The sequence below is a fragment of the Tenacibaculum sp. 190524A02b genome, from assembly GCF_964036645.1.
Classification (GTDB): Bacteria; Bacteroidota; Bacteroidia; order Flavobacteriales; family Flavobacteriaceae; genus Polaribacter; species Polaribacter vairaonense.
Genome location: NZ_OZ038525.1, coordinates 2,910,001 through 2,967,671, shown reverse-complemented (window position 1 = coordinate 2,967,671; position 57,671 = coordinate 2,910,001). Strand labels below are relative to the sequence as shown.

The window sequence follows — 57,671 nt, the reverse complement described above, 5'->3', positions numbered from 1 at the left end:
TAGAGTCGTCTTTTTTTAATCAGTATATAGATACTACATTATATGAAGGAAGATCATGGTTTAATTTTTTGTCTTCTAAAGGAGATGTTTATACTGCATTATCAAACAAATTGTATAGGCTTAGAGAAGGCTTTTTAAAAGAAGAAATAATATATAATGGAGAGAATATACAAGCAAATTTTTGTACAGAAACATCCGATGGAACAATTTGGATAGGGACAATTAACCAAGGTTTACTTAAAATTGATACAAACCTGAATCAAGTTTCAAAAGAAGAAAATTTAAAATCAAATAGATTTTACAAGGTAATCGCTGATAAATTCAATTTATGGAGTTTAGATGATGATTATATTAGTTATCACGATAGGGAAAATGAAAAAGTTTTTAAATTTAATTACAAAAAGGAACTTCAGACAAAAAAAATAATTGATTTTAAGGTATATAAAGACAAATTATATGTTTTGAGTAATAAAGAAGTAATAACTATTGATAAAAAACTGTTAGACACTAAAGTAGGAAAGCAGCGGGTTTTTATAAATAAAATTTACTCGAGAGATAAAGAATTACCAATAAAACGTAAATATAAAATTCCATATAGTCAAAATCAGCTTGAGATTCATTATAATACAATTGGGTATAATATTAATGAAGATGTTTTTGAATATAGATTGAAAGGGTTAGATAAAAAGTGGAAAACTTCTATTGAAACCAATGTGAAATATTCATATATCCCAAATGGAAAGTATGTTTTTCAAATAAGAACAGTTAATAGTAAAAATGGAAAGTATGGAGAATCGCAAAGCATAAATATTACTATAGAAAAACCATATTGGCTTACATGGTGGTTTATATCGCTACTAGTTTCAATAGTTGTTTTAATTTTATATTTCATAATATGGAGAATAAGAAAAGGTCAAAGCATTTTGTATGAAAAAGAAAAGTTAAATAGGGATTTGATTTCTTATAAATTGGAGAATTTGAGATCACAAATGAATCCTCATTTTATTTTTAATACATTAAATTCTATACAAGGTTATATCATTACCAATAAGAAAAAAGAAGCAAGTATATATTTAGCAGAATTTTCTGATTTAATTAGAATGTATCTCGATTTTAGTAGGAAAGAGTTTACGGCACTTTCGGAAGAAATAAAAGCAATTAAATTGTATTTGAAGCTTGAACAAGTAAGAATAGGAGAAAGTTTTACTTATGAAGTAAATTCAGAGGTTGAAAAAAGTACTGAAGACGTATATTTACCATCATTATTTATACAGCCTTATATTGAAAATGCTATTTTACATGGGTTAGTACAAAAAAAAGAGTCTAAAGAGCTAATAATAACTTTTAAATATAATAATAAAACTAAAGATCAGTTAGAGTGTATAATAGAAGATAATGGAATAGGTAGAGAAGCTGCTATGAAATTGAAAAAAATAAAAAGCAAATACCACAAATCTTATGCTTTAAATGCGAATCATAACCGAATAGATTTATTAAATAAGAATAAAAAAGAAAAGGTTAGGATTGAAATTATAGATAAGTTTAGTAATGAAAATAATCCTATAGGGACTAAAGTAATTATAAAAATCCCACAAAAGAATGAAAGTAGTATTAATTGACGATGAAAAAAATGCACTATTATTATTAGCAACAATTTTAAAAGAAACGTTTTCAGAAATAGAGGAAATACATACTACTACAGACTTAAAAGAAGGGGTGAAAATAATTCATCAAAATACTCCTGATATTGTTTTTTTAGATATAGAAATGCCTAATTATTCTGGATTACAGATATTAGATTTTTTTGAGAACAAAAAAGTAAACTTCAATATAGTTTTTGTTACAGCATACAATCAATATGCTTTAGAAGCTTTGAAACTTTCTGCTATAGATTATATTTTAAAACCAGTTAACATAAACCACCTTATTGCAGCTGTGGAAAAATGTAAACAAAGAAAAGAAGAGAAAGAAATAAAGAATAAGTTAGAGAAGTTAAAAAAACTCACATTAAACACTTTATTTATAGAGATACCTAATGGCTTTGTTTTTCTTTCCTATGATGAGATTCAATATTTAGAAGCTGATGGTTCCTACACGAATATTTATGTAAAAGACGGTAATACAAAAGTAATTTCAAAAACACTGAAGTTTTTTGTAGAACAACTAGAAGATAACGACTTCTTTTTTAAATCTCATAGATCTTACTTAGTGAATATAAAATATGTAAAAGAGTTTGTTAAAATAAATGGAGGATACTTAACTATGAAAGATGATACTATAATTCCACTAGCTAAAACTAACTTTAAAGCTTTTTCAGAGAGAGTTAAAGCTCTATTCGGGTAAAAAAAGAAAACTTTTACAAAGAAAATATATCATTTCACAAGAAAAAGGATATGCTACACAAAGACTAGTTATTTATACTTATGTATAGAAATATATTCGCCAAATTATACATAAAATTATAACTAGGAATGAAATTAAAACTACATGTATTCGTATTAATTTCCATACTATTACGGGGGGTAATAATTTATGGACAAAATTTTAGACAATTAGGAGGGGATATTGGTAGCTCAGCATCAGGAAGGATAGCTGTAAACAATAATGGAGATAGAGTTGTTTTCCGAAATGGAACAACAATATTGGTTTATGAATTAAACTCAAGTGAACAATGGGTACAACTTGGAAGTAATGTAAATGAACCGGATTTAATAGGACCTAATCCAATGATGAATGCTATAGGAAATCGTTTTATTGTAGGATCTCAATTTACAAATGGAGGAGGAAATGAAAATGCTGGTCAAGCTAAAATTTTTGAATTAAACGCAAGTAATCAATGGGTGCAGCTTGGAGGAGATCTTAATGGTGATGCTGCTGAAGATAGATTTGCAAGTGATTTTTCTATAAGTAATGATGGAACAAGAATTGCTATAAGTGCACCATTTAGTGATAGTAATGGAGAAGATTCTGGATTGGTACGTGTATTCCAATTAAATGCAAGTAATCAATGGGAGCAACTTGGTACAGACATTGTTGGAGGAATACGTCAACAGTTAGGAAGAAAAATGAGTATGAATGGTTTAGGTAACAGAATTGCCGTGAGCATACCATTTGGTAACCAAGTATTGGTATATGAGTTAAATGCAAGTAATCAATGGGTAAAATTAGGAAATACAATTGCAGAAAAAGCAGGTTCTTTAGCTATTAGTGATGACGGAGATACGCTAATTTTAGGCAATCAAGCGTCAGGGAGCAATGGTTTAAGTAATAATGGTCAAGTAAAAATATTCGAATTAAATGCTGCTAATAATTGGGTTCAAGTTGGAAGTAGTATTGAAGGGGAAGTAAATGAAGAAAGAATAGGAAGGTCTGTATCTATAAATAATAATGGAACTAAAATAGTTTTTAGTTCTAGGTTTCTTCCTAATACACCTATAAAAGTTTTTCAGAAAAATATTAGCAATGAATGGGAACAAGTTGGTACTACGTTGAGTGCTTCAACAGACGCTGTCCAAATGAATGGAACTGGAGATAGAATAGTATTTAGTGCTGAGAACAGAACTGCAAATGTTTTTGAATTTTCAAATGATGTTCCTATTTCAATAGCTCCTAGTGTTCCTTCTTTAATAGAAGATACTGTAAGTGTAGATCTCGGAGATGATATTGAAGTTAAGGATATAAATGGGAATGATCAAACGGTTACATTTACAGTAACTGGAGGTACTTTAACATTAGGTAGTACAGGAATTACTTTTGGAGGAGATGGTAATGGATCAGCAAGTTTTACAGCTCAAGGAACTTTAACAGCTATTAACTCAGCATTAGATGTAGCAACGTTTACTCCTACTTCAAATTTAAGTGGTACAAATGTCGCTAATATTTCATTTGTAACTAATAATGGAATTTTTGATTCTAATACAGCGTCTACTACATTTAGTATTACTTCTGTTAACGATGCTCCAAGCTTTAATATTCCTTATGTATCTGATAATAACTTAGAAAATAGACCAAGGGTAGCAAGTATTGTAAAGGATATAAATGATGGAGATGAAGAAGCGGTACAAAACTTAACGTTTAATGTATCAAATGATAATAACTCTTTATTTACAGTACAACCCACTATAGATGCAACAACAGGAAAATTAAGTTACACTACAGCATCTGGGGCTTATGGAAAAGCTGTTTTAACAATTACGTTACAAGATGATGGAGGAACCTCAAATGGAGGTGTAGATACTTCAGCAGCACAAACATTTAATATTAATGTATCTCTTATAAATAGGGCACCAACCTTTGATTTACCAACAAATCCAAATTTAACTATTACAGAAGACACAGGAGCACAAGTAGTGAATGGATTTGCTAAGAATATGGACGATGGTAACCCTGACAAAATTCAAAGAGTAAATTTTAGAGTTTTAAATAACAATAATGAATTGTTTAGTATTCAACCAGATATAGATGAAGATACAGGTAATTTAACGTATACTCCTGCAACTAATATAAATGGAGTAGCTACGATTACGGTAACTCTTATTGATAGTGGAGGAACAGGTGCTGGAGGTGTAGACACTTCTGAAGAAAAAACGTTTACAATTACAGTTACACCAGATAATGATATTTTATGGGATGGAGATACAAATACTTCATGGACTGAGAATGCAAACTGGGAAAATAATATAGTACCTTCAAACACAAAAGATATCGTAATTCCCAATGCAACTAACTTGCCAGTAATAGAAAGTGGCTTTACAAGAAACATGAATGATTTAGCTATTGAAAGTTTAGCTGGGTTAACTGTAAATGCAGGAGGAAGTGCAATTATTAATGGTGATTTTGATAGTAGTGGAACAGTCGTTGTTAAATCTGGAAATTCTGGTAATGGTGTTTTTATTGTTAAGGGTACAGCTAATGGTATGGTAACTTATGAACGTGATCGATTGATAGCAAACGAATGGAGTATGATATCGGCTCCTGTAATAGGTCAAAGTATTAAAGAATTTGTTGAAAACCCAGCCAATGATATTCGTATTAATACTACAGTAACTCCAAACCGTTATGCAGTAGCATATTATGATGATAGTAAGCCAGCTGGAACAAAATGGGTATACTACACAACTGATGATTTAGCTACAAATCATATCACTTTTGAAAAAGGAAGAGGATATATTATTTCTAGAAAAACTAATGGAACAGTAACATTTACTGGAACTTTAGAAACAGAGAATGTAAGGAAATCTTTAGTAGCTTCTCAATGGAATGCTATTGGTAACCCTTATACAGCACTCATACCTGGTAATAATAATTCGGCTAACTTTATTACTGATAATTTAAATGATTTAGATCCTGCATATGTTGGGTTTTATACATGGGATAATAACCAGAAAAAATATGTAGCAAATTTACGATCTACAGCAACAAAATCTATTGTGCCTGGACAAGGTTTCTTCGTGAAAATGAGAGCAGGAAGAACTTCTGTAATATTTGCAGAAATTAGAAGGAATACTCAAGCTTTGCTTGGAGGTGTATTTTCAAGAAGTACGAATGAAGAAAATATTATATTATCTGCCACTACAAATAATAGAACTGTACAAACTACTATTAACTTTAGAGATAATTCCTCATTAGGATTAGATCCAGGTTATGATGCTGGAAATTTTGATGGAGCTTCGTTTGATATCTTTACACGCTTAGCAAATGGTTCTTCTAATACCAATTTCACAGTACAATCATTACCTAATTCAGAATATAAAAATTTAGTAATTCCTGTTGGTGTTAAAGCAGTAGCAGACTCTGAGGTTATCTTTTCAATAGCATCATCAAATATACCAAAAGGAGTAGAAGTGTATATGGAAGATAAGAAAACAAATTCTTTTACAAAGTTAGATAGTCAAAATACATTTAAAGTGACTTTTAAAGAAAGTGTTAATGATACCGGTAGATTTTATTTACATGCAAAATCAAATGAATTTAACAACTTAGATTTAACGGCTAAAGAAATTAATATATATAATTCAAATACAACAATAACAGTTGAAGGTATATCGGCAAACGAATTTGATTTTACATTATATAATACACTTGGAGCTACTGTATATAATAAAACCTATACAGGGAAAAGAAAGCGTATAATTTCTATTCCTTCATTAGAAACAGGAATGTATATTGTTCATGTGGTAACAGTTGAAGGTACAAAGAGTAAGAAAATTTTTGTTAATAAATAAAGCAGATTAAAATGAAAAAAGTTGATGAACATGTAGATGACGCAATAACTAGAAAAGAAGCTCTAAAAAAACTAGGAAACTATGGCAAATATGCTACGTTAACTGCGTTAAGTACCTATTTAATATTGAGCCCTAAAAAAGCACAAGCGCAAAGCCCAGAAACACCGGGTGAAGGGTTCGAATAAAGCATAAGTATGGTTAGTTTTACTTTTAATAATACTTGTAAAAGTTGTCATAATAATACACTTAAAAAAAGAATAAAAAGGTCAAGAGTTGAAAGAATAATTTTACCGATGACCATAAAAGTTAAATGTACCTACTGTTATAAAGTATATTTAAAGTTTTAAATGTCCATAAAATGATAGATATAAACTGATTTTTAAATGAATAGAAAAATGGACAATGTAAAATATTCTTAAACGAAGTTAATAGCAATTTATGCTAGATTTTAAACCATTATAGTAAATATGCTATAATGGTTTTTTATTATACCAATTAAACGTTTATATGCCACATTTTAAAGCTTAATTAGTATTATAGACAGAAAAAAGAATAAAAATATCTGATAAAATGAAAATACTATGAAGGGAACTTATTAGAATTAATAAAAAAAATCTCGAACTTTCGCTCGAGATTTATGGTGTGTTATATTTACTCCCCTTCTCAATAAATATAACTAAAAACCTTCTCCTGGACTTTCAGGACTTTGTGCTTGTGCCTTTTTAGGATTTAATAATAGGTAAGTACCTAAAGCTGTTAAAGCGGTGTACTTTCCATAATTTCCTATCTTTTTTAAGGCCTCTTTTCTGCTTATATCTGTATTATTGGTTTGTTTTTTCATTTTTTAAAGTATTATTTTTTGAGTAGTTTGTTGGGTAGCTGTTTTTATAGTTACTAAATAAACTCCTGTAGCTACAGATGGTATATGAACTTTTGTATTACTAACCGTAGTTTTTTCATTGCTAATAAGCTTACCTTGTACATTGTAAATATTTACCGTAGCATTTTCCTTTAACCCTTTTAATTGTAAGGTGTTTGCATCAAGTTTTACAATGTTTATTTTGTCTAAAGCTATTTCTTCAGTACTTAAGGATTTAGCAGTTGTGTGTAAATAAAAACGGTTTTTACTTTCTTTTGTAGTTAAGGTTACTTTATAAGAGCTATTAGCATCTGTTATATCAGTAATTGTATTCGTTTCTTTATCTTCTAACAAAATTCTAACACCTTTAGGGAGGTTGTTACTATGAGCTTTAATAGTAAGTTCTTTACCTTCTTCTGTTTTGATGCCTAGAGGAATGTTACTGTTACTAGCTGCTTCTTTAGCTAAACATTGTAAGGCAAAAGGAGTTCCTTTGTCTTCAGAAACTAACTTAGTGTAAATGGCTGTTTTTGAAGTGTCTCCATTAAATAGTCCTGCGTCATAACCAACATCTAAACCGTTAGTAGCATTGTTTAAGTATTTAATAAAGGTTTGCTTTTGAAGTTTACCTTCTTCTAATGTAAGAGTAATGTTAATGTCTTCATTATAAGCTCTATTGGGAGCCATAGGTTCATGTGCTAACAAGGTTTTATCAAAAGGAAGGTTATTCGTTGTATTTTTAATCATTACAAAATATCCTTCCATAGGTTTAATATATTTGGCAGGAGAAGCATTGTTTACTACCTCATAAGATGCTGTTACTGGATTCCAGAAATATACCGCAGCATAAGAAGGATCTAATTGATCTGAAAATTTAGATAAAAATGTAGTTGTAGCACCTGTATTGCTATTAACAGGAATACTAGCATAGTATGGGTTACCTAATAAATTCCAATTATTTTTACTACCAGCGTTTACAGCACAGTTAATATTAGGAGCTAAATCACCAACATGTCTGCTACTAGAAAAATAGTTAACACTACTTTCTTCTGAAACTTTAATAGCATATCCTTTTGTATTATAAAACAAATCGTTAGAAGTAGTTTTATAATAAGACCAACCTGAACTTCCTGTAGCATTGTTGTTATAAGTGGCAAAACCAACATTACCTTTAGTACTAGTTGTAGTATCTAATGTTGAGAAATCCATAACATTTTTTACAGTTGGTCCTTGAATAGGTAAAGAAGCCAAGTACCATTTTGTAGCATCTAAATTTTGTCCATTATATTTACTATAAAAAGCTCGAATGCTAGCAAAACCAGTTATAGTTCCATTAGCTATAATAGAACCTTGGTTGTACATAGTAATAGCCCCATTTTGATAGTTTATATCATTAGTAGTTAATTGGCTAAGTCCATTTAACCCAATAATTAAAGTACCTTCTAACGTTAAATTGTTTATTGTGGCACGTATATTATCTAAAAGCACGGTTTTACCACTAGGTATTTCAATGTCTTCTTCAGTTGTAGGTAAATGATTTAAACTCCAATTACTAGCCTCTGTCCAATTGTTATTGGTATTTCCTGTAAAAGAGTTTATGGTAGTGCTTGAACTATGTTTTTTTACAACTAATCTAAAAGAAGTATCTATAAAAGCTATGTAGGTACTTTCACCATTGTTACTAATTGTCGTATCATAATACTGATTTAAAGTTTGAATAGAACCAAGACCATCAGCAAAACTTTCCCAAGATGTTCCATTATGTTTTTGAGCAATACTACTTCTAAAATTGTGATTAATATCTAGTGTAAAACCAAAAATATATGGTGTTTGATCTTGAATATTAATTTTAGGAAGGTTAAGATGATAAGTACCTATACTAAATGATTTATCGATCCATGAATTGGTGTTGTACTCTAATAAATAAAATATTGAAGATCCAAAATAAGAAAAAGCTAAAAAAGGAGTATTATTACTTACTTGTAAATCAATTTGGCTTACTCTATTGTAAGCCGATGTATCTCCGATTAATTCCCAAGTTGTACCATTATATTTTTTAACGTAAGGTTTACTATCTATAACATAGGCTATATATGGAATATTGTTGTCGAAAATTAATTTACTAGTTTTATGACTTCTTTCAGAAAATAGAGTGGTACCAACTTGTCCCCATGCTGTACCATTAAATTTTTTGACAACTAGATACCCATTATCATTATCATCTGAATAAGCTACATAAGGACTATTACTATTGTCAAAATTTAATGAGTATTTAAAATACGGCCCAGATTCTAAATCAAATTTACTACCTATGGTATCCCAAGTATTACCATTTTGTTTTAAAACAACTATTCTACTAAATTGAGTTGTATAGGCTAAATAAAGTGTGTTGTTTGAATCAAACTTTATAAAAGGAAGTCCAACAGATGTTAGATTAGGTATTGTAATGCTCTCCCAAACAGAACCATTGTATTTTTTTAATTCAAGCTTATTAGTATTGTTACCATCTATATAGGCTATATAAGGAACGTTATTGTTATCTAGAGAAAAAGATAGATCTCTAGTATTAGAGGTTGGTAAATTATTGGGATCAAGATCCGTCCATTGTGCCCAAGAAGCTGTGATGGGTATTAATAACATGCACAGCAAAAATGTAATTTGTTTCATGTAATAGGTTGTATTTAATTATAACAGTGCAAATGTATTTTTGAGAAGAATACGTCTCTCACCCGTTTCGGGTGATTTTTCATTTTGACATAAAAAAACACCTGAAAAACAGTGTTTTCAGGTGCTAACCAAACTTAAAACTATAAAATTAAGTACTTATAAAACTATATTAGGCTACTGTTTCACAAACTTTTTAGTAACTATTTTGTTTGTTTGAGTTACTGCTTTAATAAGATAAATTCCTTTAGATAATTCATTTACATTAATTTTTTTATGGTTTGCTACTAATACTTTACTTCCTTGTAAGTTGTATATAATTACTTTTTTAAGTGTTTCCGTAGTATTAATAGTTAAGTTACCCTTTACAGGATTAGGATATATACTAAAATTAATGGTATCAAATTCATTTACAGAAGCTGTGGCACAGTTTTCACTATAGGTAGCGGTAGCATCTTTAAAGTTTTCCCAACTCGTATTACTAATAGTGGCATCATCTACTTGAATACAAGTTAAATCAGGGTTGTTTTCAAAGCTTATATACCAATTGGTTTCAAAAAGTAAATTTTTATTGTTCCCATTTTTAATGTTTAAAGAGCTAAGTTGATTACTATTTACATAAAATTGGGCTAGCTTGTTATTATTGGATGCATCTAGGTGGGTTAATTTATTATTGGCAAGATGTAACTCTTTAATTTCTATGTTTTTGCTTAGTTCTAAGTTAGTTAGTAAATTACTATTAGCATAAAGAGTCTTTAGTTTAGCATTTTGACTAATGTCTATATTTTCAATCATATTACTACTAAAGTTTAATACTTCTAATAATGTATTTTTAGAAACATATAAGTTTCTTAGCTCATTATCATTTACATATAAAAGTGTTAACAAAGTATTGTTAGAAACATCAAAGTTTTTAACTTGATTAGAACTAATGCTTAATTGAGTAAGTTTTGTGTTTTTAGAAACATCTAAACTGGTTAAAGCATTACGAAATACTAAAAGACTTGTAAGTTTTAGATTGTTAGTAATATCTAAGTTAACTATTTGATTGTCTGGGGCTTTAAGGTCTGTTAATTCGATAAAATCTTCAATACCTGTTAAATCTTTAATTTCTTTCTTACTAACATCTAGTTTAGTAATGGTATTAATATTATCTGTAGGTACTTTTCCATCAATAGCACCAGAATCATAACCCGCATCAATTAAAGCCTGTTCAAAATTGGCGTCTGGAATTTGCGTATAAGCAATAGAAGCACAACTTTCTCTAAACTCAGCAGTAGTATCTTTTTTACTAGTCCAATTTGCATCACTATACGCTTTGTCATCTACTTCAATACAGGTTAAATCAGGGTTGCCAGTAATCCAAATATTTGCAATATTGTTGTTGTTTGTATTTTTTAAGTTAGCACTTGTTAATTTATTATTAGATAAAAAGATACTATTCAAAACTGTATTTTTACTAACATCAAGAGTAGTTAATTGATTGTTGGATATATTTAATGAAGTTAACTTAGTATTGTTAGAAACATCTATATTGGTTAACTGGTTATATCCAAGATTAATACTTTTTAGTAAAGTGTTATTACTAACATTAACAGTAGTTAATTGGTTTTTATCTAACACTAGTAACTCTAATAAAGTAGTATTGGTAAGATTTAAACTAGTTAATAAATTTTCACTACAATATATTTCTTTTAGTTTATTATTGTTAGATACATCTAAGTTAGTTAACTTATTTTTAGATAAGTATAAACTTGTCAAGTTGGTGTTTTTAGAAAGGTCTATAGTGGTTAATAGGTTGTTGGTTAGGACTATAGATTCTAAATTAATGTTTTTAGATAAATCAATATTAGTTATTTGATTATTAAAGCTTGTTAAACTTTTTAATGCTATGTTTTTAGATAAATCGATATTAATTAGTTTGTTTTCGGCTATAGATAAAACTTGTAATGCCTCAAAATCTTCAATACCTGTTAAGTTTTCAATATTTTTATTATATAAAAGTAAAGAGGTAACTGCTTTAATATTATCTGTAGGCACTTTTCCATCAATGCTACCAGAATCATAACCCGCATCAATTAAAGCCTGTTCAAAATTAGTGTCTGGAATTTGCGTGTAAGCTATTAAAGCATTACAATCTTCACTAAAAACGGTTGATTCATCTTTTCTTTCTGACCAGTTTGCATTACTATAGGTTTCATCATCTACTTGAATACAAGTTAAATTAGGGTTACTATCAAAATTCAAGTCATACTCCCCAGTTTTTAAATTCGTGTTATTTCCGTTTTTAATGTTTACGGAAGTTAATTGATTACTTCTTAAAAATATTTCTTCTAGGTTAGGATTATTAGTAGCATCAAAACTAGTTAGTTTATTAAGAAATAATCTTAGTTTTTTTAATTGACTATTTTTAGAAATATCAATAGCTGTAATTTGGTTTTTTTCCAATTGTATGTGTTCTAAATTTAAGTTTTTAGAAACATCAATAGCTGTTAATTTGTTTTCAGTAGCGCTTAGTTTTTCTAAAGCAATATTTTTAGAAATATCAATAGTAGTTAAATTATTTTCATCTAAATCTAAATCTTTTAGCAGTATGTTTTTAGAAATGTCAATGGTATTTATATTACAACCAGAAACACCTAGTTTTGTTAAGTTAACATTTTTAGAAATATCAATAGTAGTAAGTGGAGTATAAGTTAGGTCTAACTCAGTAAGGTTAGCATTATTACTAAGACTTAAATCACTAACTTCAGTATCAAATAGATTAAGTTTTTTTAAATTGTTATTTGTACTTATATCTAAATTCTCAATAGGAGTATAAATGAGATTTAATTCATTTAAGTTACTATTGTTACTAGTATCTATAGTTTTTATAGACATTCTATAGGCATAGAATTTTGTTAGTTGGGTATTGTTGCCAATATCAATAGTTTTTAAATTAGGACAATAAGAAAATGAAATATCTATTAATTGAGTGCTCTTGCTTAGATCAATAGCGTTAAGATTACTATAACTAATTCTTAAGTATTCTAGTCCCGTGTTTTTGCTAATATCTAGTACATTTATATAAGCGTTAGAATCACTAATACGTAAAATAGCTAAACTTGTAAAATCTTCAATACCTGTTAAATCTGTGATTCCTTTACCATATAATTCAAGTGTTGTTATGTTCGCTATTTTAGCAGTAGTAACATAGTTGTCTAAAGGACCAGCGTCATATCCTTCATCTATTAAATATTGTTCAAAATTATCATCTGGAACATAAGTGTTTTGCGCTACGGAAGCAATAGCTATAAAAAATAGCCATAAAGTAATTTTTTTCATGTGTAGGTTTTTATAAAATTATAACAGGGCAAAAGTATTTTTGAAAGTAATTCACCAGTCACCCGTTTCGGGTGAAATTTTAATGATATAACAATAGCTAAAAGATTTATTTATTGATGGTTATTGATGGTGTAAAGAGAAAAAGTACCTATCAATTTCTTGATAAGTACTTTTAACAACTATTTAATCACAGGTTGATAGCCAAGTTAATAAATAACTTTGTGGCTAATTTCTATTTATAATGTATGATAAACTTAAAAACCTTCTCCTGGACTTTCAGGACTTTGTGCCTGCGCTTTTTTAGGGTTTAATACTAGGTAAGTTCCTAAAGCAGTTAAGGCAGTATATTTACCGTAGTTTCCTAGTTTTTTTAAGGCTTCTTTTCTGCTGATGTCTGTATTGTTGGTTTGTTTTTTCATTCTTTAAAGTATTATTTTTTGAGTAGTTTGTTGGGTAGCTGTTTTTATAGTGACCAAATAAACTCCTGTAGCTACAGATGGTATACGAACTTTAGTAGCATTAACCGTAGCTTTTTGATTAGTAATTAACTTACCTTGTACATTATAAATGCTTACCGTAGCATTATCTTTTAATTCTTTTAATTGTAAAGTATTGGCATCAAGTTTTACAACATTAATTTTGTCTAACGCTATTTCTTCCGTACTTAATGCTTTTGCAGTGGTGTGTAAATAAAAACGACTGTTATTTTCCTTAGTAGCTAAGGTTACTGTATAAGAGCTATTAGCATCTGTAAGATCAGTAATTGTATTGGTTTGTTTATCTTCTAACAAAATTCTAATCCCCTTAGGTAAGTTATTACTATGAGCTTTTATATTAATTTCTTTAGCTATTGGTGCTTTAATCCCCACAGGTACGCTACTATTATGTATAGCATCTTTGGCTAAACACTGTAAGGCAAAAGGAGTCCCTTTGTCTTCCGAAACTAATTTTGTGTAAATAGCTTTTTTTGAAACGGCTCCAGTAAACAAACCAGCATCATAACCAACATCTAAACCATTGGTAGCATTGTTTAAATACTTAATAGAAGTGCTTTTCTTTTGTCCTTTTTCTTCTATAGAAAGCGTAATACTAGCATCAGTATTAGCAATTCTTGGTAATCGCTCTAACTGATGACTTAACATGTTGTTGTTAATAGCTAAATCCTCTCTTTGATTTACTTTTACAAAAAAACCAGTGATAGGCCTAATGTATTTAGCTGATGGATACGCATTGTTAATAACATCATAACTACTCGTAGTAGGATTCCACATATACACAGCAGCATACTCAGGGTCTAATTTAGTTCCGTTAACCGCTAAGAAATTATTGTTGTTTCTAGTAGCATTGTTTACGGCTATAGAAGCTAAGTTAGGATTTCCTAATAAGTTCCATCCGTTTTTAGATCCTTTATTACTTGGAATGGATAGGTTTGCATGTAATAATGAAAAGTTAACTCCGTTTTTAGAGGCTGAAAACTTTTTATGCGTCACATTGTCCATTTTTACAGCATACCCATTTCCATAAGGAAGGTTATCTGTTGAGTTTTCATTGTAATAATTCCAACCAGTAGTACCTGTTGCATTGTTATTATAGGAAGCCAACCCTTTATTAGCTCCTGTTCCAGAAGCTAAGGTAGAAGTAACAATAATATTTTTAGCAACAAATGGATTAAGTGGTAAAGAGAATACGTACCAATCGATAGCATTTAATGTTCGTGCCTCATAGGTGTCTCTTGTAAATGAAAAACTACCAGTACCACTAGCTTTTGGCGTTAATAAAGAAGCACTAGCGTTGTAATTAAAAGCTCCGTTTATTACCAATTCTTCTGCAATAGTTAGGGTGCTAGCCACTAAACTTAAAGTTCCATTAACCGTTAGCTTTTTAGATAAAGCGTGAGTATTTATAGTAACGTTAGCTGTTGCTGGGATTATTACTTCGTCAGTTTCTGAAGGCACTGTACCTAAACTCCAGTTATTAGCATCATTCCAAGTACCTGAAGTGTTTTCTGTAAAAGAATTTATATCCGCACCACAGTTTTCTTCATAACTAGCAGTAGCGTCTTTTATAGATCCCATACTACTCCAATAAGTATCACTATGAGTTTTATTATCAACTAAAATACAAGTTAACTCTGAATTATTTTTAAAGTTACAAAACCTTTCATCAATTATTGTATTATTACCATTTTTTATATTTAGGCTGATTAGGTTATTATCATTTACATAGATATTTTTTAGTTTTTTATTATTTGAAAGATTTATAGAAGTTAATTGGTTATTAGATAAGAATAACATTTCTAATTCTAAATTATCAGCAAGATTTATAGAAGTTAATTGGTTGAATCTAGCATCAAGTTGGTTTAAGCCTTTAAAATCTTCAATACCTGTTAAATCTACTATGTCTTTACTAAAAACATTTAATCTAGTAATTGTATTAATATTCTCAGTAGGTACTTTTCCATCAATAGCACCGGTATCATAACCTAAATCAATTAAAGCTTGTTCAAAGTTGGTATCTGGGATACTGGTATAAGTTACAGGGGCTTGACAAGTTTCTTCATAACTAGTAGCGTTATCTTTTAAACTAAACCAATTCGCATTGCTGTACGCTTTATCATCTACTTGAATACAAGTCAAGTTTGGGTTATTTTTAAACTGAGTACTTATTGTGTTAATATTTGTATTGTTCCCATTTTTTAAGTTTAAACTTATTAATTTATTATTAGCAGCATTAAGTATAGTTAAAATGGTATTATTGCTCACATCTAAACTTGTCAATTGGTTGTTAGCTACATTAAGTTCAATTAAATTAATGTTATTATTTACATCTAAACTTGTTAATTGGTTGTTAGCTATACTAAGTTCTGTTAAATTAGTATTATTACTAATATCTATGTTTTTTAATTGGTTTGCAGAGACAATAAGTTTAGTTAAAGCTTTATTATTGCTTACATCTAAACTTGTTAATTGAGTATTGTAGGCATTAAGTTCAGTTAACGCAACATTGTTACTTAAATCTATAGTCGTTAATTTATTGTTACCAATACTAAGTTCAGTTAATGCGGTATTTTTACTTAGATCAATACTAGTTAACTGATTAGTATAAATAATAAGTTGAGTTAACGCTGTAAAATCTTCAATACCAGTTAGGTCAGCTATACTTTTGTTAGGAATACTTAAACTAGTAATTGTATTAATATTCTCAGTAGGTACTTTTCCATCAACAGCACCGGTATCATACCCTAAATCAATTAAAGCTTGCTCAAAGTTTGCGTCAGGGATGTTAGTATAAGCTATTGCTTGGCAGTTTTCTTTATAACTAGCATTAGCGTCTTTATTATTTGACCAATTTACATTGCTAAAGGTCTTATCATCTACTTGAATACAGGTTAAGTTTGGGTTGTTTCTAAAATCTAAATTATAAGACTCTGTTCTAAAATTACTATTATTTCCATTTTTAAGATTTAAACTAGTTAATTGGTTGTGTTCAGCTCGTAGTATAGTTAATGCTATATTTTTACTAACATCTAGAGTTGTTAATTGATTATGACTTAGAAAAAGAGTAGTTAATGCTGTATTTTTAGTAACATCAATGTTTGTTAATTGGTTGTAACCTAAGCTGAGTTTAGTTAATGCTGTATTTGTGCTAACATCTAGAGTTGTTAATTGATTACTATTTAGCCCAAGAGAAGTTAATGCTGTATTTGTGCTAACATCAATGTTTGTTAACTTGTTGTTACTAACTCTAAGTATAGTTAACGATTTACTATTGCTAACATCAATGTTTGTTAATTGGTTACTATTTATATAAAGTTCCGTTAATGCTGTATTTTTAGTAACATCAATGTTTGTTAATTGATTATTACTTAACCCAAGATAAGTTAATGCTGTGTTTTTACTAATATCAATGTTTGTTAACTTGTTGTTACTAACTCTAAGTATAGTTAACGATTTACTATTGCTAACATTTAAGCTAGTTAATTGGTTTGAATAAGCTAGTAATGAATTTAGGTTTGTAGAATTACTAATATCTATACTTTTTAATTGATTATAGTAGACTACAAGATTAGTTAATGCTGTATTTTGACTAAGGTCCAAGTTTGTTAACCGGTTATTACCAACATTAAGAGAAGTCAAAGTTGTAAAGTCTTCAATACCTGTTAAATCTGTTATGTTTTTACTATCAAGATATAGATAGGTAATTGTGTTAATATTCTCAGTAGGTACTTTTCCATCAATAGCACCGGTATCATAACCTAAATCAATTAAAGCTTGTTCAAAGCTTGCGTCTGGGATGCTGGTATAAGTTATTGCTTGGCAGTTTTCTTTATAACTAGCAGTAGCGTCTTTCTTATTTGACCAATTTGCATCACTAAAAGCCTTGTCATCTACTTGAATACAAGTTAAGTTTCCATTATTTGAAAAGTTAGAGGCTGGATGGAAATTACTATTATTTCCATTTTTTAAATTTAAGCTAGTTAACTGATTAAAATTAACATTGATATAACTTAGTTTGGTGTTCTTACTAATATCAAGACTTGTTAATTGGTTAAAATTAACAATGAGCTGAATTAGTTTAGTATTGTTGGCAACTTCTAAATTTGTTAACTTGTTTTCAGCAATTTGAAGAAATTCTAAATCCAAATTATTACTAATATCAATGCTAGTTAACTGATTAAAATTAAGATTAAGATTGCTTAAAGCTTTATTTCCACTAATATCTAGTGAAGTTAGTTGGTTTTGATTAACATCAAGCGAGGTTAATGCTATAAAATCGGTTATACCAGTTAAATCTGAAATGTTTTTATTAAATAGATTTAACTCTGTAATTGTATTAATATTAGCAGTAGGAACATAATCATCTAAAGGTCCAGCATCATAGCCTAAGTCAATTAAAGCTTGTTCAAAATTATCATCGGGCACATAGGTGTTTTGTGCAAAAGTTACGGTAGCTATAAAAAATAGCAAGTATGTAATTTTTTTCATGAGTAGGTTTGTATTAAATTATAATGACGCAAAAGTATTTTTGAAAGTAATCCGTCTGTCACCCGTTTCGGGTGAAATTTTAATAGCTGGGTGATAGCTAAAAGAATTATTTAGAGGTAGATTGGTGTTACCATGGGAGAAGAACAAATACCATTTATAAGGAATATAGCAGAAATTTAGTTACTGATTAATCCAATATTTTCTTGTTTTTTTTTGTTGTAAGGAAGGTTTTTGAACTGGTGTTATTTTATAGGTTGTAGTATTAAGGTTAAAGCCTACTTTGTTTAAATACTTTTTTAAAGGAAGTGGCTTATTTTGAATTACATATTGTGTTAAAAAAGTTTTTATTTCGGGGTATCCAGTAACGCTAGTTATTTCATCAAATAACTTGTCATCTTCAAAAGGACGTTTGCTTCCAAACTCTTGTACTAAATCTAAAACCATATTTTGCACACCGTATTTACCATTAGAGAGTTCACGTAACATAATATCTAAACAAAGGTTTAGTAAGGCTCCTTTGTAATAAATATTTTGATATTGACTTTGATGTTGAATAGGGTTTATACTAAGGTCAACTAGTGATAAATTAGCGTTGTAGTTTTTAGTTTTTACAATTTTATTTTCAATTGTATTTAAGAAATCGGGGAGGCTTACTAAATTATATTTAATGGCTGCATGTATGGTAAAATATTCGGTCATTCCTTCATACAGCCATAAATGTTTAGAAAACTTAGGAGAGTTAAAATTAAAGTTAGCTATTTCATAAGAATGTAAACCAATAGGCATTATGGTATGAAAAAACTCATGTGAAGCAGTATGGTAAATAGTTTCTTTAATACTATTAATATCTTCAGGAATGTACATTAATACTAATGTAGAGTTTCGGTGTTCTAAACCTTCACTGAAATAGGAGTTTTTATTAGGGTTGTTATTTTTATAGAGTAGAAAAGTATAGTTATTAGTAGGTAATTTACCGCCTAAATAACGTATTTGAGCTTGTATTAAAGGTTTTATGTAGGTGGCAATTTTTTTAGAAATGTTTTTTTTAGAATTATTAAAAGAGGCTATGTTAATAGTTGTATTATTTATTTTTAAAGAAGTGGTATCTGGTACAGTGTACATTAAAGGACTATCTAGAAGTTCAAGGTAATTGTTAGCTTTGTAGGTATCTAAAAATTGGTTTGTAATTTTTTTAGGTAAGGCAGTAGCACCAAATAGTTTTTTAGGTTTTTTTATGGTAATTGTAAAAGGTAGATTTTTTAATGTTTTAAAGTAACCAAATATAGAAGGTGGAGATAGTATAAACCTGTCTTTACTAAATGAGCTTTCAGCTGATCTGTATGGCCGTAAGTCTGTAAAATCAAATTCTTCCCATCCATCACTTACTTGATAAGTGATTTTTTTCAAAGTACTTGCTTTTATTATTTTCCAACAGTTTAGTCCTTCTTGTACAACTTTTAATTCTTTATTAAGGGTACTAAAAGCTTTTATAGTAGTTACGTATTTTCCAAAATTGGTAGCATTATAAATGCCTGGAATAATTTTAGGTAAACAAAAAGTAGTAGTATCTTTTAAAGTCTTGTTACTTTTATAGGTAAGTGTAACTTTAATTTTATCATTTACTAAGTTTTTTAAATCTACTTCATAAATATATCCTGTATTATGAGTGTTTGGTACTTTTTGAGCAAAAGTATAATAAGTAGCAAACCAAGTTAACAAGCTAGCAATTATCAGTAGGGAAAAAATATTTCTCATTATTAAAATAATTTAATTAGCAAAATTATTTTAAGTTTTTATATGTCTTTCACCCGTTACGGGTGAAAGACATATAAAAAAAGCATCTATAAATATTACTTTATAGACGCTTATAAATACTCAGGTTTGAAGTTATAATTAAAAACCTTCGTCGGGGTTGTCATGAAATGTAAATTCCCATCAATGGCAAAGCTAGTAACTAAAAAGTATTGCTTTCTCACCCGAAAAGGGTGGTTTTTCTATTTTAACACTTTTTTTCAATCATCAGTAATTCGGTTATTAGTATTCGGTATGAGAATTGTAAAAAAGTAAACAAAATATCCCTGGTTAACACATTTATAAACGAAAGATTTAAGTGTTAATATAGTATTAGTTTGAAAAAATAAGGAGACCTCATGTTTTAATGATTGGGTTAGTTTTTGTGTGTTTAATTGCTTGTTTATTAATGTGTTGTGTGTTGTGTGGGTTTGTAAGCAAGAGTTTGTAAAATGATAAGCAAGAGTTTGTAAAATGATAAGCATGAATTGTAAAAAAGATGCTGAAGACTTTTTCAACTCATAAGCATGAATTTTTAAAAAGGTACTGAATAGTTGAAACTTGACATATATTACCCAAAATAACTTGTGCATTTTTTTTAAATTTTTAGATCAATAGAACGTAAAATTTTTAAGAAGTAAAACTCCTAGAAATTTAGGAGACGCTAACTCTACTTGTTAATTTAAGTAGCATACACATCATCACCCAAAAGGGGTGATAGCTTGTTTTTTAAATAATGTACTTTTGCAAAACAAATATTTATAATGCAATATAAACTTTCTTTCCTCTTAAGTTTTGTAGCAGTATGCTGCATTGGCTCTATTTTTGGGCAGGAATTAATATATAAGCATTATACTATAAAAAACGGATTGCCACATGATATTACGTATCAATTAATTCAAGATAGTAAAGGATATATTTGGATTGGTACAGATGATGGTTTGGCTAAGTTTAATGGAACAGAGTTTACTAATTATTCTTATGAAGATGGGTTAACCTCTAATTATGTAATTGATGTTATAGAAGGAAAGCATCAAGAAAAATACATAGCTACTTGGGGAGGTGGTTTACACAAGTTACAAAACAATAAGATTAGTCAGCTTAGAGAGGCAGCCAATACTACCTACACAAAAACTAATAAAATAGATTTTATAGCAAAAGGGCAAGTGTACTTAAATGATGATCGCGTTAATTTTAAAATATTTAACCCTAAAACCAATGCTTATAAAGTAGTAGAAGTTATTAAAGATGAATTTGGAAACAAAGAAGTGACTTTTAATAAGGTTAATAGTGAGGGGGTTAAATATAATACTTCGGAAACAGTAGTAGACAGTGTTGTGTATATACACAATAATCCCGTGGCAAGATTGCTTGATATTGATTTTAAAGGGGTATATGCTTTTAAAAACTCAAAACTAATAACCATAAGTAAGCAAATTGAGGACAAAAAAATAGATGCGATTACAAAAGTGAAAGATACTTTTTTAGTGGCTTCTGATGATAACATCTACAAAGTTTTTAATGGTGAAATTATTGACAAGTCAAATATTAGCATTTTAAAAGAAAAGCAAGTTTTAGACTTACGATATATTAACAATACATTATATTTTATTAGTATAGATAAAAATGCTAAAAGAGAGTTATATAGCTATAAGTATAACAATGAAGTAATCAATATCTCTAAAAGGCTAGGAATAAGAAGCTTGATTTCTGATTTTTTAATAAGTAAAGAAGGTGATTTATGGATAACTACCTATGGAGGAGGTTTATACCAAATACCCAATGTACCTTTTAAATTTTATGGGTCAGCTTTTTTTGAAGAAACAGATTTTAAAGATATTCATTTTTATAAAAATAAAGAATACTTATTAAGTACAAATACAATTTATCAGTTACATAAAGGAAAGGTAGAAAAAAGGGCAGAACTTGATTTTCATGAAGAAAAAATGTACCTAAATAAAAATAAATTTGAAATTTTAACACTAAAAAGAGCTACACATTGGGTAAATCATCAACTAGATATACCAGTGGAAGCTGCAAGGTATTTATTAAGAAAGGTGAATACATCTATTCAAATTGATACCAATTTTATATTCATTAACCAAAAACGCATAAAAAGAAAAAAAACACCCATAACAAAGTATTTTCTAAAAGATAGTGTTTTTTACCTTGCCTATGCCAGAGGAGGTTTTTGTAAGTTTAGCGCTAAAACAGGAAAGTTATTGAAGTTTTGGGGACAAAACACCAAAATAGAAACCAATAGAATATCTGATTTTGAAGTGGTAAAAGATACTGTATGGTTAGCTACTAATAAAGGGTTATTTAAATTGGTAAATGATCAGTTTAAAGAGCAGTACACTACTAAAAACGGATTGTTAAGTAATCATATTAATAGCATTTGTTTAAATACTACTGATAACTCACTTTGGATGGGTACTCAAAAAGGACTCAATGTAAAGTGTAGGGAAAATATATATGTGTTAAATGACGAAGTAGGCCAAGAATCTTCTTTTATTACCCGAGTAAAAAAACATAACGGTTTTATATATGCATTGGGTAATAATGGGGTATTTACGTACAAACTCGATAAAAAAATACCTGTAAATAAAACAAGATTACAAGTAACAAAAGAGGGAAGTGTTTTTAGTATAGATGCTATAAATTATACCAACCCTAAAAGTATTCAATTGGCATATAAGTTGAATAATGACGATTGGATGGTTACTAAAAATACAATCGTAAACTTTAGCTCTTTGTCTGGCGGTACACATATTGTACAATTTAAGTATAAAGATAATTTAAGCAATTGGAAGTATACGAAAGATTATACTTTTAAAATACATACGCCTTGGCATGAACAAACTTGGTTTTATGTAATGGTAACCATATTAATTTTAGGAGCGGTAGTTTTATTGCTATTTTGGGGATTAAGAAGAAGTATTAAAAAAAATAAAGTATTAAAAAGTAATATTGAAGAGAAAGAAAAACTACAAAAAGCGCTAAAAGAAGTACGAAAAAATGTAGCTAGAGATTTCCATGATGAATTAGGAAACAAGTTGGCAAGCATTTCTATTACCTCCAATTTGTTAATTGATTCTGGTTATGAATCTGATAAAGACAAACACGATAAAAAAATTAAACAAATAAAAAAAGATGCTGATTATTTGTACCAAGGAATGCGAGATTTTGTTTGGGCATTAGATCATAAAAACGATGATGTACATCAATTACAAGGATATTTGAATGATTTTGGAGAAAGTTTGTTTGAGAATACAATTATTGCTTTTTATTCTAGTCATAATTTAACCAATGAAAAAGTAGGATTGCCATTTTATTGGAGTAAACAGTTGGTGTTGGTTTTTAAAGAAGCAATGACCAATGTGTTAAAACATAGTAAAGCAACACAAGTAAAGCTAAACTTTATTTTAGATAAAAATACACTTACTATAGAGTTAGAAGATAATGGTGTTGGTTTTGCTATGGAAGAATTAAAACGTGTTAATGGAATAAAAAACATGAAACACAGAGTGAAAACATTAAACCAACAAATTAAAATAGAAACAGAAAAAGGAGTTAAGATTACTTTTTTAGGAAATTTAAACGAGGGAAAAAATGAATAAATTAGATGTAGTGATTGTGGAAGATCACGAGAATATTTTAGAATCTTTTAAAGAGATTGTAAACGCTTCTGAAAAATTTAGAGCAGCCGGAGCTTTTTTATCTGGAGAAGAAGCAATTGATTTTTTAAAACTAATTAATACACCTCCAACTATTATGTTGGTAGATATCCAATTAGGAGGGATGAATGGAATACAAACAATTAGAGAGGCCAAGAAAATAGCACCGTCTGTATTGCCTATTATTATTTCAGTTCATGAAAACTCAAAATTTATTTTTGATGCGCTTTGTGTAGGAGCTGTAGGATATTTAAATAAAAACACAACACCAAAAGAATTAATTACTGCTCTTGAGCAAACCTGTAATGGAGGTGCACCCATGAGCAGTAATATAGCAAGAAAAGTTGTTGAGTCTTTTCAGTTACCTCATGAAAAAGAATTGTCTGAGAGAGAGAACGAAGTTTTAACTTTATTAGCTAAAGGAAAAAGTTATGCTTCCATTGCTCAAGAACTCAGTTTATCTTTGAATACCATAAAAACGCATACTAGAAATATTTACGAGAAGTTACAAGTAAATAGTAAAAAGGAAATTATGGAAAAATATGGAGATAAAATAAATTAACCTTTCTTTTGATGGCTGTTAATTATTTCTTCATCTCTATACTTACAACAAGGATGTAAATTATCATAAGCTTCTGTAGTAGCTTTTACCTCTTTAGTATCATGTCCAACTTTAGCTACCGTTTGTTTAATGGTTTTAATACTGGTTTTTCTCTCGTCGAAAATTACATTTAAATCATGGTTTTGAACATTCCAAACGGCAAACTTTACACCTTTAATACCTAAAGCGGCTTTTTCAATTCGCTTTTTACACATCATGCAAACGCCGTCTACTTTAAAAGAGGCTTTTGCATTTTTTTTCTTCTTTTGGGCTGATGCTGTAACTCCAATAAAAAGCATCATTAAAATTAAAACTGTTTTCTTCATAATTAATCTATTTTAAATCGTAAACCAGTATAAAAATTGCTTCCAAAAATAGGAGCATATACTATGGTTGTATCAAAATTTGATCCAAAGGGATCGTTACTACCCAATATTGGGTTTTTCTGTTTATAATTTGTTAAGTTTTCTGCGCCAGCATATATCTCAAAGGCTTTAGAAAATACCTTAGTTATTTGAGTGTTTACTAAACTATATCCATTGGTATAAGTGGGCAACTGATATTGAGGTAAATTAGCTGAAGTATTAGGCAGGCGTTGTTTGCCTAACCAGTTATAAGTAGCGTCAAACTTCCATTTAGCACCGTTTTCTTTCTTTTTAGTTTCATAAGAAACATTGGCAAAAAATCGATTTCTAGCTTGTAAAGGTTTTGATAAGTTTCCAGAAATATAATCTGTGGTTACATCATAAACTTTATAAGCTAAACGCACATTGAAATAAGGAATTATATTTTGATTTACCTCCACTTGAAAGCTATTCGCAATACTTTTACCAGATAAATTGTAAAAACTTATTTCCCTAGCATTTTCCCAATCAACAACTATTTGGTTGGTGAAATTAGTTTGATAGAAATCAATAGTTACATCCCCCTTTCTACCAAAAAGCTTATAGCCTTGTAAAAATGAGACACCATAATTCCATGCCTTTTCAGGATTTAAACCGTAAATTTTACCGCCAGTATTACCAATATTGATTTGTCTTGAAGAAGCAAACAATTGCTGATTTTCAGCAAAAATATTAGCACTTCTTCTTCCTTGTCCTACAGAGGCTCTAAAAACACCTTTTTCCCAAGGAGTATATCTGGTATGAAGCCTAGGTGTTAAAAAAGTACCTAATAAATTATGATGATCAATTCGTATACCAGCTGTTAAACTTAAATCATCTGCATTATCATAGGCATACTCAAAGAAAGCACCTGTTGCTATTTCATTTCTTTTATAAGATGTGGTTAATACTAACTCATCATAATCATCATACATAAAATTAAGCCCTGTTTTAAATTTATGTCGAGTATCACCAATAATAGAGTTAAAATTAAAACTACCATAAAAACTTTGATGTTGAATGTTATAGTCTCTTAAACCAAAATAAGATTCTTGTTTATGATTACTATAAGCAGTTTGAAGCCCAAAACTTTGAAAAGGTAAATCAGGAAAAACATAACCAACTTTACCTGCTACTTCAAACCTGTTCGTGTTAATTTGACTTCCCCAAATAGATGTTGAACCTTTATCGGTTTTAGAATTAAAGGCTAATTGTCCTAGTTGTTTTTCATCATTTAAGTATCTTACATTAATAAAACTCACCCATCCTTTTTCAACATCGGTGTATTGCCAACGATTCATGATATTAATTTGATTGGCTAAGGGGTTGTCTAAAAAACCATCCTTATTTCTATCAAATTTTAGCCCTCTATAATCACCATGTACATAAATACCCGTTTGCCATTTTTTATTAATCTTTTGATTAAAATGAGTATTCAATTCCAATCTTCCACCAACAGAACCATAGGCATTTATAAATAACTTTTTATCATTAAAAGGTTTTACAAGTTCAGTATTAATTTGTCCAGAAATACTTTCGTAACCATTAATTACACTTCCTGATCCTTTGGTTATTTGTATACTCTCTACCCAAGTACCTGGAGTAAACGTAAGTCCAAAAGCTTGAGAAGCACCTCTTATAGAAGGAATATTTTCCTGAGTAATTAACAGGTATGGACTGGTTAAACCCAGCATTTGAATTTGTTTAGTGCCCGTTAAAGCATCTGAAAAATTAACATCGATAGAAGGATTGGTTTCAAAACTCTCAGATAGATTACAGCAAGCGGCTTTTAATAACTCTTCACTGTTAATAGTAACAAGGTTTTGTGCTTGTAAAAAAGAACGTTGCGTAGCTTCTTTTTTTGCATCAATAGCAACTTCATCTAACTGATTATCTTCAGTTAAAAAGTGATGAATCACTTTTGTATTATTAATAGTTAAGGTATCGGTTTTATAACCAATAAAACTTACCACTAACTTAGAGTACTCTTTTTTATACGGTATAGAAAACCACCCTTTTTCATTGGTGGTAGTTCCAATATCAGTATTTAACCAATGTACGGAAGCTCCATACACGCCAAGATTATCTTTAGCATTGTTTTTATCCATAATCATCCCCTTAAATACATCTTGAGAGAATGAGGATATAGCATATAACATACATATGCTATAAAAATATATTTTCATTTAAAGTATTATAAATTAAGTTATACAATTATTTATTGAGAAATAATTGTGACATCATATGATGAAAACTTCATTTACAACTTGAATGTCTGTAGTAATGAGTGGTGGAATATAATTTTTGTGAGGTACAAACTGTTTTTCTAAGTTTAAGAATAACAGTTTAGAAGAGAGGTAATAAGAAATTAAAAAAGTTTGATTGGTAAAACTTATATCCTCTAATGATGTTTTTTTTAGTTGATCTTGTCCTTTTATATGTTGAATTTCATCTTTACAACATTTTTTCTTTCTTACAGCTGTTTGACTGTCACAAGAATCTTTAGTTGTTTCAGCACAAGAACCTGCATCGCCAAAAAATGAGACATCTACTAAATAATCACCGCAAAAGTGCTTTTCTACTGAAAATGAAGTAGTAGAAAGCAATAATAAACATGCAATAAATACGGCTGATATTTTCTTTAGTAAACCTTTCATTGTGAATACAAAATTACAAAAAACTCAAAATATTTTTAAAAAAGTTTTCTTAAAGTTATTTTTGTAGGCTTATTGAGTAGTAAACCTAAAGGAAAAAATGAAAAATTTCGAGAGTATAAAAAGTAAAGCGATAGCCGTTTTTGAAGAAAATAAATCTAAAGGAGAAACATTGCAAGCTATTTGTGATTTGTTAGCAGCTGAGGTTGAGTATTATGATTGGGTTGGTTTTTACTTTAAAAATGGAGATAAGAATGAATTAAAACTAGCTGAGTTTAATGGAGAGCCAACTGAACACACAATTATACCTTTTGGAAAAGGAATTTGTGGACAGGTAGCTGTTAGTAATGAAAACTTTGTAGTGCAAGATGTTTCAGAACAAGACAACTATATTTCATGTGGTTGGAAAGTGAAATCTGAGGTTGTAATTCCTATTTTTGTTAATGGAGAGAATATAGGGCAAATTGATATTGATTCTCATGTGGTTAACCCTTTTACAGCAAAAGATGAAGAGTTATTGGAGTTTATATGTGAAAAAGTTGCTAAAATTCTATAAAATATAGGTAAATATTTGATAATTAGATATTTTTTTGTTTTATTTGTTGAAAGTTTTTATTAACAACTTTATTAACAATTTTTAACCCCTTGAATTATGAGTCGCAAAGATTTCCCCACTTACGCAGCTTTAGGCAATAATGCCCAAGCACAAACTCGAGAAACTTTAATAGAAAAATTTACTAATTGGTTTAGGAATTTTCTAGAAAACGCAGAATAGAAATTTATAAATTTTATTTTAAACGTTTAATAAGCGCTATAAAAAATCATACTTTTTATAGCGTTTTTTTTGTGTAAAAAAGTTAAAAGCTTTTATTGTAAAACCTTTAGGTTTTAATAATTTTGCATGTTTAACACAACACAACAAAATGAACAATACAAAAACAATTAAATCTGCATTAATTTCAGTATTTCATAAAGATGGTTTAGAACCAATAGTGAATAAATTGAATGAGTTAGGTGTTACTATTTACTCAACTGGAGGAACAGAGAAGTTTATTAAAGACTTAGGAGTTGAGGTAGTGCCTGTAGAAGACGTTACTTCTTATCCATCTATTTTAGGAGGAAGAGTAAAAACATTACACCCTAAAGTATTTGGAGGAATTTTAAATAGACAAGACCATGATGGTGACGTTGCAGAAATGGAACAATATGAGATTCCACAATTGGATTTGGTTATTGTTGATTTGTATCCGTTTGAAAAAACAGTAGCCTCAGGAGCATCTGAACAAGATATTATTGAGAAGATTGATATAGGAGGGATTTCTTTAATAAGAGCAGCAGCTAAAAATTTTAAAGACACTGTAATTTTATCATCAATGGAACAATATGAAGAGTTCTTAGGTTTGATTACAGAAAACAAAGGAGAAACTTCTTTGCAAGAAAGAAAAAAGTTTGCAGCTAAAGCATTCAATATTTCATCACATTATGATACAGCTATCTTTAATTACTTTAATGAAGATGAGGTTGCTTATAAAGCTAGTGAGTTAACATCAAAAACATTAAGGTATGGAGAGAATCCGCATCAAAAAGGTTTTTTCTTTGGAAATTTAGATCAAATGTTTGATAAGCTTCATGGTAAAGAATTAAGTTATAATAATCTTTTAGATGTAGATGCAGCAGTAAATTTAATGAATGAGTTTAAAGGTGAAGAACCTACATTTGCCATTCTTAAGCACAATAATGCTTGTGGGTTTGCACAAAGAGCTACTATAAAAGAGGCGTATCTAGATGCGTTAGCAGGAGATCCAGTATCTGCATTTGGAGGTATTTTAATAGCCAATACAACAATAAATAAAGAAACAGCAGAAGAAATACATAAGCTTTTTTGTGAAGTAGTAATTGCGCCTGCTTTTGATGATGATGCTTTAAGTGTTTTAAAAGGAAAGAAAAACAGAGTGCTTTTAGTTCAAAAAGAGACTGAATTACCTGCGCAAACTGTTAGAACTGCTCTGAATGGAGTACTAGTTCAAGATAAAGATAGTAAAACAGATAGTTTAGAAGATTTAACATATGCTACTAACAATAAACCATCAGAAAAAGAGTTAGATGACTTATTGTTTGCGTCAAAAATATGTAAACATACCAAATCAAACACTATAGTACTAGCTAAAAATAAACAACTATGCGCAAGCGGAACTGGGCAAACCAGTAGAGTTGATGCACTTAGGCAAGCTATTGAAAAAGCAAAAAGTTTTAACTTTGATTTAAATGGAGCAGTAATGGCAAGTGATGCATTTTTTCCATTTCCAGACTGTGTTGAAATAGCTGATAAAGCAGGAGTTAAAAGTGTAATTCAACCAGGAGGTTCTATAAAAGATCAGTTAAGTATTGATTATTGCAATGATAATAAAGTTGCAATGGTATTTACAGGAACAAGACATTTTAAACATTAAGAAGGTTTGATGTAAAACCAATGCAGATTTTTCATAGATTTGTAAGAATACATCATTTTTTTAGATAAAATAGCGAAACTATATGGGGTTTTTCGATTTCATGACGGAAGATATTGCAGTTGATTTAGGAACTGCAAACACATTAATTATCCATAACGGAAAGGTAGTTATAGACTGTCCATCTATTGTTGCGAGAAATAGACTAACAGGAAAAATTATAGCTACAGGTCATGAAGCTAATAGAATGCAGGGAAAAACCCATGAAAATATAAAAACCATTCGCCCATTGAAAGATGGAGTGATTGCAGATTTTCAGGCTTCTGAAGAAATGATTAAGGAGTTTGTTAAGAAAATTCCAGCGATTAAAAAGAAGCTTTTTCCACCATCATTACGAATGGTAATTTGCATTCCTTCTGGGATTACTGAAGTGGAAAAGCGTGCAGTAATTGATTCTGGACGTCATATGAATGCTAAGGAGATTTATCTAATATACGAACCAATGGCGGCTGCAATTGGTGTTGGAATTGATATTATGGAGCCTAAAGGAAATATGATTATTGATATAGGTGGAGGTACTACTGAAATTGCAGTAATAGCGTTAGCGGGCATTGTTTGCGACCAATCTGTAAAAGTAGCAGGTGATTTATTTACAAGTGATATCATGTATTATATGCGTACACAACATAACTTGTATGTTGGTGAAACTACCGCAGAGAAAATAAAAATTCAAATAGGTTCAGCTACTGAAGATTTAGATACTCCACCAGAAGATATGATGGTACAAGGTAGAGATTTATTAAGTGGAAAGCCCAAACAAGTACAAGTTTCTTACAGAGAAATAGCAAAAGCATTAGATAAATCAATTTTAAGAATTGAAGATGCTGTTATGGAAACGTTATCAAAAACTCCACCAGAATTAGCCGCAGATATATATAATACAGGTATTTATTTAGCAGGAGGAGGGTCAATGTTAAGAGGTTTGGATAAACGTTTGTCTAGAAAAACAGATTTACCTGTTTACGTAGCAGAAGATCCGTTAAGGGCAGTTGTAAGAGGTACCGGTATTGCTTTGAAAAACCTAGAGAAATTTAAATCAGTATTAATAAAATAAAATCAGATGATAATTTATGCAACAGCTTATTTATTTCTTACAGAAGTATAAGTACTTACTTTATTTTTTACTTTTAGAAATTATAGCTGTTGCATTAATTATAAATAACCACTCTTTTCATAAAAGTAAGTTCATTAGCTCTGCTAATGCAATATCTGGAGGGTTGTTTAAAAAAGTTAATAGTATACGAGAATATACAAGTCTGAAAAAGGAAAACAACTTATTGTTAGAAGAAAATAAAAAGTTGAAGAATCAACTAGAGGAATTGCGTGTAAAAAATGATACAGTTTCTGATTTTGTTGAGGTTGACTCATTAAAATATCACCAAAAATATTTTTACATAGATGGTAAGGTAATTGATAATAACTACCATTTAACTTATAATTTTTTAACTATTAATAGGGGAAAAAAGCATAATATATCTCCTGAAATGGCCGTTGTAAATAGTAAAGGGATTATAGGGATTACTGAGGAAGTTAGTGAGAATTATGCAAGGGTACAATCTATCTTAAATAAGGATAGTAAAGTAAATGCTAGATTTAAGAACAATCCTCATTATGGAAGTCTAGAATGGAATGGAAAAGATTATAATGTGGTACAGTTAACAGATATTCCAAGGCAGGCAAGGTTTCAAGTAGGAGACACAATTATTACGGATGGGAAATCTGCAATTTTTCCTGAAGGGATTCCTGTAGGTGTAGTTAAGAATATTCCTCAAAAAATTACAGCAAAAAATACAATTGATATCCAGTTGTTTAATGATATGAGTAGTATTGGTAGTATTTACATTATAAAAAACTTTCATAAAAGTGAAATAAAAGCTTTAAATAATCAAAATGAATAGAACTTTATATCTTGTTTTTTTATTTATTTTTTTTGTGCTTCTACAAGTTTTAGTGTTAAATAAAGTACTTTTATTTGGACATATAAACCCGTATTTATACATAGCGTTTATATTTATATATCCATTGAATCAGAAAAGAATTCCTATTTTAACAGTTAGTTTTTTCTTAGGATTGTGTGTTGATCTTTTTAGTAACTCAGGAGGGATTCATGCTTTTGCAACACTATTTATAGCATATATACGTTTATTTTTAGTGAAAACAATTTTTAAAAAAATAGAATCGGAATACTTACTTTTTAATTTAAGGCTTGAGACTTTTGATAAAGTTTTTAATTATGTAGCAATTTTAACTTTAGTGCATCATTTTGTATTATATAGTTTTATAAATTTTAGTTTGTATAATTTTTCTAATGTGATAATAAATACATTACTATCCAGTATTTTTACATTAATCTTATATTTTTTAGGAAGTTTTATTTTTAGAAAAAAACTATCATGAAACGTAGCTTTTTATTGCTCTTTTTAATTGCACTAGTTGGTGTAATTTATATGTTTAGATTGTTTCAGTTACAAGTGCTAAGAGGAAAAAAGAGTAGCCCAGTTTTAAGTTCTACAGTTAAAGTAGAATATGATTATCCAGAGAGAGGATATGTATATGATAGAAATGGTAAGCTTTTGGTGGCGAATCAATTATCGTATGATGTAATGGTGATTCCTAAGGAAGTAAAACCATTAGATACCTTACAATTTTGTAGTCTATTAAAAATAACAAAAGAAAACTTCATAAAGAGGTATAATAAAGCTGAAAAATATGCTAGATGGCTTCCATCGGTATTTTTAAAACAATTGGCTAAAGAAGATTTTGCCTTTTTACAAGAAAAGTTGCAGAAGTTTAAAGGCTTTTATATTCAAAAACGTATTATTCGTAATTATCCATTAAAATCAGCTGCAAATGTACTTGGTTTTATTAGTGAAGTGAATGAGCATATTGCTAAAACAAGTGATTATTATGAACAAGGAGAATTAATAGGAAAACTTGGTATTGAGAAGCAATATGAAAAAGTTTTAAGAGGAGTCAAAGGAAAAAAATATCAAAAAAGAAATAATCTTAATAGAATTACAGGGTCGTATAAAGAAGGGAAGTACGACACATTAGCCCTACCTGGTAAAGACTTAACCTTAACAATAGATAGTGATTTACAGCTGTATGGTGAACAATTGATGAAAGGTAAAAGAGGAGGTATTGTAGCCATTGAACCAAAAACAGGAGAAATATTAGCATTAGTTACAGCACCATCTTATGACCCTAATTTATTGGTAGGGAGAAAAAGGTCTCCTAATTCGGTAAAACTTTTTAATGATACTATTAATATGCCAACTTTTGATAGAGGTTTACAAGCTATGTATGCTCCTGGATCACCTTTTAAAATCATTAATGGACTTATTGGTTTAGAAGAAGGGGTTATTGATGATAATTTTTCGGTGCGTTGTTATCATGGTTATCGTTATGGTAAAAGAAAAAATGAATTTATGGGGTGCCACTGTGGAATAGTTGGATATCCTATCCGTTTAAAAACAGCAATATCAAAATCATGTAATAGTTATTTCTCTACAGTTTATAGAAAAATAATAGGAAAAGCTGAAAACTCTCAAATAGGAATGGACATTTGGAGTAAACATGCTAAAAGTTTTGGCTTAGGAAATTACTTAGGATATGATTTGCCTACAGGACAAAAAGGAAGAATTCCTAATGCAAAATATTATAACGCTTGGTATAAATATAGATGGGGAGCTACCACAACTATTTCAAATGCTATAGGTCAAGGAGAGGTTGAAACTACTCCAATTCAATTAGCTAATATGACAGCAGCAATAGCAAATAAAGGATACTTTTATACTCCGCATATTGTTAAGAAAATAGAAGGGAAACCCATTATGGATTCTACATATACAACTAGAAGAAACACAACTATAAATCCTAAACATTTTCCTATAGCTATTGATGCTATGCATGAAGTTTTTACAAAGGGAACTGCCAGAGGTAGCCAAGTAAAAGGAATTGATATTTGTGGTAAAACAGGGACCGCCGAAAACTTTATAAGAATAGATGGAACAAAAGTACAGTTACCAGACCATTCAATATTGATTGCTTTTGCACCTAAAGACAATCCTAAAATAGCGATGGCAGTTTATATTGAAAATGGAGGTTATGGATCAACAATTGCTGCACCTATAACTAGTTTAATGATTGAAAAATATCTGAATGGAAGAGTAGAACGTGATTATATTGAAGAACGCATGTTAAATTTAAGCTTGCAAGGTGTTTATAATAAATTATTAATTAAAAAAGATACAATTGCGTCAGGAACGAAATAACATATTTGCTGATATTGATTGGGTTTTAATTTTACTATATGTAGTATTAGTAAGTTTTGGGTGGATAAATATTTATGCAGCTTCATCTACTGGGGCTGAAGATATTGCTTTTGATTTTTCTGCTAGGTATGGTAAGCAACTTATATGGATAGGGTTAAGTGTACCTATTATGATTTTTGTACTGTTTTTTAATGCTAAATTTTATGAGAAGTTTTCAAGTTTAATGTATTTGTTTTCTCTCATTTTATTAGCTGGGGTATTAGTTTTAGGGAAAAAGATTAATGGAGCAACATCATGGTATAGTTTTGGAGGAATAGGATTACAACCTTCTGAATTTGCAAAAGCATTTACAGCATTGGCTTTGGCTAAATTAATGAGTGATAGGCAGTATAATCTTAAACTAATTAAAAATCAAGTAAAAGCATTTGTTATAATATTTAGCCCAGCTTTTTTAATAGCACTACAGCCAGACATGGGGTCAGTTTTAATTTATTTTTCTTTTTTCTTTGTTTTAAACAGAGAAGGATTAACATTGGCTTATTTTGTATTAGGGGTCATATCTATAGTGTTATTTTTATTAACTATTTCTTTTGGTATAAAATGGGTGTTAAGTATATGTCTGTTGTTAATTACCGTATATTGTTTATATGCGTGGTATAGAAATAGACGTTTTTTACGTTTTAACTTATTAAGAATTATAATTACTTATGTTTTTACAATTGTATTTGTTGTTGGAATTGGGTTTGTTTATAATAATGTTTTAGAGCCACACCAAAAGGATAGATTTGACATTTTGTTAGGGAAAACTACTGATTTGAAAAATAAAGGTTATAATACTTATCAATCGGAGTTAACTATAAGTTCTGGTGGTTTCTTAGGAAAGGGATTTCTTCAAGGAGATATGACTCAGGGAAACTTTGTTCCAGAACAAGACACTGATTATATTTTTAGCGTTGTGGGAGAAGAGTGGGGATTTGTAGGTACATCATTTGTGATTATTATGTTTACCTTATTACTCTATAGAATAATTTATTTATCAGAAAGACAAACTAATAAATTTGCACGCATATATGGATACGGAATAGCTTCTGTTATATTTTTCCATATGTTAGTAAATATAGGAATGGTTATAGGATTGTTGCCAACTATAGGTATACCATTACCGTTTTTTAGTTATGGAGGTTCTTCGTTATGGGGATTTACGTTGTTAATCTTTATATTTATAAGATTAGATGCTCATAAAAAATACGATTGGTAATTTTAAATTTCAGTTTATCGTTTTTTTATAAAAAGTATATTTTTAAGGGAAGTGAAATAGAAATTTATAAAAAATTGCCCAGATTTATCTAGGCAATTTTCTTTGTAAAAGGACAATAAGGTTAAGTTATAATATGATTTTAATTTAAGTTTATAAATTCTTTTTCTGATATTTTTCCTGAATTAATTTTACTTAATTCCTCAACTTTAGTTAAAATAAAGCTATGGATATCTTGATTAATACCCTTAGGCTTTTTTATCTGGGCTGTTTTTCCATTTCCTGGAAGAACGTAGCTTTCATAATAATAGAAAAAATAATAATCAAAATCTCTATTTGATAAGTTCCATTCACTTAAGAGCCAGCCTAGCCTTACAGCTGATCTTCTTTGAGCAGCTGATCCATGTGATGATCCTGAAGCTCCTGCTATTGATTGAGAAAAATTATATGCGGCTGATACATTTTGCCAATTAGAAGAATAGCCTTTTCTAAGGTAGTATCCAGCAAACCCATCAGCTTCTAGTTCAATATTAGAAGCTCCTCTTACAGAAGGGTAACCTTGTCTAAACTGTACTTGGTGTGCCACTTCATGAGCTGCAATATATGCAACCGCCGCTCGACCATATCTTAAAGCTGCTCTAATCATTTCTTCTCCCCATACAATATAGTTATTAGGAGGTCCAAATGATAAAGCATTGAATGTACCTGATCCACCAGCAAAATATAGAGGTACATTATTTAAGCCAAACAAGTTAGAAGCTTTGTTGTTCTGTTGAATTAAAAAGTTTGTTTCACTAGCATTAACTAAGGTGTTAGTCCAATATGAATCCGGGCCAAATTGAGAAATTGTTGCGCATGAATGATTTTCAATCAAGCTGTTTAAATCATTGGGTGAGATACCTGCTTCAGGAGCATTTTGATCTAATGTAGGGTTTTGTGTTTCGTTTTGGTTGCAACTATGAAGAACAAGTAATATGGCTAACGCCATTAATTTAATAATATGTTTCATAAAATTTAGAAGGGTTTAATTTTATTGTCCAGCGTAAATATATTAAAATATCAATAAATGATACTTTTTTAACGTTTATTTTGTTATTGGTATTTATAATAAAACAAATAAGTATAATAAGCATTAAAATTTAACATAAAGATAGATTTAGGTAATCTGAGGTTAAGGCTACAAGGGGATAAAAGATAAAGAACAAATTATTTGTAGTAATAGAAAGGTGTAAGAATGTATATTAGTTGATTGTTAAAAGGTGCTATCAAAGAGTAATACTAATACATGTTGTAGATATATTTATGTCTAGAAATTAATCTTAGAAGTTTTTGAAGATATTCATATTAGACATACTCCAGGAGTTATTGTAAAAATTAAGTATATAAAAAGCTATATGTACCAGAAATTTTCAGAAACTGAGGTGTATTAAAACAGCTCTTAGGGAGGAGTAGTTATTTACAGTTAGAATAGAAAAGAAGTAATAAAGAGCAGAAATATTATTTGAACAGTATCCAGATATTAAAAAAGCATATGGAATTTGTCAAAAACTCCGAAATCTTTTCAATAACAAAACAATAACTAAAAAAATAGCGTATACCAAACTAGCGCATTGGTTTAAAGAAGTGGAAGATTCAGGATTTAAAGCTTTTAATATTGTAGCAAACTCAATAGCTCTAAATTATCAATCAATACTCAATTATTTTGATAATAGAAGTACAAATGCAGCGGCAGAATCTTTTAATGCTAAAATCAAAGCTTTCAGGGCACAATTTAGAGGTGTGAGAAATATAGAGTTCTTTCTCTACAGATTAACTCAAATTTTTGCATAACCACAACAATTGAGAATGATCCAATGATCCCTCAATAGCTCTAAATTATAAATCAATATTCAAATATTTTGACAATAGAAGTACAAACGTATCAGCGGAATCTTTTAATGCAAAAATAAAAGCCTTTAGAGCACAATTTAGAGGTGTAAGAAACGTAGAATTTTCCTCTATAGACTAACACAATTTTTTGTATAACCACAACTTTTAGGAATGATCCAAAGTGTAGGTGAATTTATATATCAATAAAAAACGTCTTTACTTTTAAAGTAAAGACGCTTAATTATTAACTAACCTTAAAACTTTTATAAAGCTGCAACATGCTTAGCCAACTTAGACTTTAAGTTTGCCGCTTTATTTTTATGAATAATGTTGTTTTTTGCTAACTTATCTAGCATAGAAACAACTGACGAAAACATTCCTTCTGCTTCCTTCTTATCTGTAGTAGCTCTTAATTTTCTAACAGCATTACGTGTAGTTTTATGCTGGTACTTATTTCTTAAGCGCTTCGTTTCGTTACTTCTTATTCTTTTTAATGCTGACTTATGATTTGCCATTGTACTAAAATCTTAAATGTTTCTAAAAAACTTTGTAGTCCGTACGGGAATCGAACCCGTGTTACCAGGATGAAAACCTGGCGTCCTAACCCCTAGACGAACGGACCAAAACAATCTTCTTGATTGCGGGTGCAAATATACAATACTTTTTGATACTTGCAATAATTTTATTTTATTTTTTACCTTTTGATAAAAAAAGCTTCGATGTTTCGAAGCTGTGAACTTGTAGTCCGTACGGGAATCGAACCCGTGTTACCAGGATGAAAACCTGGCGTCCTAACCCCTAGACGAACGGACCAAAACAATCTATATTTGTGATTGCGGGTGCAAATATATAAACTATTTTTAATTGTGCCAAAACTTTTTTAATTTTTTTAATAAGCTTTTGCAAATAGTACTCTTTTTGTAGATGGTTTTCCTGTTAAAATACAAGTTCCTACTTCTTCCTTGGCATCATTTGGAATGCATCTAATAGTTGCTTTTGTTAAATCTTTAATTTTATCTTCAGTTTCAATAGTACCATCCCAATGCGCAGAAACAAAACCTCCTTTGTTCTTAATTACATCTTTGAACTCTTCAAAAGAATTTACTTCAGTAGTATGTGAAGCTCTATAATCTAAAGCTTTTTTATAAAGACCGTTTTGTATTTCTTCTAAAAGATTAACAACATAAGAAACAATATTGTCTTGATTAACGGTTTCCTTTTCAAAGGTATCTCTTCTTGCAATTTCAACAGTCCCATTTTCTAAATCTCTATTACCTACTGCTATTCTTACAGGTACACCTTTTAACTCATATTCTGCAAACTTAGCTCCTGGACGCATAGTATCTCTGGTATCAAACTTTACAGAAACACCTTTTTTTCTTAGATCTTTAATTATTGCATCAACCTTTTCAGAAATAGCATTCAGTTGATCTTCTCCCTTATAAATAGGGACAATTACTACTTGTATTGGTGCTAATTTTGGAGGTAATACCAAACCAGCATCATCTGAGTGTGTCATTATTAAGCCTCCTATTAATCGTGTTGAAACTCCCCAAGAAGTAGCCCAAACATGTTCTTGTTTGCCTTCTTTAGATGTGTATTTGACATCAAAGGCTTTCGCAAAATTTTGACCTAAAAAGTGAGAAGTTCCAGCTTGTAATGCTTTACCGTCTTGCATTAAAGCTTCAATAGTATAGGTGTCATCAGCTCCAGCAAATCGTTCACTTTCCGATTTAGCTCCTCTAACAACTGGCATAGCCATAAAGTTTTCAGCAAAAGTTGCATATACTTCTTGCATTTGCTTAGCTTCACTTACCGCTTCTTCTTTTGTAGCATGTGCAGTATGACCTTCTTGCCATAAAAATTCAGCAGTTCTCAAAAATAAACGAGTTCTCATTTCCCAGCGGACAACATTAGCCCATTGATTTATTAATAAGGGTAAGTCTCTATGTGATTGTATCCAGCCTCTATATGTATTCCATATGATAGCTTCTGAAGTTGGTCTTACAACTAATTCTTCTTCTAATTTGGCTTCTGGGTCTACTCTAAGCTTGCCTTCTTTATCTGGGTCAGATTGTAATCGGTAATGTGTTACAACTGCACATTCTTTAGCAAAACCTTCAGCATTTTTCTCCTCAGCTTCAAACAAACTTTTAGGGACAAAAAGAGGAAAATATGCGTTTTGATGACCTGTTTCTTTAAACATTCTGTCTAATTCAGCTTGCATTTTTTCCCATATGGCAAATCCATAGGGTTTTATAACCATACAACCACGTACTGCTGAAGTCTCAGCTAAATCGGCCTTTACAATCAATTCGTTATACCATTTCGAATAGTCTTCTGCTCTTTTTGTTAAATGTTTGCTCATAATCAAAAGTTTGGCATAAATATTGTTATTTTTTATGCGTAAAATTGTATCTGCAAAACTACATTAAAAAGGTAATAAGCCCAACAAAAAAAAGTTTTTTGCAAACACAACTAAATAAAATGAGTGTTCTAACCTTAAAAAATTAAAGACATGAAACCACATTACATCAAAACCAGGCTTTCGTTAATTTTAACGCTGTTGTTTTTTAGCACAGCAACTTTTGTTTCTTGCGGAACAATGCAGACAGTCACAGCTGGTGATGATGGCATCTATGATGATGAAGTGGTGAGTCAACCTCAGGAGGTATATACTGAGCCAGAAGTTCAAGAGGAAGTTGAGGTTGTAGAGGATGAAAACCCTTTTACAAAGGAAGTTGAACGATTAGGAACACTGAATGGGACAGATATTTTTACAGATATTGAAAGTTATAAGTCTGAGAACACAGAGTTTGATCCTGAAGAAGAAATTATTGATGAAGAAAGACCAAGAACTAGAATAACATATAATTCAAATGAACCTTGGGGATATAGTAATAATAGTGATGTTGTTATAAATGTTAATACAGCTCCAAGATGGGGGTTTTATAATGACTGGTATTGGGACTCATTTTATGGAGTTGGATATAATCCATGGTGGAGAAACCGTTTTTATAGATGGGGCTATGACCCATATTGGCATCCATATAGTTATGGACATTACTATAACAACTTTAATATAGGTTGGGGATGGGGTTATGATCCGTATTGCCCGCCTTTTTATAGAAGAGGTTTCCGTTACAATAGATTTTATAACAATCGTTATTATAGAAGAGGTGCGAATCCATATAGAAGAGCAATTGCATCAAGAAGGAATTACAGTAATAGAAGAGGTGTTTATACCTCAAGAAGAAATACTGTAGCTTCAAGACGTTCATCTAACGTATACAGAAGTAGAAGAGGAACTACAGCTAGAACATCTAGAAATAATAGAAGTGTTAGATCTACTAGAAGGTATGGAACAAGAAGTACCAGACCAACAAGATCTGTAAGGAATTCAAGGTCAACTAGAACAAATAGATATTCAACAGGAGGGTATAAGCCTTCAAGAACAACTAAGTCTACAAGGTCAACAAGACGTAATTATAATTCATCAAGGTCTAGGAGTAATTCATCAAGAAGTTATACGCCATCTAGGTCAACCAGATCAAATAGAAGTTATACACCTTCAAGATCAAGTAGATCTTCTAGAAGCTATACGCCAAGTAGAAGCTCATCAACTAGAAGTTACTCAAGAGGTTCTTCAAGTAGAAGTTCAAGTTCTAGAAGAAGTAGACGATAGATAAAAAAAAACTACAAAAAACTATAACAAAGAGAAATATGAAACGATTTTTTACATTGGCAATAGCAATTGCTAGCTCTTTTAGTACCTATTCTCAATCACTTAATTATAATGATTTAGGTATTTTGTTTTCACAAGATGATAATTATGGAACAGCAAGATATGAAGCAATGTCAGGTGCATTTGGTGCTTTAGGAGGAGATGTCTCTTCTTTAGGTATAAATCCTGCAGGAGCAGCTGTATCTAAAAAAAGTAGTGCTTCAATAACTATAGGTAATAGAAATACTGATATTACTGCTTTATATTATGGAAATTCATCAGCTACACAGAATGATTATTTCAATATGACACAAGCTGGAGGTATTTTAGCTTTTGACACCGCTTATCAAAATTCAGAATGGAATCGTTTTGCATTTTCATTTAATTATAGAATAAAAAAGGATTATAATTCATTCTATTCGGTAAATGGAAATAGTGAGTTTTTATACAATACAGAGCATTTTAATGACACCAATACTCCCAAAAGACAGTTTGAAGGAGCAATTGGACAACGTTTTTCAGAAGAAAGGTTAGGGAATTCAAGTGTATTCAATATTGGTTTTTCTGCGGTACACCAAAATAAACTCTTTGTAGGGGCGTCTTTAAATTTTCATGATTTAAACTTTAATAGAATTGGAGTGTTAAGAGAAGAAAATGATGATGCAAATGGAAACGTTTTAAACGCAAGAAATACAATAGATTCTTATATTCAAGGTAGTGGGTTTTCAATAGGATTAGGTTTTATATATAAGTTGGATCAAAATTTACGATTAGGGTTGGCGTATGAAACTCCTACATGGTATCAAGAAATTTCTGAGGATTACAAAAATCAATTGGTGCTATCTGAGGTAAGGAATTTAGGGATTAATGGCGGAACAGATTTAATTGATGAGCTTTATGTATACCGATTTAAAACTAATAGTAGAATAACTGCTAGTGGAGCTTATATTTTTGGTAAAAAAGGATTGATTAGTGTAGATTATACCTATAAGGATTATCAAAATATTAAGTATAGGGAGAATAGTGATAGTTTTATTGAGGCTAATCAGAGGTTTGCATCAGATTACAGGAGTACACACGCTTTAAATGTAGGAGCAGAATGGCGATTTGATAGAATGAGTTTAAGAGGAGGATATCATTATGAAAAGAATCCTAATTTAATTGCAGCTTTAGGAGGGAATACTAATAAAGATAATATTAAAGGTTTTTCTGCAGGTTTAGGGTATAATTTTGGAAATATAAAAGTAGATTTATCATATAGAAAGTCAGAAAATATAGAGTACAATACATTGTATCAAACAGGTGATATTAATTTAACAAATGATACTTCTAGAATATCTGGAACATTAACTATCAATTTGTAAATAATAACTTAAATAAAATAATAGATGACAGCCTTGCAATTTGCGAGGCTGTTTCTGTATATATATGTCAGTTTTTTAATGTAATTTTGCCATTCATTTAAGAAGTCATGGATTCAATAAAAATAAATATACAAGAAACTAATAATGAAACTATTATTAAGTTTATAAGTAATACTATTTTAATTAATGGAGGTAGTTATGAGTTTGCTAATATAGATGAGGCTAAAAATTCTCCACTAGCACAGAAGCTTTTTTATCTTCCATTCGTAAAAAAAGTATTTATAACTGCTAACTTTATTGCCGTTCAAAGATTTGATATTGTACAATGGAATGATGTAGCTGAGGAAGTTAAAGAACAAATAGAAACATATTTGAAAGAAGGAAATACTGTTGTTAAAGAAGAAGAAGCTACAAAGAAAGAAGCTATTGAGGTGTATGCAGAAGTAACACCTAATCCATCAGTAATGAAGTTTGGAACTAACAAAGGTTTGACTCAAACCGATGTTGAATTTAAAAACATAGAAGAAGCTAGTAAATCATCTCCTTTAGCACAAGCGCTGTTTAGCTTTCCATTTGTTAAAGAGTTGTTTATTTCTGAGAATTATGTTTCTATTACGAAATATGATATGATAGAATGGAATGAAGTGTATCAAGAAGTAAGAACCTTTATAAGAGAATACATACAACAGGGTAAAACAATTATTTCAGCTTTACCAGAAAAGGAAACAGCACAAAACGTAGAAATTCCAAAGGAAAACTTATCAGATGTAGAATCAAAAATAGTTGATATTTTAGATGAATACATTAAGCCAGCTGTGGCATCAGATGGAGGGAATATAGCTTTTAAATCATATGATGAAGAAAGCAAAAGAGTAAGTGTTGTTTTACAAGGAGCTTGTAGTGGATGTCCTTCTTCTACCGTAACACTAAAAAATGGAATTGAAACAATGTTGAAAGAAATGTTACCTAATCAGGTAAATGAAGTAGTAGCAATTAACGGATAATTTACTATAAAGTTTAAACCTTTTTATGTCAGAACAAATAAAACCATATAAAGACTCTACACTAGGGAAAAAAGAGCAAGTAGCTCAAATGTTTAACAATATATCACAAGATTATGATGGGTTAAACCGAGTAATTTCTTTAGGTATTGATGTTAGTTGGAGGAAAAAAGTAGTAAAGTTAGTTGGAGAAAATAAGCCTAAACAAATATTAGATATAGCTACAGGAACAGGAGATTTAGCTTTAATGATGTCTCAGCTTAATCCAGACCGTATTGTTGGTTTAGATATTTCTGAAGGAATGTTAGAAGTAGGGAAGCAAAAAATTTCAAAAGCTAACTTGTCTAAAACCATTGATATGGTAGTAGGAGATAGTGAGAATATTCCGTTTGAAGATAATACGTTTGATGCCATTACGGTCTCTTTTGGAGTAAGGAACTTTGAAAATTTAGATAAAGGTTTACAAGAAATTTGTAGAGTTTTAAAACCTGGAGGTAAGTTTGTTGTATTGGAAACATCCAACCCAACTAAATTCCCTTTTAAACAAGGGTATAAATTCTATACCAATTTTATATTACCAGTAATAGGGAAATTGTTTTCTAAAGATAAAGTAGCCTACTCCTATTTGTCAGAAAGTGCAAATTCTTTTCCTTTTGGAAAGGCATTCAACAATATTTTAGAAAAAAATGGGTTTAAAAATGCAAAGGATTTACCAGTAACCTTTGGAGTAGCATCAATTTATACAGCTTTGAAATAATATGTTTAGAAAAATTTTAGTATTTGTTTTGTTAACCTTTGTGTCTATTTCTTACGCACAAAGGGAAAAAGTATTAAACCTTCCTAGTTTTGATAAGCCTCTTTTCCATTATGGTTTTTATTTAGGGCTAAATAATAACGGGTATAAAGTTTCTTATAAACCTAGTTTTATAAATGAACCAGAAATAGAAGTGGTTTCTTCTGTAGGGTTTAATGTAGGACTAATTGCAGATTTTAGATTACATAATAACTTAAACCTTCGTTTTGAACCTGGATTAATGTCTAATACTAAAACATTGAATTTTAATCATATTCAAGGAGCTAGTGAAAGTAAAAAAACAAGAGAGATTGGCGCTACATTTTTACATTTGCCAGTAATACTAAAATTGAGTACTAATAGGCTTAATAATGTTAGACCTTACGTTTTAGGAGGAGTTTCTTTTGATTATAACTTTTCTAGTAATGAAAAAAGTAGTGATGATAATTTTGCAGGAAAGTTTAGAACAACTACTAGTAACTTTATGTATGAAATAGGTATAGGAGTAGATTTGTATTTAAGCTATTTTAAGTTTTCACCTTCTATTCGTGGTGTGTTTGCGATAAATAACGAAGCTAAATATGATAATACAACTCCTAGTCAATGGACTGATCCTATAGATTATTTAGGTACAAGAGGTGTGTTTTTACATTTGTCATTTGAATAAAAACATTTTAAATATTACAAAACAACAAAGGCTTCCTAAACAGGAAGCCTTTTTTAAAAGAAATAATTTTCTTCTATGTGTTGATAGAAGTCCCCCGAAATCTATCTCGTTATATTTAGACACATTTATTTTTACGGGGTCACATATATTATAAAAAAAAATAAAGATCGCCAATTTGGCGATCTTTAAAGGTGTAAAGATTTCTCTCTACTATCCTGATAGAAGTCCCCCGAAATCTATCATTTGTTATTGTTTTTAGTGGTTAATTGTAAGACAAATATATGTATATTTTCGATACATGCAATTATTTTTTGAAAACTATTTTACTGTTAACCACATCTTTAATAGGTAAAATGACCTTACCGTCTGAGGTATTAATAGTTACGCAAATATTATCAATAGCCACAACAATACCTTCAATATCATTTATAACTACTCTTTCTCCAATCCCTATATTCTTTCTAGAGTAATAACCAAATAATAGTCTTGTTACTGCGTCTTTAGCACCTAAACCAAATGCGATAGTGAAAGCCAATAAAATAGAACCTATTAATAATGTTAGATTACTTTTAATAACAGAAGTATCAACTCCAGCTTGATCAAGTGCTGTTATTGATAAGAAAACAACAATTAAATAAAAGGCAATATTACCAACCAAATTTCCTCCAGATATATCTAGAGATTTAAACATAGAGTGGATGGCTTTTTTCACAACGGTGCCTAAATAGGCTCCAGCTACAAAAATAGCTATAGCAGTAAGGAGTTTGGGTAAATAGGCGAAAAAGCTTTTTATTCCATTAGAAACACCTTCTAACCCAAAAAGTTCTGCACCAACCATAACAAAAATGAAAATCAGAAACCATTTTAAAACAGCTAAAATAACATTAGTGAGTACTATATTGATAGTAGTATCTCCAAAAATTTTTGTTTTACTTAATTTTGTAGACCATTCATCAACTTTAGTTTTAGCCAAAGCTTTTCTTATAATATATAGAACAATTTTTATAAAAATCCATGTGAATATTATAAAACTAACAAAGCCTACTACTTTAGGTAGGGAATCTTTAATATCATCAAATACTCTTTGAAAAGGTTTTAATATATCATTACTTAAAAAGTTCATAATAGTATAGTTTTTACAGGCAGTTATTTAGTTTTTTTATCATCTTTACTAGGTGCACCTCCGCCACTTAACAAGTCACTAATAGCGTTAGGATACTTTACCACAAACAAATCAGCTACATCAATAGAAAGCTTAATCATAGCTACGTCATTAAGTACTTTTTCTTTAAGTACTTCTGGTAGCTCTTCATCATGTAATATTTTCTTAAATGGATTATCCATAATAATTACAATTCGTTATAGGTTTTAACAACCTTAGCTTTCGCTCGTTTTAAACGCATTTTAACAGCGCTTTCTCCAATTTCTAACGCTCCTGAAATTTCTTTAATACTCATATCATCTTGATATTTCATTAATAGAATCATTTTCTCTGGAGCCGGAATCATTTCAAGTGCTTTTGCCAGTTTATCTGACTTCAACTCGAATAATGTAGCATCATCAATCTCTTCTAATCCGCTATCTTCTTCTTTTATTTGATCAGTTACAATAGTAACTTTTTCTTTCTTTTTTGCACTGTTACGTTGCACGTAGTTCACGCAAAAATTATAAGTAAAAGAATATAGCCAAGTAGAAAATTTAGATCGGCCCTTAAAAGTACGTAATTTTACAAACAAACGAATAAAAACATCGTGTGTTAAATCCTGTGCTTCCTCTTTGTTTTTAGAGAAACCATAACATTTATTATAAACAACGCTTGCATAACGGTCATATAAAATAGCAAATAAATGAGTATCATTCTTCTCTACTATCTTTTTAACCAGCTCTTCGTCACTTAATTTTGTAACATCAATACTTTTCAAAGGTTAAGTTTGGTTATTGTTAGTTTATACCTGTTTTACTTTAAGACACGCTTTTTTCAAATAGGTCACTCTACAATTTTATTAAAATCAAAATTAACAAATCTTTAACAACTGCAAAATTGATTTGAAAAAAAATAAAATTTTTTGTAACATTTTTAGTTAATGCTACGTATAAGTAAGTGTAGAGTGAGTGATAACAAAAAAAAATAACCTTTTTATTACATGAGACAACTTAAAATTACTAAGCAGGTTACCAATAGGGAAACTGCCTCATTAGATAAATATTTACAAGAAATAGGAAAAGTAGATTTAATTACCGCTGATGAAGAAGTAGAATTAGCACAGCGTATTAAAGCTGGAGATCAAAGAGCTTTAGAGAAACTAACCAAAGCGAACTTGCGTTTTGTGGTTTCTGTGGCCAAGCAATATCAAAATCAAGGATTAACACTTCCTGATTTAATTAATGAGGGTAATTTAGGTTTAATAAAAGCTGCAAAGCGTTTTGACGAAACTCGTGGATTTAAGTTTATTTCTTATGCTGTATGGTGGATTCGTCAATCTATTTTACAAGCATTAGCAGAACAATCTCGTATTGTTAGATTACCTTTAAATAAAATTGGGTCAATCAACAAGATTAATAAAATGTATGCTTTCTTAGAGCAAGAGAATGAGCGCCCTCCAAGTGCTGAAGAAATTGCGAAGAAATTAGATATGACAGTTAATGATGTTAAAGAATCAATGAAAAATTCTGGGCGTCACGTATCTATGGATGCACCATTAATTGAAGGAGAAGATTCTAATTTATATGATGTATTAAATTCTGGCGAATCTCCTAATCCAGATAAAACATTATTACACGAATCTTTACGTATAGAAATCAATAGAGCTTTAGAAACATTAACTCCACGAGAAGCGGATGTAGTTAAGTTATACTTTGGTTTAGGTGAACATCAACCAATGACTTTAGAGGAAATTGGAGAAACTTTTGACTTAACTCGTGAACGTGTTCGTCAAATAAAAGAAAAAGCAATTAGAAGATTAAAGCACACTTCTCGTAGTAAAATATTAATGACTTATTTAGGATAGTCATTTTAAACATATATACAATAACAAATAGTTATCATAACTATTCGTTTTTTGATTAATGAATGGAAAACTCTCTAATTTAGAGAGTTTTCTTTTTTATAAAAGAGTACACTTTGTTGTTTTAACTATATTTGCAGCTTATAACAACACAACGATATACAAAGATGGAAAAACGTATTGCTCCTTCAGTTTTAGCAGCAGATTTTGGGAATCTACAGCGTGATGTAGAAATGGTAAATAATAGCAAAGCCGATTGGTTTCATATTGATATTATGGATGGTGTTTTTGTGCCTAATATTTCTTTTGGAATGCCGGTATTGAAATCGATAACTAAACATGCTAAGAAAACGATTGATGTTCATTTAATGATTGTAGATCCTGATAGATATATACAAACTTTTGCGGATTTAGGGGCTGATATTTTAACTGTGCATTATGAGGCATGTACACATTTACATAGAACAATACAAGCGATAAAAGCTGCAGGAATGAAAGCTGGTGTAGCTTTAAACCCTCATACTCCAATTGCAGTTTTAGAAGATGTTATTAAAGATTTAGATTTGGTTTGTATTATGAGTGTAAATCCTGGGTTTGGAGGACAATCTTTTATAGAAAATACCTACAAAAAAGTACAACAATTAAAAAATTTAATAGAGTTTAGTGAGGCTACCACGTTAATTGAAATAGATGGAGGTGTGACAGATAAAAATGCAAATAAATTAGTTGAGGTTGGTGCGGATGTATTAGTCGCTGGTAGTTTTGTGTTTAAAAGTGAAAATCCAACAGAAACAATTGAAAACTTAAAAAGTTTAGTAAATTAAAAGTATAATAAATTAGGTTTTAAAATAGCAGTAAAAGGTTCATGGGATTCTTTTACTGCTATTTTTATTGAGTAAAATTGTTTATCTTTTCAAATTGTACTATCCCAAAAAATATTTACCTTGAAAGAAGCATTAAAAAATAGTTACGGTTATTTATTTGAAGAGAATTTAATAAACGAGATATGTGAAATAGCAGTTTATAAAGAGTTTGAAGAAAATACGATTATTATCGATACTCAGAGCTATATTATTTCTATTCCATTATTATTAAGTGGAGCTATTAAAATTCTTAGAGAAGATAAAAATGGAGACGAACTTGTTTTGTATTATTTAGAGGAAGGAGATACCTGTGCTATGACATTGTCTTGTTGTATGGGAGAAACGAAAAGTAAGATACGAGCAGTTTCAGAAACAGATGTAAAAATGGTTATGTTGCCTAAAGAGAAAATGTCTGAATGGTTAAGCAAATATAAAAGTTGGCAAGAATTTATACTCCAAAATTATCATGAAAGATTAGAGGAGTTTATTGAGGCAGTTGATAGCTTAGCTTTTTTGAATATGGATAAAAGGTTGTTTAAATATTTAAAAGACAAAGCTATTGTAAATCATAATGAGGTAATAAATGTAACACATCAGCAAATAGCAAATGATTTACATACTTCAAGAGTAGTAATTTCAAGGTTGTTGAAGTCATTAGAGAGAGAAGGGAAAATAGCTTTACAACGAAATCAGGTAAAAGTTATAGAGATATAAACTATATTATAAATAAAAAATGTAGGGATTTACCTACATTTTTTATTTATAGTATGGCTTACACGCCACGCTGTTTATTGATTTCGTCTTGTAGTTTTCTTCTTAATTGTTGTTCTTTTTCTATTGACTTTTTTCTATGCTGCTCAAATTCAAGTTCTATTTCATCAAATGATTTACGTGCTTCTTTAGTTGTTTTATTACTGTTTTTAAATCTATAAATAAAATAGATTAAGAAGCCTAGTAATGTGAGAATTATTGACCATACAATTAAGTTATAATTGGACTTTGTTAAATCAATTCCTATAAAAGAAATTTGATCTTCCTTTTTTGAGGATTCACTTAAGTTATTATTTAATGATTGAATTTCTTTATTTAAGGATTTAAGAGTACTGGTTTGGTTATTTATTAAGTCTTGTTTACTTTTTATTGTTGATTTTAATTTTTTTATACTATCAACAGTGTTTTTTTGTAAAGAAGCATACGCTGTTTTTTTGATGACTTTATAAACTTGATAACTTCCAGATTCTTTATATAGACTTTTAAACTGCCCTTCAATAGAGTTATTAGAATTTATAGTTTTTGAACTCTGAGCTAAAACTACGTTAGAAAAAATAATAAGAATAAGAGCTTTTATAAGTTTCATGTGAAATTTTTTAGTACAGTTTTTATACATCGGTTTAAAAAAACCCAAACGTAAAGTTTGGGTTTTTAGTATAAGCAAGTTTATTAAACTTATTTTACTTTATCTACAATGGCCTTAAAAGCTTCTGGGTTGTTCATAGCTAAATCTGCTAAAACCTTACGGTTTAACTCAATCTCATTAGCTTTAACTTTCCCCATAAACTGAGAGTAAGACATTCCGTATTGACGAGCTCCAGCGTTAATACGTTGGATCCATAATGAACGGAAGTTTCTCTTATTGTTTTTACGGTCACGGTATGCATATTGCATAGCCTTTTCAACCGCATTTTTTGCTACTGTATAAACGTTTTTTCTACGTCCGAAGTAACCTTTTGCTTGCTTCAAGATTTTTTTTCTTCTATTTCTTGAAGCTACTGAATTTACTGATCTTGGCATAATTCAAATTTGTTTTTGTAGTAGGCGATTATTAAATTAGAAATTAGCAATTATAAAAATTTATAATTTTAAATTTATAACTAATAATTCTTTAATGAGCCCAACTCCATGGTTAATAATTAATTTACTACCTAGCTAACAATTATTTTAAAACTAATTGTTGCTTAATGTTTGCTTCATCAGACTTATGAACTAATGTAGCATGTGTTAATGCAAGCTTACGTTTCTTAGACTTCTTTGTTAAGATATGACTCTTAAACGCATGCTTTCTTTTGATTTTTCCAGAACCAGTTAACTTGAAACGTTTCTTGGCACTAGATTTTGTTTTAATTTTAGGCATCTTTTGTTTTACGTTTTATCTTGCTTATAACTTTCTTTATTTCGTTTTCTTTGGAGCAATAAACATAATCATACGTTTACCTTCCAATTTAGGCATTTGTTCTACTTTACCGTATTCTTCAAGTTCTTGAGCTAGCTTTAAGAGTAAAATTTGCCCTTGTTCTTTAAATATAATTGAACGTCCTTTAAAAAATACAAAAGCTTTAAGTTTTGCTCCGTCTTGTAGAAATTTTATAGCGTGCTTCTTTTTAAACTCATAATCATGTTCATCAGTCTGTGGTCCAAAACGAATCTCTTTAACAATTACCTTTGTTGCTTTAGATTTTAAAGCTTTTTCGCGTTTTTTTTGTTCATATAGGAACTTTTTGTAATCGATAACTTTACAAACAGGAGGAACAGCTTTAGGTGAAATTTCAACTAAATCCAATCCTTGTTCTTGTGCAATCTGCTTAGCTTTAATTAACGGATATACACCTACTTCTACGTTATCGCCTACAAGACGAACTTCATCAACATATTTAATTTTTTCATTAATTCTATGTTGATCTTCTTTAATAATTCTAGCAGGTCTACGCCCACCTTTTCTTCTAATTGCTATGACTTATAAATTTAAAATTACTATCTATATATTTTATCCAAAGGGAACTAAGGTCTTATTTATCTCTTTAGCAATTAAAGATACAAATTCTTCAATTGTATAAGTACCTAAGTCACCTTCTCCATGTTTTCTAACAGAAACTGTACCATCTTCTTGCTCTTTTTCACCTACAATAACCATAAAAGGTATTTTGTTTACTTCAGCATCACGAATCTTTCTACCAGTTTTTTCATTTCGGCTATCTATGAGGGCGCGAATTTCGGAATTTTCTAACAAATGTAAAACTTTTTCCGAATAATTTTGATATTTCTCACTGATTGGCAGTATAATAACTTGCTCAGGAGTTAACCATAGAGGGAAATTCCCTCCAGTGTGTTCAAGTAAAATAGCAATGAATCTTTCCATAGAGCCAAAAGGAGCTCTATGAATCATTACGGGTCTATGTAGTTGGTTGTCTGAACCTTTGTAGGTTAGCTCAAATCGCTCAGGAAGATTGTAATCTACCTGAATAGTACCTAACTGCCAACTTCTACCTAAGGCATCTTTTACCATAAAGTCTAACTTTGGACCATAAAAAGCAGCTTCTCCTTCTTCAATAACAAAATCCAAGTTTTTATCCTTTGCAGCGTTTATAATGGCTTGCTCTGCTAGTTCCCAAGTTTCTTTTTTACCTATATATTTATCTAGGTTCTCCATATCTCTTATTGATACTTGAGCAGTAAAGTTTTCAAAACCTAATGACCTGAACACATAAAGAACCAAGTCAATGACATTTTTAAACTCTGAATCTAGTTGCTCAGGCGTACAAAAAATATGAGCATCATCTTGAGTAAACCCTCTAACTCTTGTTAGTCCATGAAGTTCACCACTTTGTTCATACCTATAAACAGTTCCAAATTCAGCAAAACGAATAGGTAAATCTTTATATGAATAAGGCTTATGAGAAAAAATTTCACAATGATGAGGACAGTTCATAGGTTTTAATAAAAACTCTTCGTCATCTTTAGGAGTGGTTATTGGTTGGAAACTATCTTCTCCGTACTTGGCATAATGCCCAGAGGTCACATATAAGTCTTTCTGGCCAATATGAGGTGTCATTACCATTTCATAACCAGCTTTTTTTTGTGCTTTCTTTAAAAAGTCTTCTAGTCTACTTCTCAAAGCGGCTCCTTTAGGTAACCATAAAGGAAGACCTTGCCCAACTTTTTGAGAAAAAGTAAATAACTCCAGCTCTTTTCCAAGTTTTCTATGGTCTCTTCTTTTTGCTTCTTCGAGTAATGTTAAATATTCTTTTAATTCTTTTTGTTTAGGGAAAGATATACCATAAACACGAGTTAATTGATTGTTTTTTTCATCACCACGCCAGTAAGCTCCAGCAACATTCATGATTTTCACAGCCTTAATCAAACCAGTATTAGGTATATGTCCACCTCTACATAAGTCAGTAAAATCACTATGGTCACAAAAAGTAATATTGCCATCTTCTAAACCTTCAATTAGCTCAATCTTATATTGATTATTTCTTTCTTTATAATAAGTTAAAGCATCGGCTTTAGATATTTCACGTAACTTAAATTCTGCCTTTTCTCTAGCAAGCTCTAAAAACTTTTTTTCAATAGCAGGGAAATCTTTTTCAGAAATAGCATCATCACCTAAATCAATATCATAATAAAAACCGTTTTCAATAGCTGGTCCAATAGTTAATTTAGCATTAGGGTAAAATGTTAATATCGATTGAGCAAGAACATGAGCAGAAGAGTGCCAAAAAGCTTTTTTACCTTCGTTGTCTTTAAATGTATATAGAGTTAAAGAGCCATCGGTGGTTAAAGGAGTTGTGGTTTCCACAGTATTTCCATTAAAACTAGCAGAAATAACATTTCTAGCTAATCCTTCACTAATACTTTTTGCAACATCAATAGATGTGCTATTCTTTTCAAACTCTTTAACGCTTCCGTCAGGTAATGTAATTTTAATCATTATAAATATATATAGTTATACTTAATTTCCCTACAATTGGAAATTTAAAGAAGCAAATATATTGTAAAACCATTTTTTGCACAATAATATATGTTATGTATTTTACATATACTTATAAGGGATAAAGAATATTAAACTATGTTTTTTGAATTGTAACAATAAGTAAACATAGAATTTTAATTAATCATGAAGATTTTCAGATGTTATTATTTTGAAATGAAATACTTATATTTAAAAAATAAACAGATAAAATAAGTTGTTACTAATAGATGATTTTGAGTTTTTTAAAGAAGATAGGTAGGTTAGAGGCTTTTGAGATAAATAGTAGTAGTTTGGTTTTAAGTTTAATGTCACCTGGACTATATCTTTATTCAATTCTTATTTTTGAATTTAATTCAAATGCAGTTGAAATTCCTTTTTTAAGAGAGGTGTTTACTTTTTTCTTTATGGTTGTTGGTTTGCTCCCTTTAACAAAAAGAAAGTTTATTGATAATTATTATGGAGTAATTGTTTTTTTTTCTCTGTTTTTGTTTCAACATTATCTTATTTATACAACAGCACTTAATAAATTTTCTTTGGATTATTTGTTAGGTACTTTTATTGTTATGTTTGGAGCAATACTAATGATGAATAATCGTTTGTTAGTGGTGCTTTTTAGCGCCTGTCAAATGATTCATATAGGGTATTGGGTTTTAACTTCAAATCTAGATTTAGTTATTGAAGGAGCAATTCTGGTTTCAACTAGCACAATATTTGTCTTTTCCTTTATTATTTTAAACGGATCAATAAGGTATCGTAAAAATTTATTAGAAGTAAATTTAACATTAGAAGATAGAATTAATAAAAGAACGGAAGATCTAGAAATAAGAGCCAAAGAACTATACGAACGGAACAAAGATTTGGAAGAGTTTGCTTATGTGGTTTCACATGATTTGAAAAGACCACTTAGAAACATTTATACTTTAGCAGATTGGTTGAGTGAAGTACAAATAGATAAAGGTGTAAACATAGATAAGGAAGATTTTTATGAAAACCTTACTAAGATGAAGTTACAAGTAGAGCAAATGGATTTATTGATAAATGGGATTTTGAATTATTCCTTGCAAATGGAGAAAGAAAAAGAAATGAAAAGTGTAGATGTTGATGCTCTTGTTAGAAAAATAGCTAAAGTTAATTCAAATAATAAATGTGAAATTAATTTAAAGTCTAAACTTCCAGTTTTATTGTTTAATGAATCTCAACTTTTACAAGTTTTTCAAAACTTAATTCAGAATGCTATAAAACACAACGATAAAGAAAAAACAGTTATAATGATAGGATGTGAGGAAGAAGGGAAGGAATACTTATTTTATATAAAAGATAATGGTCCTGGTATTGAAGAGAAGTATCATGATAAGATATTTCAGTTATTTCAAAAATTAGATATAAAGACCCATATAGAATCAATAGGTATAGGGTTGGCTTTGGTTAAGAAGATTATAGAGAGAAATGGAGGTGGTGTCTGGATTGATAGTAAATTAGGAGAAGGAGCAACTTTCTTTTTTACAATAAAGAAGAGGTAGGGAGGTAGGTGTTTTTTTAAAAAAAAACTTTAGTGTTTAAACTACTGTTTAATAGTTTTTTGAGTTTTGGTGTTTGGGTTTTAAATAAAAAAGATTGATAAAAGGCTTGTGGGGATCAAAAAGGGTTGTATATTTGCAGCCGCTAACGGAGAAACGTAGTTTGCAAAGTTAGTAAGTTCATTGAAGATTAGGTAGTGTAAAGAGTTAAGAAAAGATTAAAAAAATAGTTTAAATTTTATTTGTTTAATTGAAATTAAACTCAGTATCTTTGCAGTCCGAATTTAAAGGGAGGTTCATTAAAATATTGTGTTTTATAGCGAATAAAAAAAACTTCAAAAAAGTTTTGTTGGAGTTAAAAAAAGTTATTAGTTTTGCATCCGCTTTTGGAGGCGACACGATCTAAGAAATTTTGGAAAGATTTTAAAAAAAAAATCAACTAGTTCGATTCTAGTGTTTCTACAAGGAGTTAATTGAAGTTTTGATTGAAAGATGTCAAATATTAAGATTAACAAAGTTCATTGAAAATATTGAAATTGACAGCGTAATTTAAGAGTAGAATTACCACAGATTATTTAAGCGATTAAATAATTCTAAAAAATTCTTTTGAAACTTTTACATTGGATAATATTAAAGATTATACAATGAAGAGTTTGATCCTGGCTCAGGATGAACGCTAGCGGCAGGCTTAACACATGCAAGTCGAGGGGTAACAGAGGTAGCTTGCTACTTGCTGACGACCGGCGAACGGGTGCGTAACGCGTATAGAATCTGCCTTGTACAGGAGGATAGCCTTTAGAAATGAAGATTAATACTCCATAATGTTGATTAGTTGCATGATTGATTAATTAAAGATTTATCGGTACAAGATGACTATGCGTCCTATTAGCTAGATGGTAAGGTAACGGCTTACCATGGCAACGATAGGTAGGGGGTCTGAGAGGATTATCCCCCACACTGGTACTGAGACACGGACCAGACTCCTACGGGAGGCAGCAGTGAGGAATATTGGTCAATGGAGGCAACTCTGAACCAGCCATGCCGCGTGCAGGAAGACTGCCCTATGGGTTGTAAACTGCTTTTATATGGGAAGAAACCGTTCTACGTGTAGAATCTTGACGGTACCATAAGAATAAGCACCGGCTAACTCCGTGCCAGCAGCCGCGGTAATACGGAGGGTGCAAGCGTTATCCGGAATCATTGGGTTTAAAGGGTCCGCAGGCGGTCAATTAAGTCAGAGGTGAAATCCTACAGCTTAACTGTAGAACTGCCTTTGATACTGGTTGACTTGAGTTATACGGAAGTAGATAGAATGTGTAGTGTAGCGGTGAAATGCATAGATATTACACAGAATACCGATTGCGAAGGCAGTCTACTACGTATATACTGACGCTCATGGACGAAAGCGTGGGGAGCGAACAGGATTAGATACCCTGGTAGTCCACGCCGTAAACGATGGACACTAGTTGTTGGGATTTATTTCAGTGACTAAGCGAAAGTGATAAGTGTCCCACCTGGGGAGTACGATCGCAAGATTGAAACTCAAAGGAATTGACGGGGGCCCGCACAAGCGGTGGAGCATGTGGTTTAATTCGATGATACGCGAGGAACCTTACCAGGGCTTAAATGTAGAGTGACAGGGCTAGAGATAGCTTTTTCTTCGGACACTTTACAAGGTGCTGCATGGTTGTCGTCAGCTCGTGCCGTGAGGTGTCAGGTTAAGTCCTATAACGAGCGCAACCCCTATCGTTAGTTGCTAGCAGGTAAAGCTGAGGACTCTAGCGAGACTGCCGGTGCAAACCGTGAGGAAGGTGGGGATGACGTCAAATCATCACGGCCCTTACGTCCTGGGCTACACACGTGCTACAATGGTATGGACAATGAGCAGCCACATTGCGAAATGGAGCGAATCTATAAACCATATCACAGTTCGGATCGGAGTCTGCAACTCGACTCCGTGAAGCTGGAATCGCTAGTAATCGGATATCAGCCATGATCCGGTGAATACGTTCCCGCCTTGTACACACCGCCCGTCAAGCCATGGAAGCTGGGGGTGCCTGAAGTCGGTTACCGCAAGGAGCTGCCTAGGGTAAAACTGGTAACTAGGGCTAAGTCGTAACAAGGTAGCCGTACCGGAAGGTGCGGCTGGAACACCTCCTTTCTAGAGAAAAGATGTGAAGTTACAAAGAAGGTATATTTTACTCTTTAGCTGTTAATTTTAAAACAAGAGACTAAGATCTAAGATTAGTATAGAGTATTTAGGTGTTAGTATTGAGGGGGAAAACTCAATACTCAGAACTAATAGCTCATTACTGAAAAAACAGTCTTGTAGCTCAGCTGGTTAGAGCGCTACACTGATAATGTAGAGGTCGGCAGTTCGAGCCTGCCCAAGACTACTATAGTAAAAATAAAAAAGAGCTTAGTTTCAAAAGGAAATTCTAGAAGCGGGTTATGTTGAGCATTTTGATAAACTCATAACTCAACACTAAAACCTCATAACTAGAAACAATGGGGGATTAGCTCAGCTGGCTAGAGCGCTTGCCTTGCACGCAAGAGGTCATCGGTTCGACTCCGATATTCTCCACAGATAAATGTAACAATTAATCAAATTAGTAAGTGTAACAATTATAGAATTGAAACATTGATGAATTAAGACATTGATACATTAAACAAGTTCATTGACATATTGGTAAAATGATATCGTAAAGAATCAAGATAGAGCGTTAGATAGTATCTAACGAAATATTTTTATAAAAATATAAAGAATTATAAAGAGCTCGTTATAGTATTTAATATGCTATAGCAAAAAGTACAATAAGCTAAATAAGGGCGTATGGCGGATGCCTAGGCTTTCAGAGGCGAAGAAGGACGTGATAAGCTGCGATAAGTTACGGGGAGTGGCACATACATATTGATCCGTAAA

Annotated in this window: 44 protein-coding genes, 4 tRNA genes and 2 rRNA genes (2 of these 50 only partly in view); 28 read left to right on the top strand and 22 right to left on the bottom strand. The window is 30.4% G+C overall.

All coding sequences use genetic code 11. From position 1 onward, the window contains the following. The 4 genes from ABNT65_RS12140 to ABNT65_RS12125 form a co-directional block, all read left to right on the top strand. Positions 1 to 1,619: the 3' portion of a histidine kinase gene (locus ABNT65_RS12140; RefSeq protein ID WP_348745945.1), read on the top strand. It extends 1,177 nt beyond the left edge of the window; the window shows 1,619 of its 2,796 coding nt (coding positions 1,178–2,796); its start codon lies off the left edge, out of view; the stop codon is at positions 1,617 to 1,619. Further along, complete coding sequence (locus ABNT65_RS12135; protein WP_348703008.1) at positions 1,600 to 2,343, top strand: LytTR family DNA-binding domain-containing protein; 744 nt, start codon at positions 1,600 to 1,602, stop codon at positions 2,341 to 2,343. Before ABNT65_RS12140 ends, ABNT65_RS12135 begins: the two co-directional genes overlap by 20 nt. A gap of 128 nt (positions 2,344 to 2,471) precedes the next feature. Further along, a complete protein-coding gene (locus ABNT65_RS12130) occupies positions 2,472 to 6,224 on the top strand; it encodes a T9SS type A sorting domain-containing protein (protein WP_348745944.1) in 3,753 nt (1,250 codons plus the stop codon). Positions 6,225 to 6,235: 11 nt separating this feature from the next. Next, positions 6,236 to 6,409, top strand: coding sequence for a hypothetical protein (locus ABNT65_RS12125; protein ID WP_348703006.1), 174 nt, complete (start codon positions 6,236 to 6,238; stop codon positions 6,407 to 6,409). Between the two features lie 491 nt (positions 6,410 to 6,900). Here the strand turns inward: ABNT65_RS12125 and ABNT65_RS12120 are convergent, their stop codons facing one another. From ABNT65_RS12120 to ABNT65_RS12095, 6 genes are all read right to left on the bottom strand, one after another. Continuing rightward, entirely contained in the window at positions 6,901 to 7,065 is a 165-nt protein-coding gene (locus ABNT65_RS12120; RefSeq protein ID WP_348703005.1) for a hypothetical protein, read from the bottom strand. Between the two features lie 3 nt (positions 7,066 to 7,068). Next, complete coding sequence (locus tag ABNT65_RS12115) at positions 7,069 to 9,750, bottom strand: T9SS type A sorting domain-containing protein (protein ID WP_348745943.1); 2,682 nt, start codon at positions 9,748 to 9,750, stop codon at positions 7,069 to 7,071. A 174-nt stretch (positions 9,751 to 9,924) separates the two neighbouring features. Then, complete coding sequence (locus ABNT65_RS12110; protein ID WP_348745942.1) at positions 9,925 to 13,071, bottom strand: leucine-rich repeat domain-containing protein; 3,147 nt, start codon at positions 13,069 to 13,071, stop codon at positions 9,925 to 9,927. 254 nt (positions 13,072 to 13,325) lie between these two features. After that, complete coding sequence (locus ABNT65_RS12105; RefSeq protein ID WP_348703001.1) at positions 13,326 to 13,490, bottom strand: hypothetical protein; 165 nt, start codon at positions 13,488 to 13,490, stop codon at positions 13,326 to 13,328. Between the two features lie 3 nt (positions 13,491 to 13,493). Then, entirely contained in the window at positions 13,494 to 18,056 is a 4,563-nt protein-coding gene (locus tag ABNT65_RS12100; protein ID WP_348745941.1) for a T9SS type A sorting domain-containing protein, read from the bottom strand. 180 nt (positions 18,057 to 18,236) lie between these two features. Then, positions 18,237 to 19,811 carry a hypothetical protein gene (locus ABNT65_RS12095; RefSeq protein WP_348745940.1) on the bottom strand — a complete coding sequence of 525 codons (1,575 nt, stop codon included), beginning with the start codon at positions 19,809 to 19,811 and terminating at the stop codon, positions 18,237 to 18,239. A gap of 800 nt (positions 19,812 to 20,611) precedes the next feature. Here ABNT65_RS12095 and ABNT65_RS12090 point away from each other — a divergent pair. Both ABNT65_RS12090 and ABNT65_RS12085 read left to right on the top strand, forming a co-directional pair. Beyond that, the gene (locus ABNT65_RS12090) at positions 20,612 to 23,467 is read left to right on the top strand and encodes a two-component regulator propeller domain-containing protein (RefSeq protein WP_348745939.1); all 2,856 of its coding nucleotides are present in this window, start codon (positions 20,612 to 20,614) and stop codon (positions 23,465 to 23,467) included. Further along, entirely contained in the window at positions 23,460 to 24,086 is a 627-nt protein-coding gene (locus ABNT65_RS12085) for a response regulator transcription factor (RefSeq protein ID WP_348702998.1), read from the top strand. Before ABNT65_RS12090 ends, ABNT65_RS12085 begins: the two co-directional genes overlap by 8 nt. On the opposite strand, the gene ABNT65_RS12080 is transcribed toward ABNT65_RS12085, so the two are convergent. Genes ABNT65_RS12080 through ABNT65_RS12070 form a run of 3 tightly spaced genes read right to left on the bottom strand, consistent with a single transcriptional unit; the run spans position 24,083 to position 27,165 of the window. Next, entirely contained in the window at positions 24,083 to 24,451 is a 369-nt protein-coding gene (locus ABNT65_RS12080; protein ID WP_348702997.1) for a heavy-metal-associated domain-containing protein, read from the bottom strand. The genes ABNT65_RS12085 and ABNT65_RS12080 overlap by 4 nt on opposite strands. A 2-nt stretch (positions 24,452 to 24,453) precedes the next feature. Then, on the bottom strand, positions 24,454 to 26,694 hold the full coding sequence (locus ABNT65_RS12075) for a TonB-dependent receptor domain-containing protein (RefSeq protein ID WP_348745938.1): 2,241 nt from the start codon (positions 26,692 to 26,694) through the stop codon (positions 24,454 to 24,456). 54 nt (positions 26,695 to 26,748) lie between these two features. Next, a complete protein-coding gene (locus ABNT65_RS12070) occupies positions 26,749 to 27,165 on the bottom strand; it encodes an HYC_CC_PP family protein (protein ID WP_348745937.1) in 417 nt (138 codons plus the stop codon). Between the two features lie 97 nt (positions 27,166 to 27,262). Between ABNT65_RS12070 and ABNT65_RS12065 the strand changes: the two genes are divergently transcribed. From ABNT65_RS12065 to rodA, 7 genes are all read left to right on the top strand, one after another. Then, a complete protein-coding gene (locus tag ABNT65_RS12065) occupies positions 27,263 to 27,718 on the top strand; it encodes a GAF domain-containing protein (protein ID WP_348702994.1) in 456 nt (151 codons plus the stop codon). A 367-nt stretch (positions 27,719 to 28,085) separates the two neighbouring features. Further along, positions 28,086 to 29,612, top strand: a complete 1,527-nt coding sequence (gene purH, locus ABNT65_RS12060; RefSeq protein ID WP_348702993.1) for a bifunctional phosphoribosylaminoimidazolecarboxamide formyltransferase/IMP cyclohydrolase — start codon at positions 28,086 to 28,088, stop codon at positions 29,610 to 29,612. An 82-nt stretch (positions 29,613 to 29,694) separates the two neighbouring features. Further along, positions 29,695 to 30,723: a rod shape-determining protein gene (locus tag ABNT65_RS12055; protein WP_348702992.1), complete on the top strand. Its 1,029-nt coding sequence runs from the start codon at positions 29,695 to 29,697 to the stop codon at positions 30,721 to 30,723. Positions 30,724 to 30,739: 16 nt separating this feature from the next. Next, positions 30,740 to 31,567, top strand: coding sequence for a rod shape-determining protein MreC (gene mreC, locus ABNT65_RS12050; protein WP_348702991.1), 828 nt, complete (start codon positions 30,740 to 30,742; stop codon positions 31,565 to 31,567). After that, positions 31,560 to 32,066, top strand: a complete 507-nt coding sequence (gene mreD, locus ABNT65_RS12045; RefSeq protein ID WP_348702990.1) for a rod shape-determining protein MreD — start codon at positions 31,560 to 31,562, stop codon at positions 32,064 to 32,066. Before mreC ends, mreD begins: the two co-directional genes overlap by 8 nt. Beyond that, the gene (gene mrdA / locus ABNT65_RS12040; protein ID WP_348702989.1) at positions 32,063 to 33,943 is read left to right on the top strand and encodes a penicillin-binding protein 2; all 1,881 of its coding nucleotides are present in this window, start codon (positions 32,063 to 32,065) and stop codon (positions 33,941 to 33,943) included. The genes mreD and mrdA overlap by 4 nt, the downstream gene beginning before the upstream one ends. Then, positions 33,924 to 35,201 (top strand): rod shape-determining protein RodA, encoded by a 1,278-nt coding sequence (gene rodA, locus ABNT65_RS12035; RefSeq protein WP_348745936.1) that lies wholly within the window; start codon positions 33,924 to 33,926, stop codon positions 35,199 to 35,201. Before mrdA ends, rodA begins: the two co-directional genes overlap by 20 nt. Positions 35,202 to 35,340: 139 nt before the next feature. On the opposite strand, the gene ABNT65_RS12030 is transcribed toward rodA, so the two are convergent. Then, positions 35,341 to 36,207, bottom strand: coding sequence for a hypothetical protein (locus ABNT65_RS12030; protein ID WP_348745935.1), 867 nt, complete (start codon positions 36,205 to 36,207; stop codon positions 35,341 to 35,343). 485 nt (positions 36,208 to 36,692) lie between these two features. Here ABNT65_RS12030 and ABNT65_RS12025 point away from each other — a divergent pair, with 485 nt between their 5' ends. Beyond that, positions 36,693 to 37,028: a transposase gene (locus ABNT65_RS12025; RefSeq protein ID WP_348747830.1), complete on the top strand. Its 336-nt coding sequence runs from the start codon at positions 36,693 to 36,695 to the stop codon at positions 37,026 to 37,028. A 34-nt stretch (positions 37,029 to 37,062) separates the two neighbouring features. Further along, positions 37,063 to 37,206, top strand: a complete 144-nt coding sequence (locus ABNT65_RS12020; protein ID WP_348747829.1) for a transposase — start codon at positions 37,063 to 37,065, stop codon at positions 37,204 to 37,206. Positions 37,207 to 37,330: 124 nt separating this feature from the next. On the opposite strand, the gene rpsT is transcribed toward ABNT65_RS12020, so the two are convergent. The 4 genes from rpsT to proS form a co-directional block, all read right to left on the bottom strand. Next, positions 37,331 to 37,582, bottom strand: coding sequence for a 30S ribosomal protein S20 (gene rpsT, locus ABNT65_RS12015; protein ID WP_320418538.1), 252 nt, complete (start codon positions 37,580 to 37,582; stop codon positions 37,331 to 37,333). Between the two features lie 35 nt (positions 37,583 to 37,617). Next, positions 37,618 to 37,689, bottom strand: a tRNA-Glu gene (locus tag ABNT65_RS12010). 119 nt (positions 37,690 to 37,808) lie between these two features. Then, a tRNA-Glu gene (locus ABNT65_RS12005) sits at positions 37,809 to 37,880 on the bottom strand. 76 nt (positions 37,881 to 37,956) lie between these two features. Then, complete coding sequence (proS, locus tag ABNT65_RS12000; RefSeq protein WP_348745934.1) at positions 37,957 to 39,435, bottom strand: proline--tRNA ligase; 1,479 nt, start codon at positions 39,433 to 39,435, stop codon at positions 37,957 to 37,959. A gap of 237 nt (positions 39,436 to 39,672) precedes the next feature. Between proS and ABNT65_RS11995 the strand changes: the two genes are divergently transcribed. From ABNT65_RS11995 to ABNT65_RS11975, 5 genes are all read left to right on the top strand, one after another. Next, positions 39,673 to 40,752, top strand: a complete 1,080-nt coding sequence (locus ABNT65_RS11995; protein ID WP_348702985.1) for a hypothetical protein — start codon at positions 39,673 to 39,675, stop codon at positions 40,750 to 40,752. A gap of 38 nt (positions 40,753 to 40,790) precedes the next feature. Next, positions 40,791 to 42,155, top strand: coding sequence for a hemin receptor (locus ABNT65_RS11990; protein ID WP_348745933.1), 1,365 nt, complete (start codon positions 40,791 to 40,793; stop codon positions 42,153 to 42,155). Positions 42,156 to 42,262: 107 nt separating this feature from the next. Further along, a complete protein-coding gene (locus tag ABNT65_RS11985; protein WP_348702983.1) occupies positions 42,263 to 43,159 on the top strand; it encodes a NifU family protein in 897 nt (298 codons plus the stop codon). Positions 43,160 to 43,184: 25 nt separating this feature from the next. After that, a complete protein-coding gene (gene ubiE / locus ABNT65_RS11980; protein ID WP_348738343.1) occupies positions 43,185 to 43,913 on the top strand; it encodes a bifunctional demethylmenaquinone methyltransferase/2-methoxy-6-polyprenyl-1,4-benzoquinol methylase UbiE in 729 nt (242 codons plus the stop codon). A gap of 1 nt (position 43,914) precedes the next feature. Then, entirely contained in the window at positions 43,915 to 44,616 is a 702-nt protein-coding gene (locus ABNT65_RS11975) for a porin family protein (protein WP_348738345.1), read from the top strand. 304 nt (positions 44,617 to 44,920) lie between these two features. On the opposite strand, the gene ABNT65_RS11970 is transcribed toward ABNT65_RS11975, so the two are convergent. The 3 genes from ABNT65_RS11970 to ABNT65_RS11960 are packed head-to-tail and all read right to left on the bottom strand — an operon-like array spanning position 44,921 to position 46,538. Next, positions 44,921 to 45,739: a mechanosensitive ion channel family protein gene (locus ABNT65_RS11970; RefSeq protein WP_348738347.1), complete on the bottom strand. Its 819-nt coding sequence runs from the start codon at positions 45,737 to 45,739 to the stop codon at positions 44,921 to 44,923. A gap of 23 nt (positions 45,740 to 45,762) precedes the next feature. Beyond that, the gene (locus ABNT65_RS11965) at positions 45,763 to 45,960 is read right to left on the bottom strand and encodes a hypothetical protein (RefSeq protein WP_348702979.1); all 198 of its coding nucleotides are present in this window, start codon (positions 45,958 to 45,960) and stop codon (positions 45,763 to 45,765) included. 5 nt (positions 45,961 to 45,965) lie between these two features. Next, complete coding sequence (locus tag ABNT65_RS11960) at positions 45,966 to 46,538, bottom strand: RNA polymerase sigma factor (RefSeq protein WP_348702978.1); 573 nt, start codon at positions 46,536 to 46,538, stop codon at positions 45,966 to 45,968. A 222-nt stretch (positions 46,539 to 46,760) separates the two neighbouring features. Between ABNT65_RS11960 and ABNT65_RS11955 the strand changes: the two genes are divergently transcribed. From ABNT65_RS11955 to ABNT65_RS11945, 3 genes are all read left to right on the top strand, one after another. Continuing rightward, positions 46,761 to 47,624 (top strand): RNA polymerase sigma factor RpoD/SigA, encoded by an 864-nt coding sequence (locus tag ABNT65_RS11955; RefSeq protein ID WP_028891227.1) that lies wholly within the window; start codon positions 46,761 to 46,763, stop codon positions 47,622 to 47,624. A 164-nt stretch (positions 47,625 to 47,788) separates the two neighbouring features. After that, positions 47,789 to 48,445, top strand: coding sequence for a ribulose-phosphate 3-epimerase (rpe, locus tag ABNT65_RS11950; protein ID WP_348702977.1), 657 nt, complete (start codon positions 47,789 to 47,791; stop codon positions 48,443 to 48,445). 120 nt (positions 48,446 to 48,565) lie between these two features. Then, on the top strand, positions 48,566 to 49,198 hold the full coding sequence (locus ABNT65_RS11945; protein WP_348702976.1) for a Crp/Fnr family transcriptional regulator: 633 nt from the start codon (positions 48,566 to 48,568) through the stop codon (positions 49,196 to 49,198). A 58-nt stretch (positions 49,199 to 49,256) separates the two neighbouring features. Here the strand turns inward: ABNT65_RS11945 and ABNT65_RS11940 are convergent, their stop codons facing one another. From ABNT65_RS11940 to thrS, 5 genes are all read right to left on the bottom strand, one after another. After that, the gene (locus tag ABNT65_RS11940) at positions 49,257 to 49,841 is read right to left on the bottom strand and encodes a hypothetical protein (protein WP_348702975.1); all 585 of its coding nucleotides are present in this window, start codon (positions 49,839 to 49,841) and stop codon (positions 49,257 to 49,259) included. 89 nt (positions 49,842 to 49,930) lie between these two features. Further along, on the bottom strand, positions 49,931 to 50,275 hold the full coding sequence (gene rplT / locus ABNT65_RS11935) for a 50S ribosomal protein L20 (protein WP_348702974.1): 345 nt from the start codon (positions 50,273 to 50,275) through the stop codon (positions 49,931 to 49,933). Positions 50,276 to 50,417: 142 nt separating this feature from the next. Next, a complete protein-coding gene (gene rpmI / locus ABNT65_RS11930) occupies positions 50,418 to 50,615 on the bottom strand; it encodes a 50S ribosomal protein L35 (RefSeq protein WP_028891165.1) in 198 nt (65 codons plus the stop codon). Positions 50,616 to 50,651: 36 nt separating this feature from the next. Further along, positions 50,652 to 51,170, bottom strand: a complete 519-nt coding sequence (infC, locus tag ABNT65_RS11925) for a translation initiation factor IF-3 (protein ID WP_348703011.1) — start codon at positions 51,168 to 51,170, stop codon at positions 50,652 to 50,654. 75 nt (positions 51,171 to 51,245) lie between these two features. Next, positions 51,246 to 53,189: a threonine--tRNA ligase gene (gene thrS / locus ABNT65_RS11920; protein WP_348738352.1), complete on the bottom strand. Its 1,944-nt coding sequence runs from the start codon at positions 53,187 to 53,189 to the stop codon at positions 51,246 to 51,248. A gap of 269 nt (positions 53,190 to 53,458) precedes the next feature. Between thrS and ABNT65_RS11915 the strand changes: the two genes are divergently transcribed. The 5 genes from ABNT65_RS11915 to ABNT65_RS11895 form a co-directional block, all read left to right on the top strand. Continuing rightward, positions 53,459 to 54,751, top strand: a complete 1,293-nt coding sequence (locus ABNT65_RS11915; protein WP_348702972.1) for a sensor histidine kinase — start codon at positions 53,459 to 53,461, stop codon at positions 54,749 to 54,751. A gap of 638 nt (positions 54,752 to 55,389) precedes the next feature. Further along, positions 55,390 to 56,909, top strand: a 16S ribosomal RNA gene (locus ABNT65_RS11910). Positions 56,910 to 57,070: 161 nt separating this feature from the next. Then, positions 57,071 to 57,144: transfer RNA gene (locus ABNT65_RS11905), tRNA-Ile, on the top strand. Between the two features lie 114 nt (positions 57,145 to 57,258). Beyond that, positions 57,259 to 57,332 (top strand) — tRNA-Ala (locus ABNT65_RS11900). 228 nt (positions 57,333 to 57,560) lie between these two features. Next, a 23S ribosomal RNA gene (locus ABNT65_RS11895) occupies positions 57,561 to 57,671 on the top strand (it continues 2,757 nt past the right edge of the window). The 16S and 23S rRNA genes sit together here with 2 tRNA genes alongside, the layout of an rRNA operon.

Excerpts from the sequence above, each read along its gene's own strand:
- ABNT65_RS12135 (WP_348703008.1), top strand. The coding sequence starts at position 1,600 with ATGAAAGTAGTATTAATTGACGATGAAAAAAATGCACTATTATTATTA.
- ABNT65_RS12130 (WP_348745944.1), top strand. The coding sequence starts at position 2,472 with ATGAAATTAAAACTACATGTATTCGTATTAATTTCCATACTATTACGG.
- ABNT65_RS12125 (WP_348703006.1), top strand. The coding sequence starts at position 6,236 with ATGAAAAAAGTTGATGAACATGTAGATGACGCAATAACTAGAAAAGAA.
- ABNT65_RS12120 (WP_348703005.1), bottom strand. The coding sequence starts at position 7,065 with ATGAAAAAACAAACCAATAATACAGATATAAGCAGAAAAGAGGCCTTA.
- ABNT65_RS12115 (WP_348745943.1), bottom strand. The coding sequence starts at position 9,750 with ATGAAACAAATTACATTTTTGCTGTGCATGTTATTAATACCCATCACA.
- ABNT65_RS12110 (WP_348745942.1), bottom strand. The coding sequence starts at position 13,071 with ATGAAAAAAATTACTTTATGGCTATTTTTTATAGCTATTGCTTCCGTA.
- ABNT65_RS12105 (WP_348703001.1), bottom strand. The coding sequence starts at position 13,490 with ATGAAAAAACAAACCAACAATACAGACATCAGCAGAAAAGAAGCCTTA.
- ABNT65_RS12100 (WP_348745941.1), bottom strand. The coding sequence starts at position 18,056 with ATGAAAAAAATTACATACTTGCTATTTTTTATAGCTACCGTAACTTTT.
- ABNT65_RS12095 (WP_348745940.1), bottom strand. The coding sequence starts at position 19,811 with ATGAGAAATATTTTTTCCCTACTGATAATTGCTAGCTTGTTAACTTGG.
- ABNT65_RS12090 (WP_348745939.1), top strand. The coding sequence starts at position 20,612 with ATGCAATATAAACTTTCTTTCCTCTTAAGTTTTGTAGCAGTATGCTGC.
- ABNT65_RS12085 (WP_348702998.1), top strand. The coding sequence starts at position 23,460 with ATGAATAAATTAGATGTAGTGATTGTGGAAGATCACGAGAATATTTTA.
- ABNT65_RS12080 (WP_348702997.1), bottom strand. The coding sequence starts at position 24,451 with ATGAAGAAAACAGTTTTAATTTTAATGATGCTTTTTATTGGAGTTACA.
- ABNT65_RS12075 (WP_348745938.1), bottom strand. The coding sequence starts at position 26,694 with ATGAAAATATATTTTTATAGCATATGTATGTTATATGCTATATCCTCA.
- ABNT65_RS12070 (WP_348745937.1), bottom strand. The coding sequence starts at position 27,165 with ATGAAAGGTTTACTAAAGAAAATATCAGCCGTATTTATTGCATGTTTA.
- ABNT65_RS12065 (WP_348702994.1), top strand. The coding sequence starts at position 27,263 with ATGAAAAATTTCGAGAGTATAAAAAGTAAAGCGATAGCCGTTTTTGAA.
- purH (WP_348702993.1), top strand. The coding sequence starts at position 28,086 with ATGAACAATACAAAAACAATTAAATCTGCATTAATTTCAGTATTTCAT.
- ABNT65_RS12055 (WP_348702992.1), top strand. The coding sequence starts at position 29,695 with ATGGGGTTTTTCGATTTCATGACGGAAGATATTGCAGTTGATTTAGGA.
- mreC (WP_348702991.1), top strand. The coding sequence starts at position 30,740 with ATGCAACAGCTTATTTATTTCTTACAGAAGTATAAGTACTTACTTTAT.
- mreD (WP_348702990.1), top strand. The coding sequence starts at position 31,560 with ATGAATAGAACTTTATATCTTGTTTTTTTATTTATTTTTTTTGTGCTT.
- mrdA (WP_348702989.1), top strand. The coding sequence starts at position 32,063 with ATGAAACGTAGCTTTTTATTGCTCTTTTTAATTGCACTAGTTGGTGTA.
- ABNT65_RS12030 (WP_348745935.1), bottom strand. The coding sequence starts at position 36,207 with ATGAAACATATTATTAAATTAATGGCGTTAGCCATATTACTTGTTCTT.
- rpsT (WP_320418538.1), bottom strand. The coding sequence starts at position 37,582 with ATGGCAAATCATAAGTCAGCATTAAAAAGAATAAGAAGTAACGAAACG.
- proS (WP_348745934.1), bottom strand. The coding sequence starts at position 39,435 with ATGAGCAAACATTTAACAAAAAGAGCAGAAGACTATTCGAAATGGTAT.
- ABNT65_RS11995 (WP_348702985.1), top strand. The coding sequence starts at position 39,673 with ATGCAGACAGTCACAGCTGGTGATGATGGCATCTATGATGATGAAGTG.
- ABNT65_RS11990 (WP_348745933.1), top strand. The coding sequence starts at position 40,791 with ATGAAACGATTTTTTACATTGGCAATAGCAATTGCTAGCTCTTTTAGT.
- ABNT65_RS11985 (WP_348702983.1), top strand. The coding sequence starts at position 42,263 with ATGGATTCAATAAAAATAAATATACAAGAAACTAATAATGAAACTATT.
- ubiE (WP_348738343.1), top strand. The coding sequence starts at position 43,185 with ATGTCAGAACAAATAAAACCATATAAAGACTCTACACTAGGGAAAAAA.
- ABNT65_RS11975 (WP_348738345.1), top strand. The coding sequence starts at position 43,915 with ATGTTTAGAAAAATTTTAGTATTTGTTTTGTTAACCTTTGTGTCTATT.
- ABNT65_RS11970 (WP_348738347.1), bottom strand. The coding sequence starts at position 45,739 with ATGAACTTTTTAAGTAATGATATATTAAAACCTTTTCAAAGAGTATTT.
- ABNT65_RS11965 (WP_348702979.1), bottom strand. The coding sequence starts at position 45,960 with ATGGATAATCCATTTAAGAAAATATTACATGATGAAGAGCTACCAGAA.
- ABNT65_RS11955 (WP_028891227.1), top strand. The coding sequence starts at position 46,761 with ATGAGACAACTTAAAATTACTAAGCAGGTTACCAATAGGGAAACTGCC.
- rpe (WP_348702977.1), top strand. The coding sequence starts at position 47,789 with ATGGAAAAACGTATTGCTCCTTCAGTTTTAGCAGCAGATTTTGGGAAT.
- ABNT65_RS11940 (WP_348702975.1), bottom strand. The coding sequence starts at position 49,841 with ATGAAACTTATAAAAGCTCTTATTCTTATTATTTTTTCTAACGTAGTT.
- rplT (WP_348702974.1), bottom strand. The coding sequence starts at position 50,275 with ATGCCAAGATCAGTAAATTCAGTAGCTTCAAGAAATAGAAGAAAAAAA.
- rpmI (WP_028891165.1), bottom strand. The coding sequence starts at position 50,615 with ATGCCTAAAATTAAAACAAAATCTAGTGCCAAGAAACGTTTCAAGTTA.
- thrS (WP_348738352.1), bottom strand. The coding sequence starts at position 53,189 with ATGATTAAAATTACATTACCTGACGGAAGCGTTAAAGAGTTTGAAAAG.
- ABNT65_RS11915 (WP_348702972.1), top strand. The coding sequence starts at position 53,459 with ATGATTTTGAGTTTTTTAAAGAAGATAGGTAGGTTAGAGGCTTTTGAG.